Raw genomic sequence first — 57,671 nt, forward strand, 5'->3', positions numbered from 1 at the left:
GCAGCGGTCAGCGTGGTTTTACCGTGGTCGACGTGGCCGATGGTGCCGACGTTGACGTGCGGCTTGGTCCGTTCGAATTTACCTTTTGCCATTTTGAACTCCTAATGATTTGATTAGATTGCTCAGGCACACGCCCGACGGTCTGGTTTGAATTGCTTCTGTGTTGCCTGCTGCGAATTCTGGTGCCCTTGACGTGGATCGAACACGTGGCCTCTCCCTTACCAAGGGAGTGCTCTACCACTGAGCTACAAGGGCTGTAATTTTGCTGCATGGATGCATAAGCATCTGAACGGGAACTGGAGCGGGTGAAGGGAATCGAACCCTCGTCGTAAGCTTGGAAGGCTTCTGCTCTACCATTGAGCTACACCCGCGAGGTATCGTTCATTTATCTTCACTTGCTTTACCCAGTTTTCTTGCAAAAACTTGGTGGAGGGGGCTGGATTCGAACCAGCGTACTCGAAAGAACAGATTTACAGTCTGTCGCCTTTAACCACTCGGCCACCCCTCCGCGGGAACCGCAGAGTATGAAGCATCTACTCACAACTGTCAACCTTGTTTCGCATCGCTTGCTGCTGCATTTGCTTATAAAGAAGAAGTTGGCTGCTTCGGGGCGTGATTATAAGCCTCCAATTTAATAATGTGCAAGGGTTGGCCAAAAAAATGTGTATTTTTTTTGTCCCCCTTGCTTGCACCCCGCATTTCCGCGTGCCGGCACCCTGCTAAAGCGCGCCGGGCGGGTGCATCCAGGCGGCGCCGGCAGGCTTGTATTTGCGCAGCAATTGCTGGTGCAGGCCTGACAGCACCGGCAATTTGGGGTTGCGTGGATCGAGCCGGCGTACGCCAGCAATAAATGCCAGTACCTGCTGGCCCAGGCGCTCGTCCCAGCCTTCATGCTCCAGGCATTTCAGCACTGCCACGGCGGCGTTGAATACCACCTGCGGATTGTCGGGCAGGCGCGTGACGGCCTCGCTCATGATCTGGACGGCGCCGCGGAAGTCGCCCTGCCCCGCCCTTGCTGCGCCAGCGGCAACCATGTCGGCCACTTCCTGGCGGCTTTGCCGCGCCAGCGCACGGGCCAGTTCGTCGCGGCCGGCTTTTTCAAATACTGCCATGGCGCGCGTCATGGCGGCGCTGTCGGGCGCGTTGCGCATCACCTCGCGCATCACCTCGGCCGCGCCATCTTCGCGCCCGTTGGCCAGGCAGTAGCTCGCCAGTTCCGTCTTGACGGCGTTGGAAGCGCCGCCGCTGTGGCGGTTGGCGGCCAGCGCCGCGTCGAGCGATTCGTGCAACCGTACCTGGTTGCCGGTGTGGCCATGCAGCATGGCGCTGCACAGGGCGCTGCACAGTTCCGTATTCGGCTGGCCGCCCATGGTACGGTCCAGTTCGCGTATCACGGCGCCGGCCTGCAGCGGATCGTTCTTGCGCACCAGCGTCTGCACCAGGCGCACATGGTCTTCCGGATCGCGAAATTCCGAATACTTGGCCTTGCCGACCACCAGTTTCAGCACCTTTTCCGCCATCTCCATGTCGTCGGCTGCCAGCGCCGCCTCGCCCAGGCGGCGCAGACGGCGCACCGCATGCGGCGACAGCGCCACCGCCACCGCCAGCGTGTCTTGCGCTTGCTGCTGGTGGCCCTGGGCCTGGTGCGTGCGCGCCAGCCAGTCATAGGCGTCGAGAAAGCGCTTGTTGTTGTCCAACAGTTCTTCCAGCGTCGCCTGCGCCGCCGCATAGTCGCCCTGCAGGAACTGCGTCTTGGCCTGGCCCAGGCGCGCCCAGCCGATCGCCTTGGCGTCATACAGCGACGCATAGATGGGCTCTGCCTCGGCCGCCTCGCCCAGCAGCAGATGCAGTTCGGCGCGCAGGCGCAGGAAATCGGTAGCGTAGCGCGGATACAAGGCCGCCCCTTCGCCACAGGCGGCAATCGCACCGCGTTCATTGCCGACATCGATCAGTTCGTGGACCGGCATGAAGGCGGCGCGCTTGTCGACGGCGCGCGCGATGCGCTCCAACATATTGTCGGCCGTGAATGGCTTCAATATGTAGTCGGTGGGCAGCAGCTCGACCGCGCTGACCACCTTGGCAAAGCTGCCTTCGCCGGTGACCATGAAAAACATGGTCGAGGCGTGGATCAGCTTGTGGTGGCGCAGGTCTTCCAGCATCTGCTGGCCGTCCTGCCCGCCTTCGAGGTCGTATTCGCACAGGATCAGGTCATAGCTGCGGTTGCCCAGCATGCGGATGGCCTGGCTGGAACTGGCGGCGTCGTCGATCTTGGCCAGGCCACACAGATTGAGCATATTGTGCAGGCTCGAACGCATGCCGCCATGCGGCTCGATGATCAGGGCGGACAGCCCCTTGAAGTCTTTCATGTCGCGCACGCTTGCATCAGCCGGCTTGCTCCGGATGCCACAGCTGCGGCTCGTTATCGATCAGGTCGAGCAGCGTGGCCACCACTTCCGGATCGAACTGGCTGCCGCTCCTTTGTTCGATATATTCGCGCACCTGTGGATACGGCCACGCTTCCTTGTAGGGCCGCTCATGCAGCAGGGCGTCGAACACATCGACCACGGCGACGATGCGCGCGGCCAGCGGGATCGTGCGCCCAATCAAGCCGTTCGGATAGCCGGCGCCGTCGAAATGCTCATGGTGGCCGCCGGCGATCTGCGCGCCATAGGTCAGGTAGCTGACGCCGTCGACCATGTTGGCGGCGCGTTCGAGGATGGTGCGCCCGACGCTGGCGTGCAGCTGCATCTGCGCCCTTTCCTCGTCATTGTGCAGGCCCGGTTTGAGCAGCACCGCGTCCGGCGTGGCGACCTTGCCAACGTCGTGCAGGATGCTGGCCAGGCCGATCATGTCGAGCAGTTGCGGCGTCAGCTCGTCAAGGTAGACCGCGCGCAGCTTCATGCGCTGGGCGATGGCGTCGGTCAGTTGCTGCACCCGCCGCACATGGCCGCCGGTGTCGCTGTCGCGAAACTCGGCCAGGTCGGCCAGCGCCACCACGGTCGCTTCCTGGGCCTTGCGCAGCTGGCCGAACATGTACAGATTGTCAAACGCGGCGGCGATACGCTCGCAAAACACTTCCAGCAACTCACGCTGGATGGGGGCCAGCGGCCATGGCGGCGTAATTGAAATGGCCAGTTCGCGCTTGCTTTCGGTATGAATGAACAGCACATTGGCCGGATGCTCGAACTGGCTGCGCTTTTCCGCAAACGCCTTGTCGATCGCCGCCGTCAGGGCGTGCCCGGGCGGCATGGCGTTTGATTCGGCCAGCGCGGCATAGGTGCCGGTGGCAGCCACCACTTCGGGCTGGCCGGCGCCGCCCTGCATCAGGCACAGCACGCCGTCGGCGCCCACGTCGAGAATCGCGCTGACCTGGTTCAGCACGCCGGAGGCAAATTCGCGCAGGGAATGGATCTGGTACAGATTGGTGGCGCCGGCCAGGATCTTGCCCAGGCCTATGCGGCTGCGCTCGAGCATCATCAGGCTTTCATACGCGCGCAGGGCCGAAATGACGGTGGTAAACAGCTTTTGCGTGGTCAGCTCGGTCTTGGCCTTGTAGTCGTTGATGTCGTATTCGACGATCACGCGCTGCTCGGGCGCCTGGCCCGGCTGGCCGGTGCGCAGCACCACGCGCACGATATGGTTGTTCAGTTCGGCGCGGATGCGCTTGGCCAGGATCAGGCCCGCATCGTCGGTTTCCATCACCACGTCAAGCAGCACCAGCGCGATATCGGGCGTGTCGCGCAGGATATCGAACGCTTCGCGGCCGCTGTAGGCGGAAAAAAGTTCCAGCTCGCGGCCCTTGAAGTTGACATTGCGCAGCGCCAGCCGCGTGACCGCATGCACATCGACGTCATCGTCAACGATCAAAACGCGCCACAGGCGCTGATCGGGCGCCGCCGCTCCACTCAAGGCTGCCACGGGCTCATCCTCGTCGAGCAGCCAGTTATCGTCTGCATCGGCGGTGAGGTCGGTCATGGATACTCCTAAGGATGAGGAACAGGAAAAGCTTGATGCCTGTCAAGGATAATCAGATTAGATGCTGCTTACAACAGGATTTTGCGTCTCTTCCTGCGGTCCGGGCAGGCTGGCAGATGGCGTGGCCGTGCCGCTGGTATTTTTACTGCCGCAGCCTTCGCTGCCCGGCTCGACCGCCTGGTAGCGCAGCTCGTATTTGCCGGCCGCGAGTTGTTCGACGTTCAGCTTGTCGTGCGCCAGCACGAACAGATAGCGTATATTGGCGCGCCGTTCCAGGTCGAACAGCTTGACGAAGACGGGCGTGGCATTGGCGCTGTTGTCGAGCGTGATGGCCAGGTCCTCGCCCTTGTTGCTGATGGCAAAACCGGACACATAACCGGACTGCAGCGGCCACGGCTCGCCATTCGGCGCCACCAGCGCCTGCGCGCCGCCATCGCAGGCGGGTAAACCCGCTTTCAGGCTCAGCTGCGATACGGCCAGCACTTTGATTTCGGGAATTCTCGGCTGGGCCGGTTCCGGCGCATACGGTTTGCCGACGGCCCAGCTGTCGATGGCCACGGCCTCGGCCTTGGCATCGGGCTTGGTGTTCGGCTTATGATCGGCGCCATCAGCCTTGACGCCATCGCGCGCCAGGCCATTCCAGGCCGAGGCCAGCGCGGCCGGCACCTCGGGTGCGCTGCCCTGCACCAGCAAGGCGCCCAGCCAGCCCAGCAGCAGGCAGACGACCAGGCTCAGCCACCAGCGCCAGTTGCGCCATAACGGCATGGCGCCACGCCGGGCCTTGGCCCTGGCCGGCGGCACGTCCTGCGCCCAGCCGGGTTCCTGCTGGGGCGCATGCGAGCGGCCGTCCTTGTGCCGACCTTCTTCTTGATGGGTGCTTTCCAGCCATTCGATTTCCCATTCCTCGGCGGCGATCCACTCGTCGTGCTCCTTGCGCCGCAGCGGATCGGACAGGGTGCCATAGGCACTGTTGAGGATGGCCATGATGCGGGCCGCCTTCTCGTCGCCGGGATTCTTGTCGGGATGATATTTCTGGCTCAGGGCCTTGTACGCAGCACGTATGACTTCCTGCGGCGCCAGGCGCGCCACTTTCAGGTTGTCATAGTGTGTATGTATCTTTCCCATCGTTCTATCTTGAAATCCGTGCGCGGCGACGGGTGTTTACTGGCTGGAAGCAGGCGGTATCGGTCATCATATACGATATGACAAGACGAACCATGGCCGGCGGCGAAAAATACACGGCCGGCCGCGCTGCCCTTGATCACAGCCGGTGGCTGCGGTCCGCCGACAACAGGGCGTCCGGCAATGTCACGCCATGGCCCACCGCCAGCACCTTGAACAATTCGCCCATTTCGGCCGGCGACACCAGCTTTTGCAGCGCGATCGATTGCGGCAAAAAGGTTTTCGCCTGTTCCGGGTCACTGCGCATCAGCAAGTCGCCGATGCCGGCGCCGAGCAAAAAGCTGGCCTGGTTCATATAGGCCAGCACGTCCAGCCCCGCATCCTGCGCGGCCAGCGCCATGGCAGTGAAGTCGACATGGGCCGTGATGTCCTGCAGGCCGGGCAGATAAAACGGGTCGGCATGCGCATGGTGGCGGTAGTGGCACATCAGGGTGCCGCTGGCGCGCAGGCCCAGGTAATACTCGTGGGCCGGAAAGCCATAGTCGAACAGAACCGCCGCACCACCACGGCCCGCTGTCAACATGCGCGCCAGCGAACGCATGAAGCCACAGGCCACGCCGTGGATTTCGGTTACATAGCCAACCGGCAGCTGCTCGGCCTCGGGCACTTGCGCGGCGATCTGCGCCGCCACCGCGTCGCCGGCGGCGCGCTCGACATACACAAAGCGGCCATCGGCAATGCCGACGTCGAGCTCGCACCAGCCGGCCGGCGTTTTGCTGATCAGGCTGACGGGCATGGCGTCGAGCACTTCATTGCCGAACACGGCGCCTTCGAACGTGTCGGGAAAGCCGTCCAGCCATACCACCTGAGGAAAAGCGGCCAGGGCCGTTTCCTGGCGCGCCCGCAATTCGCCCGACAATTCGACGATTGCATATTGCTCGACATGGATGCCGGCGCTGGCCGCCTCGGTCAGGATATCAAACGCCAGCTTGCCGGTACCGGCCCCGAATTCCAGGATGCGGGGGGCCGTTTGCGCCATAATAGCGGCTGCCACATGGGCCAGGGTGGCACCAAACAGCGGCGATATCTCTGGTGCGGTTGTAAAATCGCCATGTTCGCCCAGCTTGGCGGCGCCGCCGCTGTAGTAGCCAAGATCGGGCGCATACAGCGCCAGCTCCATGAAACGGGCAAACGGAATGGCGCCGTCATGCTGCGCGATCTCGGCGGCAATCAGGTTCTGCAAGGCATGGGACGCGGCCAGCGCGTCGCTATCGGGTTCGGGTAGGGACATTCCCGCATTGTAGCGAATCGGCCGGCTCGCCGCCTCCATCATCACACGCATAAAGTACATGAATCACACTTCGACAGATACAACAGACAGCATGGCCAAGGTGGCCCTGGTCACGGGCGCCGCGCGCCGCATCGGCCGCGCCATCGCACTGGGCCTGGCGCGCGACGGCTGGGATATCGCCGTGCACTACCGCGATTCGCGCCAGGAAGCCCTGAGCCTGGTCGGCGAGCTGACCGCCCTGGGCCGGCGCGCCCACGCCTTCCAGTGCGACCTGGCGCAGGAAGCACAGGTACGCCGGCTGCTGCCGCAGGCGCAGGCGGCACTGGGCCGCATTACTTGCGTGGTGAATAACGCTTCGTTGTTTGAATACGACAATGCCGGCGATTTTTCCTTTACCGCCTTGGACGCCCACATGCATGCCAACCTGGCCGCGCCGATGCTGCTGGCGCAGGCGCTGTACCAGGCAACACCATCAGGCGAACAAGCGGTGGTGATCAACCTGCTGGACCAAAAACTGTACAATCTCAATCCTGATTTTTTGTCGTACACCTTGTCCAAGGCCGCGCTGCTGTCGGCAACCACCATGCTGGCCCAGGCGCTGGCGCCGAAAGTGCGCGTGGTCGGCATCGCCCCCGGCATTACCATGGTGTCGGGCGATCAAAGCGAAGCGAACTTCGTCAAGGCACATGAAAACACGCCGCTGGGGCGCTCGAGCACGCCGCAGGACGTGGCCGATTGCGTCTGCTACGTGGCCGGTGCGCGCGCGCTGACCGGCACTACCTTGCTGGTCGACGGTGGCCAGCACCTGATCGGCTTGCCGCGCGACGTCATGTTCCTGGCCAAATAATCAGCAGCGCAACCGAATATCCTCCTACAGCATCATTAAAAGGTAAAACCATGTCATCCGCCCTGTTTCACCCTCGCCTGCTTGACTGCCGGCGCCTGTTCTTGCGCAATTACGAAGTGCTGATCAATATCGGCGTCTACGACTTCGAGAAAAAGGGCGAGCAGCGCGTGCTGATCAATGTCGACCTGTATATTCCGCTGGCCCAGTCGACGCCGAAGGACGACCAGCTCGACGAAGTGGTCGACTACGACTTCATGCGCGACACCATTGCCAAACGCATGGCGCAAGGCCATGTGCAGCTGCAGGAAACCCTGGTCGACGATGTGCTGGCCGCCATGCTGGCGCACCCGCGCGTGCGCGCCGCGCGCGTGTCGTCGATGAAACCGGACGTCTACCCCGACTGCGAAGGCGTGGGCGTGGAAGTATTCCAGATCAAGGATGCGGCATGAGCGAGGCAACCATGGAGATGACAACGACGGCAGTGGAAATTCCGGCCAATATCGAAGCGCAGAAACTGGCGCGCAAGAAGGCGGAAAAAATCGCGCTGGAAAACAACAAGCTGCACAAGCGCTTGTGCCGTTTGGTGGGCCAGGCGATCGGCGACTTCAACATGATCGAAGAAGGCGACAAGGTGATGGTGTGCCTGTCCGGCGGCAAGGACAGCTACGCCCTGCTCGACATTTTGATGACCCTGCGCGAGCGCGCGCCGATCCACTTCGATATCGTGGTGGTCAACCTGGACCAGAAGCAGCCAAACTTCCCGCCCGAGATCCTGCCGGCCTACCTGACCGAACTGGGGGTGGCCTTCCATATTGAAAACCAGGATACCTACAGCATCGTCAAGCGGCTGATTCCGGAAGGCAAGACCACCTGCTCGCTGTGCTCGCGCCTGCGCCGCGGCATCTTGTACCGCGTGGCCGACGAACTGGGCGCGACCAAGATCGCGCTGGGGCACCATCGCGACGATATCCTGGAAACCTTTTTCCTGAATATGTTCTTCGGCGGAAAACTGAAAGGCATGCCGGCCAAGCTGGTGTCCGACGACGGCAAGCACATGGTGATACGCCCGATGGCGTATGTGAAGGAAGAAGACACCGAGCGCTATGCGGAAGTAAAGGGTTTCCCGATCATTCCATGCGACCTGTGCGGCTCGCAGGAAAATCTGCAGCGCAAGCAGATCAAGGCCATGATGCGCGACTGGGACAAGAAATTCCCGGGCCGCGTGGAAAGCATCTTCTCGGCCATGTCGAACGTGGCGCCGTCGCACCTGATGGATGGCAAGCTGTTCGGCTTTACCGACCTGAAAGCGGACGGCCTGGCCAATCCGATGGGCGATATCGCCTTCGATGAAGAACCATGCTCGACGCCAACCACGTTTGGCGCGACGATTCCGCTGCAGGCGGTGTAATGCCGGGCGGCGCCATCATCGCGATGGCGCCTGCCGATTGGTTTAGAACTCTTCCCAGTCATCATTTGCCAGCGTTTTAGCCGCTGGCAATTTTTTGGGCGATACCGCCGCGTTGCGGGCGGTCACACGAGCTACCGGCGCGGCCGCACGTACCGTTGCAGCCGCTGCCGGACGGCGCAGCAAGCCCGCCTGTTCGCGCAGCTTGAAGACGCTGACTACCTGCGCCAGGTCATGGGCCTGGTCCTGCAGCGAGCCGGCAGCGGCGGCCGCTTCTTCCACCAGCGCCGCATTTTGCTGGGTCACGTGATCCATTTGCGCAATCGCCTGGTTGACCTGCTCGATGCCATGCGTCTGCTCGGTGCTGGCGCTGGAGATCTCGCCAATAATGTCGGTCACGCGCTTGACGCTGGAGACTACCTCGTCCATCGTCGCGCCGGCCTGGTCGACCAGTTTCGCGCCGATATCGACCTTGCTGACCGAGTCGTCGATCAGGCCCTTGATTTCCTTGGCCGCCTGGCTTGATCTCTGTGCCAGGTTGCGCACCTCGGAAGCGACCACCGCAAAGCCGCGCCCCTGCTCGCCGGCGCGCGCCGCTTCCACCGCCGCATTCAGCGCCAGGATATTGGTCTGGAAGGCGATGCCATCGATGACGCTGATGATGTCGACAATCTTGCGCGACGAGGCATTGATCGAACCCATGGTGGCCACCACTTCGGCCACGACCGCGCCGCCACGGCTGGCGATGCCGGCCGCCGTGATCGCCAGCTGGTTGGCCTGGCGCGCATTGTCGGCATTCTGCTTGACGGTGCCGGTCAGCTCTTCCATCGACGACGCCGTCTCTTCCAGCGAGCCGGCCTGCTGCTCGGTGCGCGAGGACAGGTCCAGGTTGCCGGCCGCGATTTCACTCGATGCGGTAGCAATGCTGTCGGTACCGCTACGCACCTGGCTGACGATACCGACCAGGCTGTTGTTCATATTGCCCAAGGCCGTCAGCAGTGCGCCCGTTTCGTCCTTCGCCGAGGTGGTGACGGTATGCGTCAGGTCGCCGCCAGCAACGGTTTCAGCCAGCGCCAGCGCCTGGCGCAAGGGGCGCGTGATGCCGGTCGTCAGCAGCCATGAGCACAACACGCCAAAGGCAACCGCAAAGACGGTCAGCATGCTGATGACGCTGGTATCGCGCACGGCCGAGGCGTCGATCTGTTTGGCGGTGGCGTCGATGCTGGTGCGCTGCATCGTCACCAGCTCCTGCAGCAGGTCCTGGTAGACCTTGGCTGCCGGCGTAAACGAGCCGTCGAGGATTTTTGCTGCGCCCTCCACATCGCCGTCGGCCTTGGCCTTGACGGCGCCGTCGCGCGAGGCGCTGTACAGCTTGCGCTGTTCCAGAATTTTCGCAAACAGGGCTTTTTCCTGCTCGCCCGAGATCAAAGGTTCGATCTGCTTCAGCAGTTCGGCGGCGCGCTTGACCGAGGCGGCCAAATCTTCCTTGAAGTACGGACCCAGCGCCGGGTCGCTGCTTTTCACGATGGCGGCCGTGCGGCGGATCGAGGCGAAGTTCAGGCCGTACCAGTCGGTAATCAATCGTTCCTTGGTCAGCGGTTCGGCCATCATGGCGCGCGTGGCAGTGGCCACATCATTGAGGCGCCAGACGCCCACCGTGGCGATCACGACCGTCATGGCCAGGATCAGGACAAAGCCGATGCCCAGGCGTTTGCCGATCTTGATATTTGCGATAAAACTCATCATGTTTTTTCTCTAAATTAGTGCATTGGGGATATTTTTAATTCCATATGGAATTTTTTATATTGCAGATTATACATTATTGAAATATATTCGACCAGATTATTGATTTTGGGAAATGTTTCTGATAAGTTAAAAGACCACTCCGTCACAGTAGGCGCACAACGCCCGCAATTCAAAAGAAACTTATGAAATTTCCCGTAGCACAGATCAAAAAAATCGCTTTTGCCACCGCACTGGTCGCCACCGGCACCAGCCACGCCGCCGCCCTGCCACCGGCGATTGCCGCCCAGCTGAACGCCAACACTCCGGCAGTCGAAAGCTTGTACCTGGACCTGCACCGCCATCCGGAACTGGCGTTCCAGGAAGTCGAAACGGCCAAAAAACTGGCTGAAAAAGTCAAGGCGCTGGGCTTTGACGTGACCACCGGCGTTGGCGGCACCGGCGTGGTGGCGATACTGCGCAACGGCCCCGGTCCGGTCGTCATGCTGCGCACCGAAATCGACGCCTTGCCGGTGCTGGAAAAAACCGGCCTGCCGTTTGCCAGCAGCGTGGTCACCAAGAACGCCGCCGGCGACACCGTGCCGGTCATGCACGCCTGCGGCCACGATGTGCATATGTCGGCCTGGTATGGCAGCGCCAAGCTGATGGCGGACAACCGCAGCAACTGGAGCGGCACGCTGATGCTGGTCGGCCAGCCGGCCGAGGAACCGCTGCTGGGCGCGGCCGCCATGCTGAAAGACGGCTTGTTTACCCGCTTCCCGAAACCCGATTACGCGCTGTCCTTCCACGACGAAGCAACCCTGCCATCGGGCACCGTGGGTTATCACGCCGGCTACTTCCGCGCCGCCGCCGATACCATCAGCATCACCGTATATGGCCAGGGCGGCCACGGCGCCGCGCCGCACGACACGCGCGACCCGGTGGTGATGGCGGCGCGCATCGTGCTGGCGCTGCAGACCCTGGTCTCGCGCGAAAACAATCCGATGGACCCGGTGGTGATCACGGTGGGCAGCATCCATGGCGGCACGCAGGCCAATATCGTGCCCGACCAGGTCACCATGCAGCTGACCGTGCGCACCTTCAAGGACGCCGTGCGCAAGCGCGTGCTGGCCAGCATTGCACGTGAAGTCAAGGGCGAAGCGTTTGCCGCCGGCGCACCAAAAGAGCCGCTGGTGGAAGTGCGCCCCGGCACGGACGCTGTCTACAACGACCCCGAGCTGACGTTGCGCATGGTGGGCACCCTGCAAAAGTCGCTCGGTGCGGCGCAGGTAGTGGAAATGCCGGCCAAGATGACCTCGGAAGACTTTGCCAACTATGGCCAGGCCGGCGTAAAAGCGGTGCTGCTGCATATCGGCGCGGTGGAACCAGGCAAGCTGGCGGCGGCCAAGGCCAGCGGCAAGCCATTGGCCGGCCCGCACTCGCCGCAATGGGCGCCCGAGTACCAGCCGACCATCAAGGCGGCGATCACGGCGGAAACGTCGATCCTGCTCGACCTGCTGGGTAAAAAGTAAGCCATTCCCGCGCCGGGGCACCCTGCTGTTCCGGCGCGCCATCTTGCTGTAAAGTGGGCGCGCTGCACGCCGCCCTCTTGCAACCGGATATGGAATGGATAGTATGACGACTTTCAAACGCCCCGCCCTGACCCTGCTGGCCCTCGCTTTCTCCCTCGCCACCGCTTTTTCCACCGCCCCCGCCATCGCGCAGACCGACGCCGTCGCCGACCGCTGGGACCTGACAAAACTGTACCAGGACGACGCCGCCTTTGACGCCGATGCAAAGCAGCTCGATGCGCAGTTGAAGCAGCTGGCTTCTTGCCGCGGCCAGCTGGGCGCTTCGGCGGCCCGCCTGAAATCCTGCCTGGACCTGTATGCCGAGGCACGCAAGCGCGTCGGCCGCCTGACTTCGTATGCGTCGCAGTACTACGACCAGGACACGGGCGACGGCAAGGGCAACCAGCTGAACCAGCGCGCCGCCCTGCTGGGCAACACTTTTGCGCAGGCCACCACCTTTATCCAGCCCGAGATCCTGGCGCTGGGCAGCAAACGCATCGACGCGCTGCTGGCGAAAGACAAGGGCTTGCAGCTATACCGCTTTCAGTTGACCAGCATGCTGCGCAATGCGCCGCACACGCTCGATGGCGCCGGCGAGCAATTGCTGGCGCAGTTCGGCCTGGCCACCGGTTCGGCCGCCAGCGTCTACCGCACCCTGGCCAATTCGGAAGTGCCGTGGCCGACCGTCAAGCTCTCCAGCGGCAAGGAAGTACGGCTCGACCAGGCGGCATATACCAAGTACCGCGGCGACGACAACCGCGCCGACCGCAAGCTGGTGTTCGACGCCTTTTTCGGCAAGTGGAAAGACTACGAACGCACGTTTGGCGAAACCCTGTACGGCCAGCTGAAGACCGACGCCGCCTACGCCAAAGTGCGTCGCTATGCCGATTCGCAAAGCGCCGCGCTGGACTCGGACAACCTGCCGCCGGCCGTCTACCAGACCCTGATCGCGCAGACCAACGCCAACCTGCCGACCCTGCACCGCTACTTCAAGCTGCGCGCACGCATGCTGGGCGTGAGCGACCTGGCCTATTACGACATCTATGCGCCGCTGCTGAAAAGCGAGCGCACCTTCCCGCTGGCCGAAGGCAAGCGCATGATGCTCGATTCGGTGGCGCCGCTGGGGCGGGACTATGTCACAGCCCTGACGGCGGCGGCCAACGCGCGCTGGATGGACGTGTACCCGCGCCCGCGCAAGGCGGCCGGCGCCTACATGAATGGCGAAGCATATGACGTGCACCCGTTCGTGCTGCTCAATTACACCGATAACTACGAAGCCGTCAGCACCCTGACCCACGAATGGGGCCACGCCATGCACTCGGTGCTGGCCAACAAGGCGCAGCCATCGATCTACGCGCCGTACAGCATCTTTGTGGCGGAAATCGCCTCGACCACCAATGAGGCGCTGCTGCTCGAGCACCAGCTGAGCGTGGCGAAAGATGACGACGAGCGATTGCTGTACCTGGGTGCGGCGCTGGAAGGCTTGCGCGGCACTTTCTTCCGCCAGGCCATGTTTGCCGAGTTCGAGGCCGCCATCCACGCCAAGGTGGACCAGGGCGAGTCGCTGACGGGCGAGCAGATGACGGCCATCTATGCCGATATCCTCAAGCGCTACCACGGCGAGGCGCAAGGCGTGATGAAGATCGATCCGGCCTATGCGCTGGAATGGGCGTATGTGCCGCACTTCTACCACGGCTTCTATGTGTTCCAGTACGCCACCTCGATCGCTGCGGCGCAGGATTTTGCGCAGCGCATCCTGGCCAAAGAGCCGGGCGCGCTGCAGGCCTACCTGAAAATGCTCGGCTCGGGCGGCTCGGCCTATCCGTATGAGCTGGTGAAAGCGGCCGGGGTCGACCTGGCCACGCCGAAACCGTACCAGGCGCTGGTGGCGCGCATGAACGGCATCATGGACCGCATCGAGGCGATCGAAAGCCGTCGCGGGAAGTAAAAACCCAAGGTCTGAACGGCTGAGGTCAGACCCGAGGGTCTGACCCCTGTACTTCGGCAGCAAACGCCGCGGCATCGCTCTCGAACATATCCTCCAGTTCCTCGCGCGCCTTGCGCGTGAGGGACATCACTTTTTGCTGGTCCTGGAAGTGCGGCGCCACATCGAGCAGGGTTTTCAGGTTATGTGTGCGGAAAATGGCAGCCGCGCGTTCGGCGCGTTCGGCGCTGTAGCCGGCCTGGCGCAAGGTCTGCTCGCCCAGCAGCAGCGCGGCGGCAAAGGTTTCGCGCTCGATCAGCGTCACGCCGCGGTTCATCAATTCATAGTAATGCGTGACGTTGCGCGCGCGCGCCAGGATGGTCAGGTGCGGCAGGCGCAGGCGCACGGCGTCGACCAGCGCCAGGCTGTCGTCGACATCGTCGATGGCGATCACCAGTGCTTTCGCCTTTTCAATGCCGGCCGCCACCAGCAAGTCGACCCGCGTGGCGTCGCCATAAAACACCTTGAAGCCGAATTTGCGCAGCAGCTCGATCTGGTCCGGATCATGGTCGAGCACCGTTACGCCGATCTTGTTGGCGGCCAGCAGGCGGCCGATGATCTGGCCGAAGCGGCCGAAGCCGGCGATCATGATGGGGTTGTCCTGCGCTTCCATGGTGTCGTCGGGACGGCGTTTCTTGTCGCTGCGCAGGCGCGGCGCCACCAGCTTGTCGTGCAACAGCAGCAGCAAGGGCGTGGCCACCATCGACACCGTCACCACCACCACCAGCACGGCGCTGGTCTCGGGCGTCAACACATGGGCTGCCAGCGCGGTGGCAAACACCACGAAGGCGAACTCGCCGCCCTGCGACAGCAGCAGCGCAAAGAACAGCTGCTGGCCGCGCGGAATATCGAACAGTTTGGACAGGCCATACAGCAGCGCGATCTTGATGCCCAGCAGGCCCGCCACCAGCGCCAGGATCAGCAATGGCTGGGCGCGCAGCACGCCAAAGTCGACCGACATGCCGACGGCGATAAAGAACAGGCCCAGCAGCAGGCCCTTGAACGGCTCCAGGTCGCTGATCAGCTCATGGCGGTATTCGGAGTCGGCCAGCAGCACGCCGGCGACAAAGGTACCCAGCGCCATCGACAGGCCCACCGATTCCATCAGCACGCAGATGGCGATCACCAGCATCAGCGCAAAGGCGGTGAAAATTTCACGCAGTTCGGTCTTGGCGATAAAGCGCAGGATCGGATTGACCAGGAAGCGACCAGCCACCACCAGTGCGGCCAGCACGGCCACCAGTTTGGCCACGCGCAGCCAGCCCGGCGCGTCGCTGTGGGTGGCCAGGCCACCCAGCAGCGGCACCAGCGCGATCATCGGGATGGCGGCAATATCCTGGAACAGCAAAATGGAAAATCCGGCCGAACCGGCCGGCGTCGACATCAGCTTGCGTTCGCCCAAGGTAGCCAGCACGATGGCCGTCGACGACAGCGACAAGCCCAGCGCGGCCACCAGCGCCGTGCGCCAGTCCACGCCAAAGGCCATCGCGCCGGCGCACAGGCCGGCGCTGACAACAAACACTTGCGCCCCGCCCCAACCGAAGATGGGGCGGCGCAACAGCCACAGCCGCTTCGGTTCGAGTTCCAGACCGATCAGAAACATCAGCAGCACCACGCCGAACTCGGAAAAACTCAGGATCACTTCGACGTTGTTGATCAGGCCAAAGCCCCAGGGTCCGATAATGACGCCGGCCACCAGGTAGCCCAGCACGGCGCCCATGCCCAGGCGCTTGGCCAGCGGCACCATGACGATGGCGGCCACCAGGTAAAACAGGATATTGAGTAAAAAGCTGTGGTGTTCCATGCGAATTCCGGTAAAACGTGACTGGAATCGCAATCATGCCTGAACTTGCGTGTGCATGTGACCAAGCAATAGACCAGGTCCGCAGCTATTTTTTCACGGCCACCCGCGTGCGCAGCGCCTCGAACATTTTCGGGATGCTGTCGCGGCTCATGCTGTCGACGATCCAGCCCAGTCCCATCGGTACCGGTCCGGGGTCGGTGTACACTTGGTATTTGATGGCGGTGGCGCCGGCGTTCTGCGGATCGGGCGACAGCTGCCAGTAGCCGCTGGTGTCGGCAATCGTGTCATCCGGCTTCAGGCCTTCCATCGGCACCAGCTTCCAGGCCAGCTGGCAGGAGACGTCCGTCACTTTCGGCGTCATCTTCAGGCGGTACTGCTTGGTTTTCCCCATCGGCAGCTTGAGCGTGACGTCGATCAGCGAGGCGCCGCCGCCGGCGCTGGCCACCTTGATCTTGTCCACATTCGGCATGAACTGCGGATAGCCGGCAAAATCCTGGATGGTGGCGCACACGGTCGCCACGCTGGCCGGCACGCTGGTGCTGGCGGCAAAGGTCTTGCCGGGCACGCCAGGTTTGCTGACGTCCACCAGGGCGACATCGGGTGCGGCAAGCGCGATCAGTGGCGCACATGCGGCAAGGGCAATCAAAATGGTCTTCATGGCATTCCTTGGTCGATCTGCGCGCGGATCGCTTCCACGTCGACGCGCTTGAGATATTTTTCGATATTTTTCCACACCGCGTGGTAGCCATAGCCGCCGTTTTTCAGTTCATCGATCGCCTTTTCGCGCGGCCAGCCCTGGTACAGCATGCGATACATGGCGGTCATCATGCCGGTCCGGTCGGCGCCGTGCAGGCAATGCAGCAGCACCGGGCCGTGTGCTTCGGCGGCGCGGATGCTGCGCATCGCTTCGATCACATGGCGGTCGCGGATGGCCCAGGTATTGATCGGTATGCGCACGGTGCGAATGCCGCTGTCCTTCAGCACTTCGGTATCCGAATGAAACGAGCGCAGGCTGATCACGGTCTTCACGCCCAAGGCCTGCAACTGCTTCACGTCGGCGCGGTCCAGCATGGCGCTGCGGTACAGCACCGGCGTGACCTGGTGCAGGTTCGACACATGCGGCATGGGCGTGGCCCAGTCAGGATGGCGCTCGGGAGCCGCCTTCTGCGCGCTTGCCGGCGCCATCATCAGGCCGAACGACAGCGACAGCAACAGCGCGGGAATCGAGGTCATGATTTTCTCCTGTAAGAAAAGTACAGCAGCACGCCCGCCACCAGCAGCGAAACCCAGTAATCGGTGGGCGCAAACCACAGCCAGTGCTTGTGCCAGGCGATATGCGCCGGGCTGAAATGCGCCACGCCATACGCAGGATTCATGACAAACCACAGATAGTCCTCGACCACCCAGAACAGCATGATGCAGCCGATGGCACGCGCCTCCAGGCGCCATGACCACTGCGCCATGAACAGCAGCGGAAAATGAAAGAACAGCACAACAAACGGGAACACCCAGGCGTGGTAGCCGGTCATCGGCCGGCCGCCCCAGAAAATATCGAGCAGCCAATGGTGTTCGATGCGCCAGGTAGGCAGGTTCGCCGCCCAGCCGGCCGCGCCTTCGATCTGGATCTCGACCTGCGCAAAGAACAGGCCCAGCAAGCATACCCAGGCAACAGTAGCCGCGATCTGCCACGGTTTGACCAGCGTGCCCGTCATGCTTGCGTGCCCAGTACTTGCGCCAGCACCTCCAGCGCGGCCGCCGGGCGGCCCAGCGCCAGCGCTTTTGCACGCATCGATTGCAGCTGCTCCGGGTGATCGAGCAGATGGCGCACGCGGTATTCCAGGGTCACGCCATCGAAAGCCTTCAGCGCCACGCCCTGCTCCAGCAGATAGTCGGCATTGCGCTCTTCCTGACCCGGAATCGGCGAATTGACGATCATCGGCAAGCCCAGTGCCAGGCATTCGGAAGTGGTCAGCCCGCCCGGCTTGGTGATCACCAGGTCGGCGCAGGCCATCAGCCGCTCCACTTCGCTGGTAAAGCCCTGCGCCAGCAGCCGGCCCGGATACTGCGCGACCAGCTTTTGCAGCGCGGCCAGCGCGGCGGCGTTTTTCCCCGCCAGCACGATCAGCTGGAAGTCACTGTCCAGCGCCAGCAGGCGTGCGGCGATCGTATCCAGGCTGCCCAGGCCGGCGCCGCCGCCCATCAATAAAATGGTCTTGCGCTGCGGGTCGAGCCCGAATGCCTGCGCGCACTGCGCGCGGTCCAGGGGCCTCGCAAAGGCCGGCATGACGGGTATGCCGGTCACATGAATGCGTTCGGCGGGAATGCCCTCGTGGCGCATGCGAAACGCCACTTCATCGGTGGCGGCAAAATAGCCTTGCATATGGTCGTGCACCCACATGCGGTGCAGGTCGAAGTCGGTCACCTGTACCCACACCGGGCAGGCCAGCTGGTGCTCGCGCAGCGCGCGCGACAGCAGTTCGGCCGGCAGGAAATGGGTGCAGATAATGGCGTCGGGTGCAAAGGCGGCGATCTGCGCCATCAGCGCGCGCGTATTGAGGCGCTCGACACCGCGGCGCAGGCGCTGCATCGTGCTGTCTTTCGGCGCGTCATGCGTGGCGTGGTACAGATAACCCCACAGCGCGGGCGCCTTGTTGACCAGCTTGATGTAAAAATCCGTATACATCTTGCGGAACGCGGGCGTGACAAACGCCATCACATCGAGATGGCTGGCCATGGCGCGCGGCCCCTGGCCATCATCCTGTGCCGCGTAGGCCTCGATCGCTTGCGCCGCGCGCATATGGCCGGCGCCGGCCGACACGCTGAGGATCAGGATTTTTTTCGGTAGTTGCTGCGGCATATGCTGGCGCTCCAGGTAGCCCTTATCGGGAAAGCAAGCACAATAGCATCAACCGCCGCGCGCACATTACATCTTCGCAAGCGACCCGCAATTTGCCCTTATTTCATTACCGGCGCGACATCGGTGCGCATGACCGGGTACAGATTCAGGCGTTCATCCCACGAAGCATGGCGGCGCGCGAAAAACGCCAGCCGCGCTTTCGGGTTGTGCGCAAAGGCCGGATCGTCGGCCAGCTTCTGGCGAAATTGCGCCGCCAGCGCCGGGTCCGCTGCCAGCTGCGCGCGCGCGACGTCTTCGGCCACATAGTCTTCCATATATTCCTTGGCCTCGTAGGCCGTGTTGAAACTGCCCCAGGCCTGCAGCGAATCGGGCGCACGCGGCTCGAGCAGGGCCAGCACCAGACGCGCCTTGGGCTGGTTCACGGGTACATACAGCGCGCCGGCGCCGATGGTGCGCTCTTCAAGCTGCCACTCGCCCGTCACTTGCGCCGTCTGCCGGCCTTCGAACGATTGCGCGCCGAATTTCACGCTGCTGGCGCGGAAGGCCCCGACCATTTGCTTGTTCAACTCTGTGCGCAGCACCTGGTACTGCACGCCATGCTGGCGCAGCTTTTCCGCCACCATCGCCGCATGGGCCGCTGGCACCAGGTAGCCGGCCTTTGGCGCCGTGACCTGCAGGTTGGGCACGATTTCGTCGCGCAGCGGCACCGTCCATAGCTGCGGGCGGGTCTCGTCGTAGCGTGTCATCAGGGCGCCCGAGACGTCAGACGGCGTGCGCGTATAGGCGTAGCCGCGGAAATCGATCATGCGGCTCTTGTCGGTGGTCTTGTAGCTCAGGGGCAGTTCGCTGCCGGCCAGCTGCTGCGCGCGCGCGTCGGCCGCCAGGGCCGTACTGCGCCAGGCGGCGCCGTGCTGCGCCACCTGTTCCAGCAGCGAGACTATGGTATTGCGCGTGATGCGCACGCGGGTCGGGTAATCCTTCCACGAATGGGTTTCCACCAGCACGCCAAAGCGGTTGCGCAGCTGGAAGTAGCCGTGCGAAAAGCGCGGCGTCGGCGCGCCATCGACAAAGCCCGATTGCGGATTGTCTTCTTCGGCAAACGAGATATAGAATGGCTTCGGATCCGAGCCCTGTTTTGCCAAGTCGGCCAGCACGCTGTCGCGCAGAACCGTGCCGGCCGCACGCAACGCAGCGTCGCCCGCATGCACGGGTTCGACCTGGATCGAGATGTCGGGTTCGAACTGGGCGCCGTCCGTCACGTGCAGGTCGACATAGGCCAGCGGGTCCCAGGCGTTCACCAGCGCCAGCATCTGCTGCATTTCGGGCGCATCGGCCTTCATGTAGTCGCGGTTCAGGTTGAAGTTTTGCGCCGTGCTGCGCCAGCCCATTTCCACCGGGCCGCGCTGGTTGGGGCGGTTCCACTGGCCGAAGCGCTCATGGCCATCGATATTAAATACCGGCACGAACAGCAGCACCTGCTTGTCGAGCGCGCCGGGCGCCGCCTTGCCATCCAATACTTCGCGCAGCGCCAGAAAGCCCGCATCCTTGCCGTCGATCTCGCCGGAATGGATGCCGCCCTGTACCAGCAGCACCGGCAGCTTGCGCCGCACCGCCTCCTGCGCGCTCAAGGCGCCCGTATTCGAGACCGCCAGCGCCAGCATCGGCCGGCCTTCCGGCGTACGGCCAAACTCCAGGCAGCGCACCTGCTTCGGATAGCGGGCCTGGAATTGTTTGCACAAGGTTTCCACTTCGGCATAGCGGCCGGTGTTCAAAAAGCCCGAGCGTTCGGCGATGGTGGTCAATGGCGCCGCCGCGTGCGCAGGGAAAGCAAAGGTGGACAGCAAGGCGGCGGACAGCAGGGCGTGGCGTAGCATGGGAAAGACTCCAGCGGCAGATGGGAAGCGGGCAATTATAGGGGCGGCGGCGGGTATAAAACTGCGCCGGAAAATAAAAAAACCGGGACGGCGAAAGCGGTCCCGGCTTGGTGATCACGACGGCGGATTACGAACCGAAGTGGTAATTGAATTCGATCCATCCCTGGCGCCCAACCGGGCTGTAATTACCGATCGGATAGTACGGCCAGCCGCCGCTGCTGTCGCGCTTGATCTTGTCAAACACATTGTTGACGATTACCGAGACGGTAGCGCGGTCGTTGATGCGGTAGACGCTGCTGATATTGGCCAGCGCCGTCGGCGTCAGGTAGGCGGTACCGGCGGAATTGGGCACCTTGCCGTAGCGGCTGACCAGCAAGGTATTCGACCAGTCGCCGGCGCCCCAGTTGACGCTCAGGTTCAGCTTGTCGGGCCAGTCCATATTCGTCATCGACTTCGTTTCGTCGATCTCTTCGTCGCCTGCGAACTGCTGCGACTTCTTGCTCAGCACCTTGGCATAGTTGGCCTTGAAAGCAAAGCGGCCGTAGTTCGCGGTGCGCAGCAGATACTTGAGGCTGACGTCGATGCCGCTGCTGCTTTGCTTGGCCGCGTTGATCGGATTGACCGTGATGGTCTTGATCTCGCCTGCCTTGTTGAGGGCGGTGGCCGAATAGCGCTCGATGCGTTTCAGGGTATCGACGCAGGTCGGCGACGTGATGTCGGTCTTGCCCAGGCGGCAATCGGCTTCGTCGCGCAGCAGCTTGTCGTCGCTGAGGTTGGTCACCAGATCATCGATCTTGATGTTCCAGTAGTCGACCGACACATCGAAATTCGCGCTTGGCGACCAGACGGCGCCGACGCCGAAAGACTTGCCTTTTTCCGACTGCAGGTCGCGGCTGCCGTTCTGCACATAGTCGGCGCCGGGCGACTTGTTGGCGAACTCGCAGGTCTCGATCGGCTGGCCGGTGGCGCCGCAGCGGTAGTAGTCGGTGGTGCTCGAATAGTAGCCGGTGCCGCGCGCCTGGTAGATATAGTTCATGTCCGGCGCGCGGAAGCTGGTGGCGTAGTTGGCGCGGAACAGCAGCTCGGGCGCCGGGCGCAGTTCCAGCCCGCCGTTGTAGGTGAACTTGCCTTCCTTGCGGCCGGCAAAGCTGTAACGGTCATAGCGGCCGGCCAGGGTGCCGGTCAGCTTTTCATGCAGCGGGATATTGAGTTCGGCACCCAGCGCGGTGCGCGAACGGGTGCCGGCCGTCACATCGGCGCCGCTGGCCAGGTTGAAATAGCCGTCATTGATGCGCGAGTCCGGCGCGTTGCGGAAACCCTGCTTGCCCACTTCGGCAATCGTGGCGATTTTTACCGTGCCGGCCGGCAGAGCGAACAGGTCGCCATTGGTGGCCAGGCTGAGGGTATTGGTCCAGGCCTTGTCATCGCTATTGGCGTAGTCGGTAATGCCGTTGAATTCTTCCGGCGTCAGGCGGCGCGACAGGCGCGCCGGATCGGGCGCATAGATCGCCACGCCATTGGCGTCGGTGCCCAGTTTTGGGCCCAGGAAGAAACTGTCGATATTGGCACGCATGCGCGGCGTGTGGCCTTCGCTCTTGTAGATCGAGGCATTGTAGTTTGCTTCATACTGCCAGGCGGTGCCGGGAATGCGGCCCTTGGCGCCCAGCGAGATGGCAGTGGCCAGGTCGTCCCAGCTGCGGTTGTAGCGCTGCACGCCGCCGATTTCCTCGGGCGAGATATAGCGTGACCACTCTTCGTAGCCGCCCGTGTTCTGGTTCAAAAACGAGCCGCCGTTCAGCGAAGCCGAGGTCCACGACGGGCCGCGCGTATTGTTGACGGTCTTGTTCTTGCCAAGCAGGAAGTCGGCAAACAGCGTGGTGTCGGCGTCAAGCTCGTAATTGGCGCTGCCGAACACGTTCTGGCTGCTGTTTTTCGTCTGCGTGGTCCAGTAAGTGGGACGGGTTTTGGGGCTGGCGCAATAGCTGCCGTTTTTTGCCGTGTACTTGATGACGCTGCCGCCATACATGTCGCCAAAGTCGTTGCAGGTATTGCCCAGGTCGACATAAGTGCCGGCCGTGCCGGATTGCAAGGTACGACGTGAGGCAACGATGGTGGGGGTGCCCGAGCGGCTGGACATGAAATCGCGGTCCATGCTCGACAATGGGTCGCGCTCGCTCAGCTCGACGCTGAACAGGGTATGGAGCTTGTCGAAGTTGCCGCCGCCCGTCAGTTGCACGCGCTGGCTGGCCGCGCCGCCGCGCGAGGTGCCGCCGGCCTTGACGTTGATATCGAAACCTTCGGCCTGTTTTTTCAGGATCACGTTGACCACGCCGGCGATCGCGTCCGAGCCGTAGATGGCCGAGGCGCCGCCGTTCAGTATCTCGATGCGGTCGACAATGCTGGACGGAATATTGGCCAGGTTGGTGAAGTTGACCGCACCGTCATAGGCGATCGGGAAGTCGGCCAGGCGGCGGCCGTTCAGCAGAATCAAGGTGTGGTTCGGGCCCAGGCCGCGCAGGCTGATGGTATTGGCCGACGGCGTGAAGGTATTGCCGTAGTCTTCGCCTTGCGTAAAGCCGCTGTTCTGCACCTGGTTGTTGAGCGCGTCAAAGACGTTCTTGTAACCCTGCTTGGTGATTTCATCGCCGGTCAGGATGGTGACCGACGAGGGACCCTCCAGGCTGGCGCGCGGGATGCGCGAACCGGTGACGACGACCGCCGGCGGGGTTGCCGCCGCCTGGTTTTCCGCAGCGGAAGGCTGCGTTTGCGCGTACGCCGGCGCTGCGGCGCCGCCCAGCACGGCCAGTACGGCCAGTGCCAGCGGATGTAACTTGTGAGCTTTGTGCATTGCTAAATATCTTAGAGGTAAGAAACCTCGCACGATAACAAAATGCCAGCGCTCACAGAACGAATGCTTTCTTCTTTCCTTATATCAATATTGTTATAAGCAAAGATTTGACCCTCACCTCAAGGCTGGCGGCGGATGGCGATTTCCTTGTATTGCGGGCGCAGCAGGCGGCTAGCTGCCGTCTCCGAGCTTTCCACCGTACTGAGCAAGCGACTCATGCCGGTGGCCGGCGTGCAGCGCCCCGTGCTGCGGTATTGCAAGGCGGCCGCCAGCATGCCTTCATTGGCGTCGCCCAGCGCATGCTGGTAGTCGTCGGCCACGGCGCAGGTCGGCGCCATGCCATCGGCATAGTCCCCAAAGCCCTTGGCGTTCACGCCCTGGAACTGCACCGCAAAATAGGTGGTGCCGCAGTTCGGCTGCGGATAGAAGCCGTAGGGCTTGCCGCAGGTGGTGCCGCCGATCAGGTTGACTTCGACATCGACGCCACGCAGGCCGTTGATGATCGATTCGCTGGCCGAGCAGGTATTGCCGGTGGTCAGCAAGGTCACGCGCTTGAGGCCCAGGGCAGGCAACGCCGTGCCCTTGGCGAGCGGATTAGCGGCGGCAAAGCCCTGGCTTTGCGCGAGGAAACCCAATGGCGCTTCGCGCCGGGTCTTGTCGTTGGCGATCACCTGTTCGAACGTCTTGCCGGTTGTTGTCTGCGGGCCGGCGATCATGTAGGCCAGTTCGCTGGCGATATCGAGCAGGCCGCCGCCGTTGTAGCGCACGTCGAGCACCAGGTCGCTGATGCCGGCCGCCTGGAAGCGGCGCATGGTGTCGACCAGCTGGCGTTCGGCCACATTGTTATGCGTATTGAAGGTCAGGTAGCCAACCTTGCCGGTGGCCGTATCGATGATGCGCTCGTTCTGCACGGCGCTGGTATTGACTTCGATCGCCTGCAAGGTGGCGTTGACGCTGGCGCCGTTGCGCAGGAAACCCACCGTGTGCGTACCTTGCGCGGCCGGGAACAGGGCGGCATTGATGGTATTGACGCTGTCCTGGCCGGCAGCGTTGACGAAATCGACGCCATCGACGGTTTGCAGCAGGTCGCCACGCTGCAGGCCGGCCAGCGCCGCCGGAGAACCCGGCTCGACGATTGTGATCACCGCCCTGCGTGGCGGCGTGGTCTGCGTCAGGGCCAGCAGCATGCCGTAGCCCAGCTCGACACCCTTGAGCGAGGCCTCCCATTCGGCGGTGGTGTAGGTGAAATGGAACTGGTCCTTGGGCTTGCCCGAGGCTGTCACGGCCGAGGTCTTCAGCACGTTGAAATAGGCGATCGGCGTACTGAAATTTTGCGGCAGATAGGTCGTCGGCACTTCCTTGTACCAGAGATAGCTTTCATCGATCCAGCTGCGCACCCACGTCAATTCATTGAGCAAGGTGCCCTGGCGGTCGGTGGCATTGCCGCTGCGCGGCTTTTCGCACAGGTTCTGCACGGTGTTCGAAGCAACAATGGTGGGTGTGACGCCACTGACAGGTGGTGTCGTGGTGGGCGTTTCGCTGACCGCCGAACTGCCGCCACCGCCTCCGCCACAGGCACTGAGCAACACGAACAAAGGAGCCGCCAGCAGGGACACATCGCGCAAGGTTTTCACAATTATTTTCCGTAGAGAAACTATCTGAAGATTATAAGCCGTTTCAACAATAGTTGATGATTACAATACTGAAATAAACATGTAAAAATGGCGCCCGCAGGCGCCATTCAGCAAGGTCAGCAACGCATCAGGCCACCGTGGCTGGCACCGGGGATGCCACTGGCATAGCCACCGGTACCGGCAGAGGACTATTGAACGCGGTCAGCAGGCTCGCTTCCTTCTCTTTCGCCGCTACCAGATGACGCTCCTTCACATGGCCATAACCACGGATATCTTCCGGGATACTGGCAATGGCCACCGCCTGCGCCAGCCTGGCCGTGGTCAGCTTCGGCAACAGGCCACCGACGGTATGGCGGTACTCCTCGATCAGCGCGCGCTCCATCTTGCGCTCGGCCGTATAGCCAAAGATATCGAAGACGCCGCCGCGCAAGCCCTTCATTTTCGCCAGCACGCCAAACGCTTTCATCATCCACGGGCCGAATTCCTTTTTCACCAAGTGGCCCTGGGCATCGGTTTTCGCCATGATCGGTGGCGCCAGGTGGAACTTGAGCTTGATATCGCCTTCGAACATGGCGGCGATCTTGGCCTGGAACGCGCCGTCGGTGTACAGCCGCGCCACTTCGTACTCGTCCTTGTAAGCCATCAGCTTGTAGAAATAACGGGCCACCGCTTCGGTCAGGCGCAAAGCCGGGCCATTCAGGGCGCTTTCGGCGGCGCGCACCTGGTTCACGAAGTCCAGGTACTGCTGCGCATAGGCGCGGTCCTGGTAAGCCGTCAGCAGGGCCACGCGCTTGTCGATAATGTCGTCGAGCGTGTCGATGCGCTTGAATTCCACCACCTTGGCTGGCGCCGTCATGCGCTGCAGGCTGGCCGTGTCATGGGCGCCGGCGCGGCCCCAGTTGAAGGCCGCCTTGTTGAACGCCACCGACACGTTGTTCAGGTCGATCGCCTTCATGATTGCCGCTTCGCTCAGCGGTACCCGGCCTTTTTGCCAGGCATAGCCCAGCATGAACATATTGGTGGCGATCGAGTCGCCCATCAGCGCGGTGGCGATCTGGCCCGCGTCGATAAAGTCCACATGGTCCTTGCCGCAAGCTTTTTCGATTTCCATGCGCGCGGAAGCACCCGGGAACTGCCAGTCAGGGTTTTTCACAAAGGCCGCCGTCGACGAACTGGTCGAGTTGATCATGGCCCAGCTGCGCCCTTCTCCCATGCGCGACAGCGCGTCGCGGCTGGCCGTGACGATCAGGTCGCAGCCGATCACGAGATCCGCCGCGCCGGTGCCGACGCGGGTCGAGTGGATATCTTCCTGGCGGTCAGCCAGGCGCACGTGCGACATCACCGGGCCGCCTTTTTGCGCCAGGCCGCTCATGTCGAGCACGGAACAGCCCTTGCCTTCGACGTGGGCCGCCATCGCCAAAATCTGGCCGACAGTAACCACGCCGGTGCCGCCGATGCCGGTGACCAGGATGCCGAACGGTTCGGCCGTCGACGGTATCGTCGGTGTCGGCAAGGCCGGCGCTTCAGGGCCGCCCTGGTCGGCACTGGCCGCTTTTTTCGGCTTTTTCAGCCCGCCGCCTTCGACCGTGACAAAGCTCGGGCAAAAGCCCGTGGTGCACGAAAAATCCTTGTTGCAGGACGACTGGTTGATCTGGCGCTTGCGCCCCAGTTCGGTTTCCAGCGGTTCCACCGACAGGCAGTTCGACTGCACGGAACAGTCGCCGCAGCCTTCGCAGACGGCTTCGTTGATCACGGCGCGCTTGGCCGGGTCCGGGTATTCATTGCGTTTGCGGCGGCGGCGTTTTTCCGAGGCGCAGGTCTGGTCGTAGATCATGGCCGACACACCGGGCATGTCGCGCAGTTCGCGCTGCACGTCCATCAGCTCGGAACGGTGGCGCACGGTGACGCCATCGGCCCAGGCATAATCGGATGGGTATTTTTCAGGCTCGTCGGTGACAACGATGATGGGGCCGACGCCTTCGGCGGCGATCTGGCGCGAAATAATCGCCGGCGACAACGGACCGTCGAATTCCTGGCCGCCTGTCATCGCTACCGCATCGTTGAACAGGATTTTATAGGTGATGTTGACCTTGGCCGACACCGCCGCGCGGATCGCCAGGATGCCCGAGTGAAAGTACGTGCCGTCACCGAGATTGGTGAACACATGCTTTTCATTGGTGAACGGCGCCTGGCCGACCCAGGTCACGCCTTCGGCGCCCATATGAGTAAACGTCGACGTTTCGCGGTCCATCCACAGCACCATATAGTGGCAGCCGATACCGGCCAGCGCGCGCGAGCCTTCCGGTACTTTGGTCGAACTGTTGTGTGGGCAGCCCGAGCAGAAGAACGGCGTGCGGTCCTTTTGCGGATCGGGTTTCACGCTGATCGCTTTCAGGACGTTTTCTTTCGCTTCCAGGTAGGCGATGCGTTCCTTCACGCGCTGCTCGACCGGATGGCCGGCGTAGTAGCGCGAAATGCGGCTGGCGATCGCGCGCGCGATCATGGCGGGATTGAGTTCATAGGTGGCCGGCAGCAGCCAGTCGCCGTGGCCGGTGCCCTTCTGGTTGCTCCATTCGCCCGTGTCGTCGAACTTGCCGACCACGCGCGGGCGCTCGCCGTCCTTCAGGTTGTACAGTTCTTCCTTCAGGGCGTATTCGAGAATCTGGCGTTTTTCTTCCACCACCAGGATTTCATCGAGGCCCTTGGCGAACTCGTGCACGCCATCGGCTTCCAGCGGCCAGGTCATGCCGATCTTGTACAGGCGGATGCCGATATCGGAGGCGGTCTGCTCGTCGATGCCGAGGTCGGCCAGCGCCTGGCGCGTGTCCAGATATGACTTGCCGGCGGTAATGATGCCGATACGCGCTTTCGGGCTGTCCCAGATGATTTTATTGAGCTTGTTGGCGCGCGCATAGGCCAGCGCGGCATACCATTTGTAGCTGTTCATCCGCACTTCCTGCTCCAGCACGGTGTCTGGCCAGCGGATGTTCAGGCCACCGGCCGGCATCTCGAAGTCGGTCGGCAGGGTGATCTGCACGCGGTCCGGATCAAAGTCGACGGCCGCGCCCGATTCGATGATGTCGGTCACGCATTTCATCGACACCCATAGCCCCGTGTAGCGGCTCATGGCCCAGGCGTGCAGGCCGTAGTCGATATATTCCTGCACCGACGAGGGGTACAGCACGGGGATGCCGCAAGCGTTCAGGATATGGTCGGACTGGTGCGCGGTGGACGAAGATTTGGCCGCATGGTCGTCGCCGGCCAGCACCAGCACGCCGCCGTGTTTTGCCGAACCGGCATTGTTGGCGTGCTTGAACACATCGCCGCAGCGGTCAACGCCGGGACCCTTGCCGTACCACATGCCGAACACGCCGTCGTATTTGGCGTCTTCGAACAGATTGGTCTGCTGCGTGCCCCACACGGCCGTGGCCGCCAGGTCTTCGTTCAGGCCAGGGTGGAACTTGACGTGATGTTCATCGAGGTATTTCTTGGCTTTCACAGCCGTCATGTCGACCGACGTGACGGGTGAGCCGCGGTAGCCGGTGATATAGCCGGCCGTATTGAGGCCCGCTTTCAGGTCGCGTTCGCGCTGCATCATCGGCAGGCGGATCAACGCCTGGGTGCCGGTCATGAAGGCGCGGCCGCGCTCCAAAGTATATTTGTCGTTGAGGGAAATTTCGGACGCGTGCGCGCCCGGCTCAAGATTCGAGCCCTTGACTGGTGCATTCATTACTTGTCTCCATTATTCTCTGTGCTACGCGTGCAAAGTCGGTTGAACTCACACGTACCGCCATGCCTTGTAAGCGCGACGGTGCGGAAAAATGACTTGTTTTTCGTAGACTACCACAGGAATGCGCACAGTTCTTTTGCTGCACTGCACTCCGGGGCGGGTGTTTTATTTATTACTTTTTGTTATTTCTCAAGCGACGCTGGTGTCTTTCAAGACGCCGCGCTTGATCTGGTCCAGCTCGATCGATTCAAACAGCGCGCGGAAGTTGCCTTCCCCAAAACCCTGGTCGCCCTTGCGCTGGATGATCTCGAAAAAGATCGGGCCGATCACCGTCTGCGTGAAGATCTGCAGCAGCAGTTCGCGCTCGGTTTCGGTGCTGTGGCCGTCGATCAAAATACGCAGGCGGCGCAATTCTTCCAGTTGCTCGCCGTGGTTCGGCAGGCGGCGGTTGACCAGTTCATAGTAGGTTTCGATGGTGTCCTGGAAATCAATGCCGGTGTCGCGCATGCCCTGCACCGAGCCGTAGATATCGTCGGTACCGAGCGCGATATGCTGGATGCCTTCGCCGTGATAAGCGTCCAGGTATTCGGCGATCTGCGACTTGTCGTCCGACGATTCATTGATCGGAATGCGGATCTTGCCGCAGGGCGAAGTCATGGCTTTCGACTTGAGACCCGTGTGCTTGCCTTCGATATCGAAGTAGCGCACTTCGCGGAAGTTGAACAGGTTTTCATAAAAACCGGCCCATTCCTTCATGCGGCCACGGTGCACATTGTGCGTCAGGTGGTCGATATAGGTCAGGCCATGGCCGACCGGATTGGCGACCGCGCCCGGAATGGCAACGAAGTCGACGTCATAGATGCTGATGTCGCCAATGCCGCCCGGCGCTGCAGCACCGGCCTTTTCCGCACCCTTGCCGCGCCAGCGGTCGACGAAATACAGCAGGGAGTCGCCCACGCCTTTAATCGCCGGAATATTCAGTTCCATCGGCCCGGTTTTATTGTCAAAACCCCAGGCGCCCAGCTCCAGCGCGCGGCGGTACACGAACGCGGCGTCGTCGACGCGAATCGCGATCGCGCACACGGACGGGCCATGGTGGCGGGCAAAACGCTGGGCAAACGAATCCTGCTCGGCGTTGATAATGAAATTGATATCGCCCTGGCGGTACAGGGTAACGTCCTTGTGGCGATGACGCGCGATGGCGGTAAAGCCCATGTTCTCGAACAGCTCGCCCAATGCTTTTGGGTCTGGTGCTGCATACTCGACGAACTCGAAACCATCGGTACCCATCGGGTTATCCCAAGGTTGAAATTGCATGATGTCTCCTCCTAGAAGTAGGGCACAGTATAGGCGGGGCCGGCCGGCATTAAATGCCAAAGATCTCCCGAACAACCATGATTTGCGCAATAATATTGCGTGAAACTAGTCCCACGGAGGTATGCATGAGCAAAATTACGCTGGATAAAACCGACCGCAAGATCCTCTCGGTGCTGCAGGCCGACGGTCGGCTGTCGAACCAGGACGTGGCCGAACAGGTCAGCCTGTCGCCATCACCATGCTTGCGCAGAGTGAAAAGGCTGGAGGAAGCGGGCGTGATCCGCCAGTACGTGGCACTGCTGGACCCGGAAAAGATCGGCCTGGGCCTGCTGGCCTATGTGAATGTGCGGCTGGAAAAGCACAGCGATGCCTCGGCCCACGCCCACAGCACCGCGCGCGTGCTGGCGCCCAACCTGGTGACCAATACCTCGCCGCGCGCCGACTTTGCGGTGGCCGTGGCGCAATGGCCGGAAGTGGTGGCCTGCTATGCGATGACCGGCGAAATGGATTATCTGCTGCGCGTGCACGTGGAAGACATGGAGCATTTTTCGCGCTTCATGATGGCGACGCTGCTGCGCCATCCGGCCGTGCTGGACGTGAAATCGAGCTTTGCCCTGCAGCGTATCAAGGATACCACCGCCCTGCCCTTATTGTGATGGCGGGCCGGGCTTCTTCTTGCGGCCTGGCAAGCGATCCCACAGCTTGGAGGCGGCGCGCGCATTGGCCTTGAAGGTGTAGTCGAACATGGCGAACTGTTCCTGCACGGCTTCCTGCAGCATGCTGGAAGGGTTCGGTGGCAGCAGTTTCAAATAAGCATCGGCTTCGCCGTATTCACGCTGGATTTCCATGCCTGCCTTCTTGGCGATATGCATCATCGTCTTGTTGGACGATAAACAATGCATATACAAGGTGTCGACATCGTTGTTGCGGCAATGTATCGCCGCGCGCTCGAACAGTTTCGAACCCACGCCCATGCCGCGCATCGATTTCGATACCGACACGCCAAACTCGGCCACCTGCTCCTTGGTCGTCACCACGCTCCTGGCCGGCGACTTGTCTTTCGGCGCGAACGCCAGATGGCCCACGCCGACCAATTTAAAAGTGCTGTTGTAGACGCCGTAGACCATATCGCGCGAGAAATCCATCTTCTGCACATATTGCGCCACCAGTTCGTCGGGCAAGGAACTGCCGAAGCGCAGCAGGCGGTCGCTTTTTTCCAGCGACAAAAAATGCTTCATCATGCGGCGCCGGTCGCGCTCGTGCAATTGCTTGACCAGCACCGCCGGACGCGTGTCGCCGCTGCGGCTGAGCCAACGACGAAACGGATTCTGGAACAATTTGGGCAGGGTCATGGTACTTCCTGGCTGCTGATCACATTGGTAACGGCCTCGACCCTTGCTGCATGGATCACGGCCGGAATGCGTTTCGGTTCCTGCGCGCAAGCTTGCGCCAGCGCGCCCGCATCGACCCCGCGCACCGCCGCCAGCACGGCTTGCAGCCAGGCCGCTTGCGGAAAAGCCTGATCCTGCCGCGCGCGGACTTCGCATGCGACCGCGTCGAGCATCTGCACAAAGCGCTGCGGCTTGCGCAGGCCGTCGCAGCGTTCGCACAGCCGCACCAGGTCTTCGGCCGTCAAGGCCAGCGCATTGTCGATCACACTTTGCTCACGCGCCGCCATCAGCGCCAGCTCGCGGCAGTCATTGGGCACGCGCAGGCGCTCGCTCAGCGTATTGATCTGCGCCACCGGCACGGCCAGCATCAGCACGGCAAAGCGCACGCATAGCGCATGGCCTTCGGCGGCGGCGCGGTCGATTACCTGCAACAGCTGCGGGTTGACATCCAGCTCCGGCAGTATGCGGGGCAAGGCGCCGCAGTCCTGCAATACCGTCAGCATGCGCGACGGTTGTGCTTCCATCAGGCCTTTTGCCACTTCCTGCCACACGCGTTCGGCCACCAGGGCGTCGACTTCGCCGTTGGCAACCATGCTGCGCATCAACGCCATGGTGGCGGGCGCCACCGTAAAATCGCCAAAGCGGGCGGCAAAACGGGCCAGGCGCAGCACGCGCACGGGATCTTCGCCAAACGCGTCGGAGACATGGCGAAACACCTTGTTCCTGATATCGTCGACGCCGCCAAACGGATCGGTAAGCTTGCCGTCTTCATCTTGCGCAATCGCATTGATGGTCAGATCGCGCCGCACCAGGTCGTCTTCCAGCGACACATCGGGTGCCGCATGGAACACAAAACCCCGGTAGCCGGGCGCGGTCTTGCGCTCGGTGCGGGCCAGCGCATATTCTTCCTGCGTCTGCGGGTGCAGGAACACAGGAAAATCCTTGCCGACCGGCCGAAAGCCTTTGCGCAGCATGTCGTCCGGCGTGGCGCCCACCACCACATGGTCATGGTCCTTGACCGGCAAGCCCAGCAGTGCATCGCGCACGGCGCCGCCGACCGTATAAATCTTCATCTCGGCCACCGTCCGCCTAATCCGGCAGATCGGCATCGTGCCTGGCCGCCACTTCCGTTTCGGCCAGCGCTTCGGTGATCCAGCGCGCCACGGCCGGGTGCGCCTGCACCCGCTCGCAATAGGCGTTCAGGGCCGGCGCCAGCGACACGCCATAGGTGCGGAAACGCATGACGACGGGCGCAAAATACGCGTCGGCAATCGAAAACTCGCCAAACAGGAACTGGTGGTGGCCAAAACGCGACAAGCATTCTTCCCAGATTTCACTGATGCGGCCGATGTCGGCCTGGGCGCCCGGCGTGCGGCCGCGGCCCGGCAGATGCGCCTTGATATGCATCGACATATCGTTGCGCAAGTCGGTAAAGCCCGAGTGCATTTCCGCGCAGATGCAACGCGCCATGGCGCGCGCGGCCACGTCCTGCGGCCAAAGATGCTTGTCCGGGAACTGTTCTGCCAGGTATTCGCAAATGGCCAGGCTGTCCCAGATGGTGATCTCGCCGGCCAGCAATACCGGCACGCGGCCGCAGGCCGAATATTCGGCAATCTTGCTCGATGTATCTTTCTGGTCAAGCAGCACGCGCACTTCCTGGAACGGAATGCCGAAGGCGGTCAGCGCCACCCATGGGCGCATCGACCAGGACGAATAATTCTTGTTGCCGATAATAAGGGTCAGGCCTGGCTCGCGTGCAGCGGCCAGGGCTTGCGTCAGGCTGGGGTCGAGGACGGTGGTTTGCATGATCGGCTGTCAGGTTGATTAAAAATTCAAGGCAAATCGGCGGCAATCGCGCTGTTTTTCGGCCCCACCGTGCCGAGCCGCGCTTTGAGCGACTGCGGGCTTTTCTCGAACAGGGCCGCGTAATAGGTGGCGTTGGACATCACGTTTTTCACGTAGGTGCGCGTTTCCGTAAAGGGAATAATTTCCGCAAACACGGCTCCTTCCAGCGGACGCGTCATGGTGGCGCGCCAGGTGCGCAAGCGGCCGGGGCCGGCATTATAGGCGGCGCTGGCCAGCACTTGCGAGCCGTCCAGGCCGCCCAGCACCATGTTCAGGTAGTTGGTGCCCAGCATGACGTTGGTGCGCACATCGCTGAGCGTTTCCGTGACGAAGTCGGTCAAGCCGATCTTCTTGGCTACATAGCGCGCGGTCGACGGCATTACCTGCATCAGGCCGGAAGCGCCCACATGCGACTGGGCATCCATGATGAAACGCGATTCCTGGCGGATCAGGCCATAGACCCAGGCCTTGTCCAGTCCCAGGCTCTTGGTGGCCGGATGCATCACGTCATCGTGCGGCGTGGGGTAGCGTTGCGTGTAGTCCACTTCCAGGCGCGTGCGGTCCGAGGTATTGACCATGCGGTCGAGCACATTGTTCTGGCGCGCAAATTCGGCGGCCGCCAGATGCTGGCGGTCCGTCATCGAGCGCAACTCCCAGTTCCATTCACGCGTGCCTTCAAAGCGCAAGCGCAGATTGAAAAACTTCAAGGCTCGCTGCAAGCCGGGATTGGCGGCCATGGCGGCAATTTCCGCCGGGCTGATCGCCTGGCCTGGCGGCGGCAACACCAGATGGTTGCCCAGCTCTTCATTGGCCAGCAAGCCATAGAAATTCGACTGGTCATTGATGCTGCGGTACAACTTGTCGGCCTGGGCGTTGGCACGGCCCGGCGTTTCGGCCTGCAGCGCGCGCGCCAGCCAGTAGACCCAGGTCGGGTCCTGGCGCAGGGACGCCGGCATGGTTTCGATGGTCGATTTCACCAGCGGCCAGTTGCCTTCACGCAGGGCGATCCTGGTTTTCCACTGCAGTTGTTCCAGGGTCAACGGCGCGCCATTCGACTTTTGCCAATAATCAAACGCGTCCGGCGACAGCGAATACGAGGCCTGCAAGGCCACGTTGGCCCAGCCGATCGCCTGTTCCTGCGCCGTCAGCTGCGGCAGGTTTTTTTGCAGCGCCACCAGGCCCAGTTTCAGGGTACTGCGGGCCATGCGGCCCACTGCCACCAGGTACATTTCATGGTCGGCACGGCTGGCGCCCGGCCCCTTGGCCAGCACCAGCGCCGGCAAGTCGATCGCCTGCGCCATTTTTGCGTCCGAGGCGCCCAGCAGCAGCGCGACTCTGCGCGCCGGGCCGGTGGCATTGCTCTGGCCGGCCAGGCGGATCTGCGCCCACAGGTCGTTGCTGTCGAACTGGCCGCTTTGCGCCAGCGCCGTGATCAGGCTGCCGCAGGCTTCGCCGTAACCGGGCGGCGACTGCAGCAGATTGCGCGCCTCGTCGGCCACTTTCTGGCCCTTGGCCAGGCGCGACATCAGGGCGTAGCATTTCAGTTGCGTGTCGTCATCGAGCGCAAACTGCGGATATTGTTCATCGAAAATCACCCAGTTGCGCTGGCGGCCCAGTTCCAGCAGCCAGTCGTTGCGGAAGCGGTCGGCAATCGCGCTGCCCTTGTAGCGTGCCAGGTAATCGCGAAATTGCGCTTCGGACAGCTGCCGGATGCGCGGTTTGAGCCGATAATAGTCGACATACGACGGCACCTGGTAATTGCCGAGGCGGCTGGCATAAAAGTCGACTTTTTCGAGATCGTCCTTGCGCGCGGCGTCGCGCAGCAGCAGGAAAGCGTCATCTTCGCTGCGCGTATCGGGCGCGGCAGGGTTGACCGGGGTGGCGGCCTGGGCAAATGCGGCCAGGGGGGAAAAGGCGGATGCAACACACAGCATCGTACCGGCAATCCATTTCAGTGGGGAAATCAATGTACGACTCTCAATGTAGGCTTGATGGTGATATGAATAGCGACCCTAGAATAACATGCGATCCGGCCAGCTCGCCAGCCATTGCTCTACAGGAAAAAAGCAGCTTGCGCAAAGCCCTGCTGGCGGCCCGCCGCACCCTGCCCGAGGCATCCCGCAGCCAGTGGGACGCGGCCATTGCGCAGCGCCTGCTGGCTTGGTGTGCAAATGAAAACATTGCTGAACTTGCCGTCTATTGGCCCCTGCATGGCGAACCGGACCTGCATGCCGCTTACCTGGAACTGGCCGCGCGCGGCGTGGCGCTGGCCTTGCCGGTGGTGCTGGAAAAACATGCGCCGCTGGCGTTTGCCGCCTGGACACCGGGCGAGTCCATGGTCAAGGACGGCATGGGCGTGGCCGTGCCGGCCCAGCTGCGTCTGGTGCCGGCGCCGCCGGTGCTGCTGGTGCCCTGCCTCGGTTTCAATGCCGGACGCTACCGGCTCGGCTATGGTGGTGGTTACTACGACCGCACCCTGGCACATGCGCCGCGCCCGCGCACCCTGGGTATCGCCTACGCTTGCTTGCAAGCACACTTTGCCAGCGACCCATACGACATCGCCCTCGATCACATCGTAACCGAGGGCGACCTGTACTGATACATCAGCAGATAGTTACTTGACCAGCCGCTGCCACAAGGCGGTGGTGGGCGCCGCCTGGTTCATGCTGTAGAAGTGCAGGCCCGGTGCGCCGCCTTCGAGCAGGCGTTCGCACAGGCTGGTCACCACATCGAGGCCAAAGGCCTTGATCGAGGCGCTGTCGTCGCCAAAGCTGGCCAGCTTCAGGCGAACCCAGCGTGGAATTTCCGCGCCGCACATGTCCGAAAAACGCATCAGCTGGGTGTAGTTCGTGATCGGCATGATGCCAGCCACGATCGGCACGTTGATACCGATCTTCTGGGCCTGCTCGACAAACTGGAAATACGCGTCGGCATTGTAGAAGTACTGGGTAATGGCCGCGTCGGCGCCGGCCTGCACCTTGCGCGCAAACGCCTGCAGGTCGTCTTGCGGCGAACGCGCCTGCGGATGCACTTCCGGGTAGGCTGCCACTTCGATATGGAAATGGTCGCCCGTTTCGGCGCGGATGAATTCCACCAGTTCGTTGGCGTAGCGGAATTCGCCCGAAGCGCCATAGCCACTCGGCAAGTCGCCGCGCAAGGCCACGATACGGCTTACGCCGGCCGCCTTGAAGTCGGCCAGCACGGCGCGGATCGATTCGCGCGAGCCACCGACACAAGACAGATGCGGTGCGGCTTGTTCGCCGGCCGCCAGGATCTCGCGCACGGTGTCCAGGGTGCCCTGCTGCGTGGTGCCGCCGGCGCCGAACGTCACCGAAAAATACTTCGGTTGCAGTTCGGACAGCCTGGCGCGCGTGGCACGCAGCTTTTCCGCCCCTTCCAGGGTTTTCGGCGGGAAAAACTCGATACTGAAGTTATGGGTTGCCATCGGTTTTACTCAAAAGTAAGGTCGACAAGGCCCAGGAAATGATGCTGTACAGAATGGCGCCACCCACGGCCGACCAGAAACTGGCGACATGGAAGCCATCGACCACCTGCGCCACCAGCCAGAACAGAAAGCCGTTGATGATCAGAATAAACAAGCCCAGCGACAAAAACGTTACCGGCAAGGTCAGCAGGACCAGCAAGGGACGGATCAGTGCATTGACCAACCCCAGCAAGGCAGCAGCGAACAGCGCGGTCCAGCCGCTGCTCATGGTGATCGAATGCATCAGGTAAGGAACGGCAAACAGGGCTGCCGCATTGATAAACCAGATCAGGAGCAAGCGCATTTCTCTAGCCTGTCAAAAGAAGAGTCAGGCCGGCGCCAGGCGCCGGCCATCGGAGGGTGATGTACAGCCCCGCCTATCGATCAGTAACGATAGTGTTCCGGCTTGTAAGGACCTTCTTGACGCACGCCGATGTAAGCGGCTTGCTCTTCAGTCAGTTCGGTCAGCTGGGCATTCAACTTTTTGAGTTGCAGGCGAGCGACTTTTTCATCGAGGTGTTTCGGCAAGGTGTAGACGCCGACCGGGTAGTTGGCCGTGTTGGCGTACAGTTCGATCTGGGCGATCGTCTGGTTGGCGAACGACGAGCTCATCACGTACGACGGGTGACCGGTACCGCAACCGAGGTTGACCAGGCGGCCCTCGGCCAGCAGGATAATGCGGCGGCCCGACGGGAAGATGATATGGTCGACCTGCGGCTTGATGTTTTCCCACTCGTATTGCTTGAGCGAGGCAACGTCGATTTCATTGTCGAAGTGACCAATGTTGCAGACGATGGCCTGGTCTTTCATGCGCGTCAGGTGATCGTGCGTCAGGATATGGTAGTTGCCGGTGCAGGTCACAAAGATGTCGCCGTGTTCACAAGCGTAATCCATGGTCACCACGCGGTAGCCTTCCATCGCCGCCTGCAGGGCGCAGATCGGATCGACTTCGGTCACCCATACTTGCGCCGACAGCGCGCGCATGGCCTGGGCCGAACCCTTGCCGACGTCACCATAACCGGCGATCACGGCAACTTTGCCGGCGATCATCACGTCGGTAGCGCGCTTGATGCCGTCAACCAGCGACTCGCGGCAGCCATACAGGTTGTCGAATTTCGATTTGGTCACTGAATCGTTGACGTTAATTGCAGGGAAAGCCAGCTTGCCTTCCTTGTGCATCTGGTACAGGCGGTGCACGCCGGTGGTGGTTTCTTCGGTCACGCCGAGGATTTCCGGCAAGCGCTTCGAGTACCAGGCCGGGTCGACCAGCAAACGCTGCTTGATCGAGTTGTACAGGCAGACTTCTTCGTCCGAGGACGGGTTGGCCAGCACCGACAGGTCGGTTTCCGCGCGCACGCCCAGGTGCAGCAGCAGGGTCGCGTCGCCGCCATCGTCGAGGATCATGTTCGAATAGACCGCCTTGCCATCGACCGATGGCCATTCGAAGATGCGGTGCGTGTATTCCCAGTAGTCGTCGAGCGACTCGCCCTTGACGGCAAACACCGGCGTTCCGGCAGCGGCAATGGCGGCGGCGGCATGGTCTTGCGTGGAATAGATATTGCACGAGGCCCAGCGCACTTGCGCGCCCAGTGCTTCCAGGGTCTGGATCAGCACGGCGGTCTGGATGGTCATGTGGATCGAACCGGTAATGCGCGCGCCTTTCAATGGCTGCGCTGCCGCGAATTCTTCGCGGATGGCCATCAGGCCAGGCATTTCCGTTTCAGCAATCTTGATTTCTTTGTTGCCCCATGCGGCCAAGGTGATATCGGCGATGGTGTAGTCGTGTTGCGATTTGAGTACGGCGTTCATCACGCCCTCCTTTCAGTTGTGAAAAAGGTACGTGAGCGCAGTTGCAGGATATTCCGAGCCTGGCGAATTTCTTCGTCGCAACGCTCCTCGGACGCCGGATTTTAGCATTGTCAAGGCCGGCACGCCAATCAAATTCGCCAGGTTTGCCAAGTTACAAGTTCCTGTCAACCATGAAAAAAGCGCCCTCAGCCTTGCGGCGAGGGCGCTTTTCAGGCAGCCGATGCGATTATTTCAGGCCAGCCGCATCGCGCAGCAGGGCCACCTTGTCGGTACGCTCCCAGGTGAATTCCGGCTCTTCGCGGCCGAAGTGGCCGTAGGCGGCGCTCTTCTGGTAGATCGGGCGCAGCAGGTCCAGCATCTGCACGATGCCTTTCGGGCGCAGGTCAAAGTGGGCCAGCACCAGTTTGGCGATTTCGGCGTCAGGAATCACGCCCGTGCCTTCGGTATAGACAGTGATATTGATCGGCTTGGCCACGCCGATGGCGTAGCTGACCTGTACCTGGCACTGGCGCGCCAGGCCGGCGGCGACGATGTTTTTCGCCACGTAGCGGGCGGCGTAGGCGGCCGAACGGTCGACTTTCGATGGATCCTTGCCCGAGAACGCGCCACCGCCATGCGGGGCTGCGCCACCGTAGGTGTCGACGATGATCTTGCGGCCGGTCAGGCCACAATCGCCTTGCGGGCCGCCGATGACAAAGCGGCCGGTCGGGTTGACCAGGAATTTGGTTTCCGTCAGCCACTCGCGCGGCAAAATCGGCTTGATGATTTCTTCGATCACTGCTTCTTCGATCTGCGAGTGCGTCATTTCCGGCGCATGCTGGGTCGACAGCACGACGGTGTGCACGCCGACCGGGCGGCCATCGACATAGCGCAAGGTCACTTGCGATTTCGCATCCGGGCGCAGCCATGGCAAACGGCCGTCCTTGCGCAGCTGCGACTGGCGCTCGACCAGGCGGTGCGCATAGTGAATGGCAGCAGGCATCAGCTCGGCCGTTTCATCGCAGGCATAGCCGAACATCAGGCCCTGGTCGCCGGCGCCTTGATCCAAGTCAATACCCGCGCCTTCATCAACGCCTTGCGCGATGTCGGGCGACTGCTTGTCGTAAGCCACCAGCACGGCGCAACCCTTGTAGTCGATGCCGTATTCGGTGTTGTCGTAACCGATGCGTTTGATGGTCTCGCGCGCAACTTGAATATAATCGACATTGGCGTGGGTGGTAATTTCGCCCGCCAGCACCACCAGGCCGGTGTTGCACAGGGTTTCGGCGGCCACGCGGGCGTTCGGGTCCTGGGTCAGGATGGCGTCGAGAATGGCGTCGGAAATTTGATCGGCAACCTTGTCGGGATGGCCTTCCGAGACGGATTCGGACGTGAAGAGATAATCGTTGGACATGCAAGCTCCTGTTTACTATGTGAATGTTCTGTCGCAGTAAAGAGGATTTGCCTGCGACGCTTTAGCGATATTTATATTCCGCTTCGCAAGTTGTCTATTAACTCAGCGGATACTACAACGTGGTATTTTACGCTTCTTAAAAAATTTTGGCAGTGCAACACGCCATACTTTAGAAACAGATCATTCATGCTCGTCCCCATCTTCCGCTTTTTATCCCTGTTTCCCCTGCCCTTTCTGCATGCGCTCGGCGCTGCCATGGGCTGGGTGATTTACGCCATTTCACCTTCGTATCGCCGCCGCATGCGCGAGAACATGGCCGGTGCGGGGTTTTCGCAACACTTGCATGCGGCCGTCGCCGAAGCAGGCAAGAGCGTGCTGGAATTACCCTTTATCTGGTGCGCGCCAGCCGAGCGCGTGGCGCGCCATGCGACGGTGGAAAACTGGCAACTGGTCGAGCAGGCGCTCGCGCATGGCCGCGGCATCGTGTTTTTGACGCCGCACCTGGGCTGCTTTGAAATTGTCGCCCAGCAGATCGCGCTGCGCACGGCGCTGACCGTGATGTACCGCCCACCGAAGCGCGCCGCCCTGAAACCGCTGATCGAAGGCGCGCGCGCGCGTGAAAACCTGATGCTGGCGCCGGCCAACATGTCGGGCGTGCGTATCTTTGCCAAATGTTTGAAGAAGGGCCAGCCGATCGGCCTGCTGCCCGACCAGGTGCCGCAGGAAGGCGAAGGCGTGTGGGCCGAGTTCTTTGGCCGCCCGGCCTACACCATGACGTTGCCGGCCAAGCTGGCGCAGATGGGTGGCGCAGAAGTCATCATTACTTATGCCGAGCGCCTGCCGGGCGGGCGCGGCTACCGCGTGCATTTCGTGCCGTTTACGGAGTCGCTCGATGGCACGTCGGCCGAACAGGCGCGCACCATCAATGCGGCGATGGAACAACTGATCGCGCGCAGCCCGGCGCAATACCTGTGGAGCTACAACCGCTTCAAGGTGCCGCGCGGCGCGGCGCCACCGACCACCACGCCGGCCGGAGCGCAGTCATGAGGCTGCTGATCGGCTTCATGTGGCTGCTGCACTGGCTGCCGCTGCCCATCCTGGGCCGCTTCGGCGCCGGCATCGGCAATCTGCTGTTCATCGTCATGGGTCCGCGGCGCAACATCGCCCTGACCAACTTGCGCCTGTGCATGCCGGAACTGACGGAATCGCAGCGCCGCACCTTGGTGCGCCAGCATTTCCAGGCCTATTCGCGCAGTGTCTGGGAACGCAGCATTTTATGGTGGGCTTCGGAAGCGCGCCTGAACCGCCTGATCAAGAAGGTGCCGGCATTTCCCGGCATGCAGATTGCATCGAAACCGACTATCCTGCTGTGCCCGCATTTTGTCTGCCTGGATGTGGCCGGCGCCGCCACCGCGATGGAAATCGAAGCGTCGTCGATGTATGTGCAGCAAAAGAACGCCGTGTTCGACAAGGCCTTGCGCGACGGCCGCTCGCGCTTCAAGCCATCGCGGCTGTTTACGCGCCAGGACGGCATCAAGACCATCTTGCGCGCGCTGCGCGACGGCCTGCCCTACTTCATGCTGCCGGACATGGATTTCGGCGAAAAGGACGCCGAGTTCGTGCCCTTCTTCGGCGTGCCGGCCGCCACCCTGACAGCCACCGCGCGCCTGGCGATGGCGGCCCGCGCGCAGGTCATTCCCGTGATTGCCACCTTCCTGCCCAACTACCAGGGCTGGCAGGTGACCTACTATCCGGCCTGGGACGATTACCCGGGCGACGACATCACGGCCGCCACGCGCCGCATGAACGAATTCATCGAAGAGCGCGTGCGCGAAGCGCCGGCCGAATATTTCTGGACTCACAAGCGCTTCAAGACGCGTCCGGCAGGCGAAGCCTCGTTCTATCACCAGCAAAACCAAGACTGAACAGCATGAAACTGAACTTTACCAAGATGCACGGCGCCGGCAATGACTTCATCGTCATCGACGCCATCAGCCAGCAGATCGATTTCACGCCAGCACAGTGGCAGCGGCTGGCCGACCGCCGTTTCGGCATCGGCGCCGACCAGATCCTGGTGGTCGAAGCGGCACGCCTGCCCGGCTGCGATTTCCGCTACCGCATCTATAACAACGACGGCGGCGAAGTGGAACAGTGCGGCAACGGCGCGCGCGCGTTTGTCAAATTCGTCAGTGAAAAAGGCTTGTCGGAAAAACGCAGCATCAGCGTCGAAACCATGGCCGGCGTGATCGCGCCACGCCTGGAGCTCGATGGCTCAATCACGGTCGACATGGGTGCGCCGGTACTGGCGCCGGCGCTGGTGCCGTTCGATGCAAGCGGCCTGGACGGCGTGCCGCAAGGCAACGATACCAGCTGGCCGCTGGACCTGGCGCTGCCGGGCAACGCTGCCACGGTGCTGGTGTCGGTAGTGTCGATGGGCAACCCGCACGCGGTGCAGGTGGTCGACGATGTCGACGCAGAAAACCTCGAAGCATCAGGCCCGCTGATCGAGCATCACCGGCGCTTTCCGCGCAGGGTCAACGCCGGCTACATGCAGGTGATCGACCGCCACCATGTAAAGTTGCGCGTGTATGAACGGGGCGCCGGCGAAACCCTCGCTTGCGGCACCGGCGCCTGCGCTGCCGCCGTGGCCGGCATCTTGCGCGGCCTGCTCGATTCCCCGGTGCGCATCAGCGCGCGCGGCGGCGAACTGTCGATCGCCTGGCAAGGACCGGGCCAGCCGGTCCTGATGACAGGGCCGGCCGTGACGGTCTTCGAAGGCCAGATCGAGGTTTAAGCGGCCAGGAACTCCTGTTCCTGCGGCGCGTCCAGTTCTGCCAGATAGCATTTCAGGCGGTACAGGCGCTGCCGGTAATTGCCTTCCGGGCCGTCGATGCCGCAATCGACGCGCTCGAACGTGCGCAGCACCTGGTCCAGTACCTGGCGTTCCTGCGCCGAGCGGATCAGCGCCAGGCGCCGCTTGCCGCGGCCATGCGTGGCGCTGATATCGATCAGCAAACAATGTCCCTGGTCGGCCGCATGCACATCGAGCAGCAGCGCTTCGGCGCGCGTCAGGTGAAAGCAGCGCGCCAGCGCCAGACGCCCCGCCAGCAAGGGCTGGCTCAGATCAAGTTCACGCTTGAGTGCGGCACTGTGCGCGCTGGCAAACTGGCCCCAGTCACCGGGTTCGGTGCGCGGCGCGATTTTCGCCAGCACCGCCTCGGCCTCGCCGCTGCCTTGCGACTGCGCCTGCAACAGCCAATAGGCGGCGCGCACGTCGCTGTTGACGCCGTCGCGGCGGTTACGCCAGGCGTGCATGCCGCATTCGAGCTGGGCCGGTCCATGGCCCAGGTCGGCCGCACGCTCCAGGCAGCAATGCGCTTCGACCACATTACGCTGGGAAAATTCGGGTTTGGTGTAAATGCGCGACAGCACGAACCAGGCTTCGGCCAGACCTTGCTCGCCGGCCTGCGTCAGCCAGCGTACGGCACGCTTGAAATTGGCCGCGCCGTTGCGCGCGGCCAGCTTGCGGCCATGGGCGTCCATGCGCGCATAGCCGAGCCCCAGTTCCAGCTGCGCGGCGCGGTCGCCGCCGTGCGCGGCCAGTTCGCAGCACTGCCAGCTTTCGGTGCCGCCAGTAGGCGCCAGCGCCTGCGCGCAGCGCGACAACAGCAGCACCTGCGCTGGCGTCAGGGCGATGCTGCGCGCGCCGTTGACGGCCTGGCGCTGCAGCAATTCACGCGCCAGCGGCATCGCATGGGTCAGGAAACCGGCCTGGTCACCCGACAGCCAGGCCTGCTCCAGCCAGGCGTCACCGCCGCGCTGTTGCACCGGGTCCTGCACGCCATCCTGGCGCGACAGCAGCCACAGCGCATCGGGCAAACCGGCCCGGGCCGCCGCTTCCAGCCCCAGCCTGGCCTTGACGCGCACCGCCTCGCAGTGCTTGGCGCAATCGGCCAGCACCAGTTGCGCCAGCACCAGGCCGGCCTGCGGCAAGCCGGCGTCAAACGCCTGTTCATAATAGGGGATGAGTGCCTTGGCCGCCGCTTGCGCCAGTTCGAACGGCACATGCGTGCCGATCAACAAGCATGCTTCTTCGCTGCCTTCCTGCGCCGCGCGCGCCAGCCAATGCAAGGCCGTCGGCACGCTTTTCGGCACGCCGTGGCCAAACAGATACACTCTTCCCAGCGCCAGTTGGCAAACGACATCGCCCGCGCGCGCTCCCTTGATCAATCCTAAAATTTCGCGATTTGCCATCGATTCTCTATATTGAGTCAATGATTCTAATAATCTGCTGTCTCCTGGCTTGCAACGGCTCGACACGTCAAAAACGCTGTGACGCCATGCAAACTGTTACATAGTGTAACTTCCTTGTGGTCGAAATTCGATATTGCAAAAAGGAAAATTGATTAAACGCAATATGCCCTTTGGTTGCAAGCATGCTGGCGGCATCAAAATAGTGGCACCGCAGGAGGCAGCAGCAGAGGCAGTTGGCGCACGCGAGAAAAACCCGGCGTTACGAAAATACAACAGCACAGGCTGCTTGTCGGGTTTTCCACCAATTTTTTCATCCATATTTGACCAATCCCGCGCGTGCGCCGTGTCGAAGACTTAAGGTTGACTCATCGAAACGCGGCTATCGGCGCTTTCACTCTGCTCGGATCTCTGACGGAAACCACCTTAACTAGGGAAAAAGACATGAAAAAATCACTCGTTGCCCTCGCACTGTTCGGCGCCTTTGCCGCCACCGCACAAGCACAATCGTCGGTACAAATCTACGGCACCGTCGATGCCGGCCTGGCCAAAGCCACCAACGGCACCACTTCCGTCAGCAAGCGCGACAACAACAAACTGGGTTTCAAAGGCACGGAAGATCTGGGCAATGGCCTGAAAGCTATTTTCCAACTGGAAATCCGCTATGAGACCGATACCGGCACGCTGGAAAACACTTCGGGCACCAATTCGCGTCCATTCTTCCAAGGTCAAAGCCGCGTCGGCCTGCAAGGCGACTTCGGTACCGTCCGCCTGGGCCGTGGCCTGACCGCTTTCCAGGAAACCAGCACCGCGTTTGAGCCATGGTCCGGCATGCCGACCCAGGCTGGCTTCCAGACCGACCTGACCGTTGCCGCCTACACCAGCGATCCGCTGAGCGCAAACGGCAACTCGCGCAACCGTTTCTCGAACGCCGTGTTCTACAACTCGCCAGTATTTGCCGGCTTCCAGTTCAATGCCACCGTGGCCGCCAAGGAAGCGAACAACAACTCCGCTATTGCCGCCAGCTTGCCGAACGCCTTCACGAATGCTACCGGCAACTTCGCGCTGCCAGCAAACGTTGCACCAGCATCGAATCCTTATTCGGTATCGGTCACCTACAACAACGCGCAGTTCGCCGCCATGGGCGCCTACGAGCGCAATGGCGTGCAAGCCAAGCTGTGGTCGGTCGGTGCATCGTTCAATGTTGCGCCGGAACTGAAACTGATGGCGTCGTACCAGCACCAGGACGACAGCAACTTCAAGCTCATCAACACCGACACCAAGGCTTGGGTGCTGGGCATGAACTATGACGTCGGCCCGGGCAAGATCCGCGCTGGCTACGGCCAGAAAACGCCGGATGGCGTGGTCAAGACCAAGCAGGCTTCGCTGGGCTACGATTACAACCTGTCGAAACGCACCTACGTCTACGCCGACATCTCGAACAAAAAACAGGCTAGCGCCACCAACTACAATAACTCGACGACCATCAACTACGTGGGCCTCGGCTTGCACCACAATTTCTAATGGCCTGACATGGCGCCTGTAACGGGCGGCATGCACCATGGAATATCAGGCGGCATGGGCAACCATGCCGCTTTTTTCATGGCCGCACGCTTTTGCACCATCGCACGGCGTGCCGTCGGTTAGAATCAGGCAATTTCCCATGACTACTGATTGCATCCATCAATGACCGCCCCACTCGACGCAAGCACCGTCGCCCAGTATCTGAGCGAGCACCCGAACTTTTTCGAAGAACACACCACCCTGCTCGGTGAAGTCAAGCTCTGCAGCCCGCTGACGGGGCGCACCATCTCGCTGCAGGAGCGCCAGATGGAAGTGATGCGCGACAAGTACAAGGCGCTCGAACTGCGCATGTCCAACCTCAGCCGCGTGGCCCAGGAAAACGGCGCCATCGCCAACAAATTTCATGGCTGGAACCAGGCCATGCTGCAAGTGCGCGAGGACGGCGCCATGCCGCGCGTGCTGGTCGACGCCCTGCAAAGCCATTTCGACGTGCCCCATGCCAGCCTGCGGCTGTGGCAGCTTGCGCCCGAATTCGCCGATGCCTGGTATGCCCAGGACGTGACGGCCGATGTACGCATGTTCGCCAATGGCCTGCAAACCCCGTATTGCGGCAGCAACCGCGATTTCGAGGCCGTGCACTGGCTGCAATCGGACAAGATCGCATCGACCGTGATGATTGCCTTGCGCGCGCCGCGCGCCACTGGCACTTTTGGCTTGCTGGTGCTGGGCTCGCCCGACAGCGAACGCTTCACGTCCAGCATGGGTACCGATTTCCTGGTGCATATCGGCGCCACCGCCAGCGCGGCGCTGGCCGCGTTGCGCGCACCGGCGTAAAGCAGCAATGAGTCAGGCGCGCGACAAGGCCGGGTGGATCAGCGCCTGGCTGGCGCAGCTGGAAACCCAGCGCAAGCTGTCGCCGCACACCGTGGCGGCCTATCGGCGCGACCTGCATGAATTGCTGGTGCTGAGCGGCGATATCGCCTGGCAGACGCTGGCGCATCAGGAAGTGCGCCGCTACACCTCGAAACTGCACGCCAGCGGCCTGGAGCCGCGCTCGATCGCCCGCAAGCTGTCGGCCTGGCGCGGCTTTTTCGACTGGCTGGCCGGCGAGACGACGATAGATGCCAATCCAGTCGACGGCATCCGTGCGCCCAAGCGTTCAAAGACCTTGCCCAAGGCCTTGTCGGTCGATGACGCCGTGCGCCTGGTAGCGCCCGCGCCGTACCAAGAGGGCAAAGCGGAATCCGATGAATTGTGCAGCCGCGCCATGTTCGAACTGCTGTATTCGAGCGGCCTGCGCGTGTCCGAGCTGACCAGCCTGGACACCCATTACCACAAGGCCGACGGCGTCCAGCCCGCATCAAAAGGCTGGATCGACATGGCCAGTTTCGAAGTGGTGGTGACCGGCAAGGGCGACAAGATGCGCAAGGTTCCGGTTGGCAAGGCGGCCCTGGTCGCCCTGTCGGCCTGGCTGGCGGTGCGCCCGCCCCCGCAAGACGGCAGCGCGGCGCTGTTCCTGAGTACGCGCGGCACGCGCATCTCGCCACGCGTACTGCAGCTGCGCCTGAAGGCGCATGCGCTGGCGACCGGCATTCCCGCCAATGTGCACCCGCATGTGCTGCGCCACTCGTTCGCCTCGCATCTGCTGCAATCGTCGGGCGACCTGCGCGCAGTGCAGGAAATGCTGGGCCACTCGAGCATCACCTCGACCCAGGTATATACGGCGCTCGATTTCCAGCATCTGTCGGAGGTGTACGACAAGACGCATCCGCGCGCGAAGATCGGGCAAGGCTGACGGCGCCTGGCCGCCTGATCCATATCAAGCCGATTCCGCCGCATTTGCAAGCATTTGTAAAATTCCGGCATAATCGTCCGATACGCCCGCTGGCAGGCGCAACATCGACTCACCGCACAGGTACTCTACATGGCAATGATCCCCGCTACCATCCTCACCGGCTTTCTGGGCGCCGGCAAAACCACTTTGCTGAACCGCATCTTGCAGGAAGACCACGGCATGCGCATTGCCGTGATCGAAAATGAATTTGGCCAGGAAAACATCGACAATGAAATCCTGGTGCAAGACAGCAGCGAACAGATCATTGAAATGAACAACGGCTGCATCTGCTGCACCGTGCGCGGCGACCTGATCGTGGCGCTGACGGCGCTGGCGCAAAAGCGCGACGCGGGCACCCTGGCATTCGACCGCGTCGTCATCGAAACGACAGGCCTGGCCAATCCGGGCCCGGTGGCACAAACCTTTTTTGTCGATGAAGAGGTGGGCAGCCATTACATGCTCGACGCCATCATCACCGTGGTCGATGCACGCCACGCGATGCAGCAACTCGACGACTACGAAGAGGCACAGCGTCAAGTCGGCTTTGCCGACAAGCTGCTGTTGTCAAAAACCGACCTGGTCAGCGAAGACGAACTGGACATCCTGAGCCGCCGCCTGAAACGCATCAATCCGCGCGCGCCGATAGGCAAGGTCGATTTCGGCCGCGCGCCGCTGGCGGAAGTGCTCGATATCCGCGGCTTCAACCTGAACGAAAAGCTGGAGCTGGACCCGGATTTCCTGGCTACCGAAAGCGACCACGTCCACGATCACGACCATCAGCACGACCATGCACACGAGCACAAGCATGGTGGCGAACACGAGCACAGCGACGCCTGCGCCACCGATTGCGGCCATGCAGACCATCACCACGCCCACCACAGCGACGATATTGCCGCCTTTGTATTCAAAAGCACGCAACCGTTCGACAGCGCCAAGCTCGACGAGTTCCTGGGCGGCCTGGTGCAGGTATATGGTCCGCGCATGCTGCGCTACAAGGGCGTGCTGCTGATGCAGGGCGCCGAACGCAAGGTGGTGTTCCAGGGCGTGCATCAGCTGATGGGCAGCGACCTGGGCGCCAAATGGGGCGAAGGCGAAGTACGCGGCAGCAAAATGGTGTTTATTGGCAAAAATCTACCAAAAGATATTTTTATTCGCGGACTCGAACAATGTTTGGTATAAACTAGCCGGGTTTTGCAATTTACCCATTGCAAACAGGAAAGGGAAAGTCAAGCATGCTTTCCCGCCGTCCGCAGGCAAACTTGCCGGAATAAACCGAGAGGAGCGACAGATGATCGCTCAGGCAACAAATCGGGATGGCAATATACGGCAAAGCATGCCAAAATCAGCGACGAAAACGGCCCTTGTCGTGAGCCTGTCATGAAAGACTGGCAAACTGCCGATGGCGGCACGCCAGGCATGAAACCGATCCACCCAACACGCCTGTCAACGCACCTGGTGCGAGACTGGATAAAGCGGTAAAAAGTTATCAACATGGCATTATGGCCGGACGGCAGTCCTGGCCTGTGCCGGCAAGCCAAGGTCGCAAGCAGTACATCCGGACAGTAATGCCAAGCGGAACCTGTACAGTTGCTCGGCATCGCCGCATCAACTGATCAATTTGAAAACTCTGTCGTATCGAAGGTAAGCGAAGTCATGACCAAAACTAATAAATCGACCCCGGCCGCCAATCAGGACATCCCCGTCATCAGCGAAGAAGCGATTCGCGCCATGAGCGAGGATGACTACATGAATCCGGCACAACTGGCATTCTTCAAGGCGCGCCTGCAACAGCTGGAAAAAGAGCTGCTGAAAAACGCCGGCGAAACCACCGAACACCTGCGCGAAACCGTGCTGGTACCCGATCCGGCCGACCGCGCCACCATCGAGGAAGAGCATGCGCTGGAACTGCGCACGCGCGACCGCGAGCGCAAATTGCTGAAAAAAGTACAGCAATCGATCGCCAGCATCGACGGCGGCGACTATGGCTGGTGCGAAGAAACGGGCGAGCCGATCGGCATTCCGCGACTGATCGCGCGCCCCACCGCCACCCTGTCGCTGGAAGCCCAGCAACGGCGCGAACTGAAACAGAAACTGTACGGCGACTGATTTTTCCGTCGTCCTGACGCAGGTAAAAGCATGCGGCCCCGGGCCGCATGCTTTTTTTTCGCCCCTGCTTCGCCGCTTTCCGTATCGCTTGCAATTGCCTGAACCATCCCCACCTCAAGCCCATCACGGCGCAATCGCCGACTCGGCACGACACTTTGAGGGCACTATGGAACAATTTCACGGCACCACCATTCTCTGCGTACGGCGCGGCAAACAAGTCGCCCTCGGCGGGGACGGCCAGGTCACCCTGGGCAATATCGTCATGAAGGGCACGGCCCGCAAGGTACGCAAGCTGTACCAGGGCAAGGTCCTGGTCGGCTTCGCCGGCGGCACTGCCGACGCCTTTACCCTGCTCGACCGCTTCGAAGGCAAGCTGGAAAAACACCAGGGCAATTTGCTGCGCGCCTCGGTGGAACTGGCCAAGGACTGGCGCACCGACCGCGTGCTGCGCCGCCTGGAGGCGATGCTGCTGGTGGCCGACAGCGAGTCGACCCTGGTCATTACCGGCAATGGCGACGTGCTGGAACCGGAAGACGGCATCGGCGCCATCGGTTCGGGCGGCATTTACGCCCAGTCGGCCGCCAAGGCACTGCAGGAAAACACCGACCTGTCGCCAGCCGAAGTGGTCAAGAAATCGCTGACGATTGCCGCCGAGCTGTGCATCTACACCAATATGTCGCACATCATCGAGACCCTGGACTAAGCGTCCCCGAGTAAAGAATACAGAAAGCCAACTATGATCATGAACATGACCCCGTCGGAAATCGTTACCGAACTCGACAAACACGTGGTGGGCCAGGCCAAGGCCAAGCGCGCTGTCGCCATCGCCTTGCGCAACCGCTGGCGCCGCCAGCAGGTGGCCGAGCCGCTGCGCCATGAAATCACGCCGAAGAACATCCTGATGATCGGCCCCACCGGCGTCGGCAAGACCGAGATCGCGCGCCGCCTGGCCAAGCTGGCCGAAGCACCGTTCATCAAGATCGAGGCCACCAAATTTACCGAAGTGGGCTATGTGGGCCGCGACGTTGACACCATCATCCGCGACCTGATCGATATCGGCATCAAGCAGACCCGTTCGCTGGAAATGAAGAAGGTGCGCGCGCGCGCCGAAGATGCGGCCGAAGACCGCGTGATCGATATCCTGGTGCCGCCGGCGCGCGATTTCGGCTTTACGCCAAACACGGCCGCAGCGGTCGACTCGGGCAGCGGCGACAGCACGCGCCAGACCTTCCGCAAGCGCCTGCGCCAGGGTGAGCTGGACGACAAGGAAATCGAGATCGACCTGGCCGAAGCAGGCCCGCAGATCGAATTCATGGCGCCGCCCGGCATGGAAGAGATGACCGAACAGATCAAGTCGATGTTTTCCGGCGCCGGCGGCGGTGCGCGCAAAAAAGCGCGCAAGGTCAAGATCAAGGAAGCACTGAAACTGCTGGTCGAGGAAGAAGCGGCCAAGCTGGTCAACGAAGATGAACTGAAACAGAAGGCGATCCAGAACGTCGAGCAGAACGGCATCGTGTTCCTCGACGAGATCGACAAGATCGCCTCGCGCTCGGAATCGGGCGGCGCCGATATCTCGCGCGCCGGCGTGCAGCGCGACCTGCTGCCGCTGGTCGAAGGCACCACCGTCAATACCAAGTACGGCATGATACGCACCGACCATATCCTGTTCATCGCTTCGGGCGCGTTCCACCTGTCAAAACCGTCGGACCTGATCCCGGAACTGCAGGGGCGCTTCCCGATCCGGGTCGAACTCGAATCGCTGTCGATCTCGGACTTCGAGCGCATCCTGACCAGCACCGACGCCTGCCTGACGATGCAGTACGAAGCGCTGCTGGCAACCGAAAACCTGAAGTTGCAGTTCGCGCCCGAAGGCATCACGCGCCTGGCAGAAATCGCCTATTCGGTTAACGAGCGCACCGAAAACATCGGCGCGCGCCGATTGCATACGGTGATGGAAAAGCTGCTCGAAGAAGTATCGTTTACGGCCAGCGAAGGCAGCAGCACCAGCGAGAACCTGCTGGTGATCGATGCGGCTTATGTGAATGAACGGCTGGAAGCGCTGTCGGTCAACGAGGACCTGTCGCGCTACGTGCTGTAAGCTGACTGGCCGCCTGCGGACGCCCCAGCGGGCGTCCGCGATCAGGCCACCTTTCACGCCTGGCCAGCGCTGTCCATGGAGACGATTCAATGTCATGCACAGTCTCTCCCGCCGCCAGAAAAAGTACCATCTGCTTGTGCAAAGTGGCATAAACAGCTACATTCGGTATCGTCAAACGCGACCAATCTTGCACAAAAGGATATCTCATGAGTTCGCCCGAACTGGTATTGCGCGTGCTGCGCGCCGAGCTGCGCGCCGTCGGCATGACCTACAAGGTACTGGCCGCGCGCATCGGCATGAGCGAATCGAGCGTCAAGCGCATGTTCGGCCAGCACGACATGTCGCTGTCGCGCCTGGCATTGATCTGCAAGGCGGCCGGCATCGCCATGGAAGACGTGCTGCGCGGCGCGGCCGACATCACGCCGCATGCCGACACGCTGACCCTGGTGCAGGAAAAATCACTGGTGGCCCAGCCGCGCCTGCTGCTGGTGGCAATCTGCTGCCTGGGCTACTGGACCCTGGAGCAGGTGGTGGAAACCTATGCGCTGACGCAGGCCGAATGCATAGGCTACCTGGCCGAACTGGACCGCCTGGGACTGATCGAATTGAAGCCGCTGAACCGCTACAGCCTGCGCGTGTCGAACGCCTTTCACTGGCTGGCCGACGGCCCGGTGCAGCAGTACTTCCGCCAATACGTGGTGGCCGATTATTTCAGCGGCCATTTCGATGGCGCCGGCGAGACGCTGATGTGCATCCCGGCCCGCCTGAGCCTGCCCAGCGCGCAGGAGATGGTGCAAAAGATCCGCCAGCTGGCCGAGGAGCTGGCGCGGCTGCACCAGAGCGACCGGCGCCTGGCCGCTGACGAGCGCGATGGCTTTACCCTGCTGCTCGGCTTTCGCTCCTGGGAGTTTGCCGCGTTTACGGCCCTGCGCCGCACGGCGCCGGCACCGTCTTACCAGGCCGGCCCGAGGAACAGGTAAAGCGTACCCTCGCCGCCCTTGGATGCGCCACCAGCCACGTACACGGGACCGAAGCGGGTGTCGACCGAAATGAAGGCGCTGGCGGCCTGCGTGAATTTGCTGGCCTTCCAGCGTTCGCTCTGGTCAAAACCGCCACCCATCTCCAGCGAAAAACCGGCCCGCACGGCGCCGCCGAAGGTGGCCGGCAGCGAGCCGATACGGCGCGCCATCACCACGCGCGCCAGCGCCACGCTGCGCCCCGTCACCGATTCGAACTGCGTGCCCGACAGGCGCAAAAAGCCGCCCAGGCTCAAAGGCGCCTCGCCATGCTGGGCACGCGCCCATTCGCCATACACATGGCCGGCCCAGTTGCCGCGACCGAATGCCTTCAGGGCCGTGACGGCCGAACGGCCCAGGCCCGCTTCACCGACGCCGGGCGACGGCGAATGCATCCAGGTGGCATCAAACAGCACGCCACGCGTGGGAAAGCCCGTGCCGTCGAGTGTGTCGACGCGGAACTGCACGAACTGGTTGGTGCCCAGCGCACGCTCTTCCGGCACGCCAGGGGCCGCAGGAATCACCACGCTGCCCTTGACCTCGCTGCGCGTGACGCCGACCTGCAGGTCGCCCCAGTAGCCGAACTGGCGGCCCAGCACCAGCGAGGCGCCATGGCCGCGATAAGCCATGCGGGCGCTGCGCCGGCCCTTGTCGAACAGGTCGACCGCCGACGAGGTGTATTGCAAGGTGGGCGCGATATACCACGGGTTGCCGGCGCCCAGCGGCTGCCAGAACTGCACCCCGAAGTCGCGCGTGGTGCCGATCTGCGCAATGCTGCGCAGTTCGCCGCCCCAGCTGTTCAGGTTCGAGGCCACGTGCAGCAGTTTCAGGGCAAAGGTATTGCTGTCCTTGAAGTCGCTGCCCAGTTCCAGCCCCACGCGCAGCCGGTTGCTGGCCCACGGCGCTTCGACCGCGTTGATGGTCACCGTGCGCTGCTCGCCGGCGTCGACCACCGAGGTCTCCACGCGGGCGATATCGCCGCGGCCATACAGGCGCGCGGCGGCCTTCTGCACGTCGGCCTGGCTCACCAGCTGGCCCTCGACCAGGCCGGCCTGCGCCTGCAAGGTGCGCGGATTGATGTCGCCTTCGCTTTCGACGGCCAGGCGCGTCAGCGGCAGGGCCACGTCCAGCAGGGCCGGCGCGGCCAGGCGCAATTGCTCGCGCGCCGCATATTGTTCCGGCGGCAGCGCCAGCGGCGCCAGGCGCGCGGCCAGCGCCTGCGCCGCCTGTTCGCCGGCACGCATGGCGCGCGCGTAGTTCGCAAAATCGAGAAAACTCACGCCGTTCAGATCGGGCGCCACCAGGATATCGCCGGGCCGCAGCTCCTTCAGCGAGCGCTGCACGTTCTGCTCGGTCAGGATCTGCAGCATCTGCTGCGCCACCCCGATGGCGCTGCCCAGCTCTTTTTCCGGCGCCAGCGGCGTACCGACGTTGACAGCAATGATGATGTCGGCGCCCATGGCGCGCGCCATGTCCACCGGCAGGTTGCGTACCAGGCCGCCATCGACCACCAGCCGGTTGTTCACGCGCACCGGCGAAAATACGCCCGGCACGGCCAGCGAGGCGCGCATCGACAGGAACAAAGGCGTGTCGACCAGTTCTACCAGTTCGCCATTGACCAGGTCCGAGGCCACCGAACGGAACGGCAGCGGCAAGGCGCTGGCGGGGCGGTCGCGCATGCCGGGCGGCAGCAAGCGGGTCAGGGCCATCTCCAGCGCCGCGTTGCTGGCGGCGGCCGGCGGCGTCGAAATGCCGTCGCGGCTGATGCCGAACTCGATGCGCGACGCCAGCAGCAAGTCTTCCTCGCGACGCCGGAACGCCAGTTCCTCGCGCGGCGGACGATCGGCCACCACGCGCTGCCAATCGGTTTCGCGCGCCATCTTTTCCAGGTCCGCCACCGAGGCGCCGGCCGCATAGGCGCCGCCGACCACGCCGCCCATGCTGGTGCCGACCACCATGTCGACCGGCACATGCAGTTCCTGCAGCACTTTGAGCACACCGATATGGGCAAAGCCACGCGCGCCGCCGCCCGACAGCACCAGCGCCACGCGCGGGCGCGCGGGCTTCGCTGCTGCCTTGGCGGCGGCATCGGCATCGGCTTCAGGCGCGGCATGGGCCACTGCCAGCGGCAGGCAGCACAACGCGGCCACGCAGCCGGCAAGGACGGCACGCAATGACAACATGGGTACTCCCGGGAAAATGGCGCGCGGACTCAATTCGCCGGCGAATTGGGCGGCTGGTTGGTGGTGACCTGCCCGGCGGGCGCCACCGTGACCGGTGGACGCTGCGCTTCCATCGGCAGCGGCGGCGGCACCAGCGAATTGTTTGGCGCCGGCTGCACCGGCGCCGGCGTGGCCACTGGCAGCGGCGTCATCGACGGCAGTGCCAGCGCCTTGTCGTCGGCCACCAGGTCGATGCGACGGCTCACGCCGCCGTCCTGCAGCAGCACGTAGCGCGCCTGCACTTCGCGCACCGTCACGCCGGGCGCCACCTCAAAGCCGGTCGGATAGGCCTTGGCTGGCTGGCCGTCGGTGGCGATGATGGCCACGGCGCCGCGGCCATTGGCGGGCGCCACCACGCCGCGCAACTGGTAGTTGCTGGCGGTGGCCACGCTGACCTGGCCGCCGAACAGCGCGGCGCCGGCCTCCACGCTGGCATCCTGCACCACGGGCACCGGCGGCGGATTGATCGGCCGTTGCGGCGCCTTGAACAGCTGCATGGCCCAATAGGCCAGCGAGACGGACAGCGCCACCAGGGCGAGCAACGTTACAAATTGAGGCAGACGCTTCATGATTTCCCAGGTTTTCTTTTTTAACGCACTAACTGATTGATTTCAATAATCGGCATCAGCACGGCCAGCACGATCAGCAGCACCACCACGCCCATTGCCAGGATCAGGGCCGGCTCCAGCAGGCCGGCAATGGTCAGGGTGCGGCGTTCGAGATCCTGCTCCTGGGCGCTGGCGGCGCGTTCGAGCATGGCCGGCAACTCGCCGGTGATTTCGCCGGCCCGTATCATGTGGATCAGCATCGGCGGAAAATGCTTCTGCGCCGACAGCGCACGGGCCAGGCTGACGCCTTCGCGCACCGCGCCGCTGGCCTCGGCCACCAGCTCCTGCATCGCCACATTGGTCAGGGTGTCGCGGCTGGTGTCGAGCGCGCGCAAGATCGGCACGCCCGAACCGGTGGTGATGGCCAGGGTGCTGGCAAAGCGCGCCGTGTTCAGGCTGCGTTCGAACTTGCCGTACAGCGGCGCCGTCAGCAGCCAGGTATGCCAGCGCCGCTTCAGGGCCGGCTGCTGCAGTGCGCGGCGCCAGGCAACCCAGGCGCCAATCAGCGCGATGGCCACCACCAGGCCATAGTTGCGCACGAAGTCGGACAGCGCCAGCATGATCACGGTCAGCACCGGCAGCTTCTGCTTGGTATTGGCGAACACCGAGACGATCTGCGGTACCACATAGGTGAGCAAAAAGATCACGATCGAAAACGCCACTACCGTGACGATGGCCGGATAGGTAAACGCCAGTTTCACCTTCTGCACCAGGGCATTCCTGCGCTCGATATAGTCGGCCAGGCGCGACAGCACCCGCGACAAATGGCCGATCTGCTCGCCCGAGGCCACCAGCGCGCGGTAAATTTCGGCAAAGTCGCGCGGATGGCGCGCCAGCACGTCGGAAAACGCCGCGCCGCCGATCACTTCGGAACGGATCGAGGCGATCAGGTCGCGCAAATACGGCCGCTCGGCCTGTTCCAGCAGGGCCGAGAAGGCTTGTTCGAGCGGCAGCCCCGCTTCGAGCAGGCTGGCCAGCTGGCGCGTGAACAGCGCCAGTTCGGTGGTCGACAGGCGCTCGCCGAAGCCGCGCCGTTTGGTGACGCCGGCGGCATCGACTTGCGCCGCGATCAGGTCGACGGCCAGCGGCACCAGGCCTTGCAGGCGCAGCTCGGCGCGCGCGGCACGCGGGCTGTCGGCATTGAGCACGCCCTTGCGGGTGGCGCCGACGGCGTCGACGGCTTCATAGCGGAATGCGGGCATGGTGGCGGGCCTAGTCTTTGGTCACGCGCAGCAGCTCGGCTTGCGTGGTGGTGCCGTCGCGCAGCCAGCGTTCGCCGTCCTCGCGCATGCCGCTCATGCCGTCCTGCAGGGCGACGGCGCGCACCTCCGCTTCGGAGGCGCGGTTGTGAATCTGCGCGCGGATCTGCTCGGTGGTGCGCAGCAGCTCGTACACGCCGACGCGGCCCTGGTAGCCGGTCTGGCCGCACTGCTCGCAGCCGACCGCCTGCCAATATCCGCTTTGGCCATCAAAGGTTTTACACGAGCCGCACAACTTGCGCACCAGCCGCTGCGCCAGCACGCCCAGCAGCGACGACGACAGCAGGAACGGTTCGATCCCCATGTCGAGCAAACGCGTCACGGCCGCCGAGGCGTCGTTGGTATGCAGGGTGGCCAGCACCAGGTGGCCCGTCAGGGATGCCTGCACCGCGATCTGCGCCGTCTCCAGGTCGCGGATCTCGCCGATCATGATCACGTCCGGGTCCTGCCGCAAAATCGCGCGCAGGGCCTTGGCAAACGTCATGTCGATACGCGCATTGACCTGGGTCTGGCCGACGCCTGCCAGGTCGTACTCGATCGGGTCTTCCACCGTCAGGATATTGGTGGTGGTGGCGTTCAGCATCGACAGCGCCGCATACAGGGTGGTGGTCTTGCCCGAACCGGTCGGGCCGGTGACCAGCACGATGCCATGCGGCTGCGCGAGCAGGCCGTCGAACTGTTTCAGCATCGGTGCGCTCATGCCCAGGTGCTGCAGGTCGAGCCGGCCAGCCTCCTTGTCCAGCAAACGCAATACGGCCCGTTCGCCATGGCCGGTGGGCAGGGTCGAGACGCGCACGTCGACCGGCTTGCCGCCCACGCGCAGAGTGATGCGGCCGTCCTGCGGCAAACG

At 62.5% G+C, this 57,671-nt stretch carries 48 protein-coding genes, 3 tRNA genes and 1 riboswitch (1 of these 52 running past the window's edge); of the genes, 18 read left to right on the top strand and 33 right to left on the bottom strand.

Annotated features, from left to right (window positions below):
- From AC0Z42_RS17565 to AC0Z42_RS17600, 8 genes are all read right to left on the bottom strand, one after another.
- On the bottom strand, positions 1-92 hold a 92-nt coding region (locus tag AC0Z42_RS17565), incomplete at its 3' end, for a GTP-binding protein (RefSeq protein ID WP_005434227.1).
- A gap of 88 nt (positions 93-180) precedes the next feature.
- A tRNA-Thr gene (locus AC0Z42_RS17570) sits at positions 181-255 on the bottom strand.
- 42 nt (positions 256-297) lie between these two features.
- Positions 298-371, bottom strand: a tRNA-Gly gene (locus tag AC0Z42_RS17575).
- Positions 372-424: 53 nt separating this feature from the next.
- Positions 425-508 (bottom strand) — tRNA-Tyr (locus AC0Z42_RS17580).
- 211 nt (positions 509-719) lie between these two features.
- Positions 720-2,366 carry a response regulator gene (locus tag AC0Z42_RS17585; RefSeq protein ID WP_485469676.1) on the bottom strand — a complete coding sequence of 549 codons (1,647 nt, stop codon included), beginning with the start codon at positions 2,364-2,366 and terminating at the stop codon, positions 720-722.
- 16 nt (positions 2,367-2,382) lie between these two features.
- Positions 2,383-3,975 carry a DUF3369 domain-containing protein gene (locus AC0Z42_RS17590; RefSeq protein ID WP_485469488.1) on the bottom strand — a complete coding sequence of 531 codons (1,593 nt, stop codon included), beginning with the start codon at positions 3,973-3,975 and terminating at the stop codon, positions 2,383-2,385.
- 57 nt (positions 3,976-4,032) lie between these two features.
- Positions 4,033-5,100, bottom strand: a complete 1,068-nt coding sequence (locus tag AC0Z42_RS17595) for a J domain-containing protein (RefSeq protein WP_485469489.1) — start codon at positions 5,098-5,100, stop codon at positions 4,033-4,035.
- 136 nt (positions 5,101-5,236) lie between these two features.
- On the bottom strand, positions 5,237-6,388 hold the full coding sequence (locus AC0Z42_RS17600; protein ID WP_485469490.1) for a class I SAM-dependent methyltransferase: 1,152 nt from the start codon (positions 6,386-6,388) through the stop codon (positions 5,237-5,239).
- 91 nt (positions 6,389-6,479) lie between these two features.
- On the opposite strand from AC0Z42_RS17600, the gene AC0Z42_RS17605 reads away from it, so the two are divergent.
- Genes AC0Z42_RS17605 through ttcA form a run of 3 tightly spaced genes read left to right on the top strand, consistent with a single transcriptional unit; the run spans position 6,480 to position 8,643 of the window.
- On the top strand, positions 6,480-7,235 hold the full coding sequence (locus AC0Z42_RS17605) for an SDR family oxidoreductase (RefSeq protein ID WP_485469491.1): 756 nt from the start codon (positions 6,480-6,482) through the stop codon (positions 7,233-7,235).
- A gap of 50 nt (positions 7,236-7,285) precedes the next feature.
- On the top strand, positions 7,286-7,684 hold the full coding sequence (locus AC0Z42_RS17610) for a dihydroneopterin aldolase (protein WP_485469492.1): 399 nt from the start codon (positions 7,286-7,288) through the stop codon (positions 7,682-7,684).
- A complete protein-coding gene (ttcA, locus tag AC0Z42_RS17615; protein WP_485469493.1) occupies positions 7,681-8,643 on the top strand; it encodes a tRNA 2-thiocytidine(32) synthetase TtcA in 963 nt (320 codons plus the stop codon). Before AC0Z42_RS17610 ends, ttcA begins: the two co-directional genes overlap by 4 nt.
- Before the next feature lie 42 nt (positions 8,644-8,685).
- Here the strand turns inward: ttcA and AC0Z42_RS17620 are convergent, their stop codons facing one another.
- The gene (locus AC0Z42_RS17620) at positions 8,686-10,383 is read right to left on the bottom strand and encodes a methyl-accepting chemotaxis protein (protein ID WP_485469677.1); all 1,698 of its coding nucleotides are present in this window, start codon (positions 10,381-10,383) and stop codon (positions 8,686-8,688) included.
- Between the two features lie 185 nt (positions 10,384-10,568).
- Between AC0Z42_RS17620 and AC0Z42_RS17625 the strand changes: the two genes are divergently transcribed.
- Positions 10,569-11,894: an amidohydrolase gene (locus AC0Z42_RS17625; protein WP_485469494.1), complete on the top strand. Its 1,326-nt coding sequence runs from the start codon at positions 10,569-10,571 to the stop codon at positions 11,892-11,894.
- 103 nt (positions 11,895-11,997) lie between these two features.
- Positions 11,998-13,881: an oligoendopeptidase F gene (pepF, locus tag AC0Z42_RS17630; protein WP_485469495.1), complete on the top strand. Its 1,884-nt coding sequence runs from the start codon at positions 11,998-12,000 to the stop codon at positions 13,879-13,881.
- A 25-nt stretch (positions 13,882-13,906) separates the two neighbouring features.
- Here the strand turns inward: pepF and kefC are convergent, their stop codons facing one another.
- The 10 genes from kefC to hppD all read right to left on the bottom strand — a co-directional run bounded on the left by kefC (position 13,907) and on the right by hppD (position 29,981).
- The gene (gene kefC / locus AC0Z42_RS17635; RefSeq protein ID WP_485469496.1) at positions 13,907-15,721 is read right to left on the bottom strand and encodes a glutathione-regulated potassium-efflux system protein KefC; all 1,815 of its coding nucleotides are present in this window, start codon (positions 15,719-15,721) and stop codon (positions 13,907-13,909) included.
- An 85-nt stretch (positions 15,722-15,806) separates the two neighbouring features.
- Positions 15,807-16,379 carry an SRPBCC family protein gene (locus AC0Z42_RS17640; RefSeq protein WP_485469497.1) on the bottom strand — a complete coding sequence of 191 codons (573 nt, stop codon included), beginning with the start codon at positions 16,377-16,379 and terminating at the stop codon, positions 15,807-15,809.
- A complete protein-coding gene (locus AC0Z42_RS17645; RefSeq protein ID WP_485469498.1) occupies positions 16,376-16,954 on the bottom strand; it encodes a dual specificity protein phosphatase family protein in 579 nt (192 codons plus the stop codon). Before AC0Z42_RS17645 ends, AC0Z42_RS17640 begins: the two co-directional genes overlap by 4 nt.
- Positions 16,951-17,433 (bottom strand): hypothetical protein, encoded by a 483-nt coding sequence (locus tag AC0Z42_RS17650; protein ID WP_485469499.1) that lies wholly within the window; start codon positions 17,431-17,433, stop codon positions 16,951-16,953. The genes AC0Z42_RS17645 and AC0Z42_RS17650 overlap by 4 nt, the downstream gene beginning before the upstream one ends.
- Positions 17,430-18,578, bottom strand: coding sequence for an MGDG synthase family glycosyltransferase (locus AC0Z42_RS17655; RefSeq protein WP_485469500.1), 1,149 nt, complete (start codon positions 18,576-18,578; stop codon positions 17,430-17,432). The genes AC0Z42_RS17650 and AC0Z42_RS17655 overlap by 4 nt, the downstream gene beginning before the upstream one ends.
- A 98-nt stretch (positions 18,579-18,676) precedes the next feature.
- Positions 18,677-20,452, bottom strand: coding sequence for a M14 family metallopeptidase (locus tag AC0Z42_RS17660; protein ID WP_485469501.1), 1,776 nt, complete (start codon positions 20,450-20,452; stop codon positions 18,677-18,679).
- A 127-nt stretch (positions 20,453-20,579) separates the two neighbouring features.
- Positions 20,580-23,300 (bottom strand): TonB-dependent receptor plug domain-containing protein, encoded by a 2,721-nt coding sequence (locus tag AC0Z42_RS17665; protein ID WP_485469502.1) that lies wholly within the window; start codon positions 23,298-23,300, stop codon positions 20,580-20,582.
- A 119-nt stretch (positions 23,301-23,419) separates the two neighbouring features.
- The gene (locus AC0Z42_RS17670) at positions 23,420-24,934 is read right to left on the bottom strand and encodes a S41 family peptidase (RefSeq protein ID WP_485469503.1); all 1,515 of its coding nucleotides are present in this window, start codon (positions 24,932-24,934) and stop codon (positions 23,420-23,422) included.
- Positions 24,935-25,061: 127 nt separating this feature from the next.
- A complete protein-coding gene (locus AC0Z42_RS17675) occupies positions 25,062-28,664 on the bottom strand; it encodes an indolepyruvate ferredoxin oxidoreductase family protein (protein WP_485469504.1) in 3,603 nt (1,200 codons plus the stop codon).
- Positions 28,665-28,853: 189 nt separating this feature from the next.
- On the bottom strand, positions 28,854-29,981 hold the full coding sequence (gene hppD, locus AC0Z42_RS17680; RefSeq protein ID WP_485469505.1) for a 4-hydroxyphenylpyruvate dioxygenase: 1,128 nt from the start codon (positions 29,979-29,981) through the stop codon (positions 28,854-28,856).
- Positions 29,982-30,106: 125 nt separating this feature from the next.
- On the opposite strand from hppD, the gene AC0Z42_RS17685 reads away from it, so the two are divergent.
- Positions 30,107-30,637, top strand: a complete 531-nt coding sequence (locus AC0Z42_RS17685; protein ID WP_065310200.1) for an Lrp/AsnC family transcriptional regulator — start codon at positions 30,107-30,109, stop codon at positions 30,635-30,637.
- Here the strand turns inward: AC0Z42_RS17685 and AC0Z42_RS17690 are convergent.
- From AC0Z42_RS17690 to AC0Z42_RS17705, 4 genes are read right to left on the bottom strand one after another with little or no spacing between them, the layout of a single operon-like run.
- The gene (locus AC0Z42_RS17690) at positions 30,629-31,333 is read right to left on the bottom strand and encodes a GNAT family N-acetyltransferase (protein WP_485469506.1); all 705 of its coding nucleotides are present in this window, start codon (positions 31,331-31,333) and stop codon (positions 30,629-30,631) included. The genes AC0Z42_RS17685 and AC0Z42_RS17690 overlap by 9 nt on opposite strands.
- Positions 31,330-32,445 carry a tRNA nucleotidyltransferase/poly(A) polymerase-related protein gene (locus AC0Z42_RS17695; RefSeq protein ID WP_485469507.1) on the bottom strand — a complete coding sequence of 372 codons (1,116 nt, stop codon included), beginning with the start codon at positions 32,443-32,445 and terminating at the stop codon, positions 31,330-31,332. The genes AC0Z42_RS17690 and AC0Z42_RS17695 overlap by 4 nt, the downstream gene beginning before the upstream one ends.
- 16 nt (positions 32,446-32,461) lie before the next feature.
- A complete protein-coding gene (locus AC0Z42_RS17700; protein WP_485469508.1) occupies positions 32,462-33,178 on the bottom strand; it encodes a glutathione S-transferase family protein in 717 nt (238 codons plus the stop codon).
- 26 nt (positions 33,179-33,204) lie between these two features.
- Positions 33,205-35,151 carry a lytic transglycosylase domain-containing protein gene (locus AC0Z42_RS17705; protein ID WP_485469509.1) on the bottom strand — a complete coding sequence of 649 codons (1,947 nt, stop codon included), beginning with the start codon at positions 35,149-35,151 and terminating at the stop codon, positions 33,205-33,207.
- A 137-nt stretch (positions 35,152-35,288) separates the two neighbouring features.
- Here AC0Z42_RS17705 and AC0Z42_RS17710 point away from each other — a divergent pair, with 137 nt between their 5' ends.
- Entirely contained in the window at positions 35,289-35,816 is a 528-nt protein-coding gene (locus AC0Z42_RS17710; RefSeq protein WP_485469510.1) for a 5-formyltetrahydrofolate cyclo-ligase, read from the top strand.
- 15 nt (positions 35,817-35,831) lie between these two features.
- Here the strand turns inward: AC0Z42_RS17710 and metF are convergent, their stop codons facing one another.
- From metF to metK, 4 genes are all read right to left on the bottom strand, one after another.
- Complete coding sequence (metF, locus tag AC0Z42_RS17715; protein WP_485469511.1) at positions 35,832-36,662, bottom strand: methylenetetrahydrofolate reductase [NAD(P)H]; 831 nt, start codon at positions 36,660-36,662, stop codon at positions 35,832-35,834.
- On the bottom strand, positions 36,649-37,005 hold the full coding sequence (locus tag AC0Z42_RS17720; protein ID WP_485469512.1) for a phage holin family protein: 357 nt from the start codon (positions 37,003-37,005) through the stop codon (positions 36,649-36,651). Before AC0Z42_RS17720 ends, metF begins: the two co-directional genes overlap by 14 nt.
- Before the next feature lie 80 nt (positions 37,006-37,085).
- Positions 37,086-38,510 (bottom strand): adenosylhomocysteinase, encoded by a 1,425-nt coding sequence (gene ahcY, locus AC0Z42_RS17725; protein ID WP_485469513.1) that lies wholly within the window; start codon positions 38,508-38,510, stop codon positions 37,086-37,088.
- A gap of 26 nt (positions 38,511-38,536) precedes the next feature.
- A riboswitch (S-adenosyl-L-homocysteine riboswitch) is annotated at positions 38,537-38,604 on the bottom strand.
- Between the two features lie 132 nt (positions 38,605-38,736).
- Entirely contained in the window at positions 38,737-39,903 is a 1,167-nt protein-coding gene (gene metK, locus AC0Z42_RS17730; protein ID WP_485469514.1) for a methionine adenosyltransferase, read from the bottom strand.
- 186 nt (positions 39,904-40,089) lie between these two features.
- Between metK and AC0Z42_RS17735 the strand changes: the two genes are divergently transcribed.
- From AC0Z42_RS17735 to dapF, 3 genes are read left to right on the top strand one after another with little or no spacing between them, the layout of a single operon-like run.
- On the top strand, positions 40,090-40,950 hold the full coding sequence (locus tag AC0Z42_RS17735) for a lysophospholipid acyltransferase family protein (protein WP_485469515.1): 861 nt from the start codon (positions 40,090-40,092) through the stop codon (positions 40,948-40,950).
- Positions 40,947-41,828, top strand: a complete 882-nt coding sequence (locus AC0Z42_RS17740) for an LpxL/LpxP family acyltransferase (RefSeq protein ID WP_485469516.1) — start codon at positions 40,947-40,949, stop codon at positions 41,826-41,828. Before AC0Z42_RS17735 ends, AC0Z42_RS17740 begins: the two co-directional genes overlap by 4 nt.
- A gap of 5 nt (positions 41,829-41,833) precedes the next feature.
- Positions 41,834-42,697, top strand: a complete 864-nt coding sequence (dapF, locus tag AC0Z42_RS17745; RefSeq protein WP_485469517.1) for a diaminopimelate epimerase — start codon at positions 41,834-41,836, stop codon at positions 42,695-42,697.
- On the opposite strand, the gene AC0Z42_RS17750 is transcribed toward dapF, so the two are convergent.
- Together AC0Z42_RS17750 and AC0Z42_RS17755 are read right to left on the bottom strand one after the other, a co-directional pair.
- The gene (locus tag AC0Z42_RS17750) at positions 42,694-44,157 is read right to left on the bottom strand and encodes a tetratricopeptide repeat protein (RefSeq protein ID WP_485469518.1); all 1,464 of its coding nucleotides are present in this window, start codon (positions 44,155-44,157) and stop codon (positions 42,694-42,696) included. The two genes, dapF and AC0Z42_RS17750, sit on opposite strands and share 4 nt — an antisense overlap.
- 96 nt (positions 44,158-44,253) lie before the next feature.
- Positions 44,254-44,475 carry a hypothetical protein gene (locus AC0Z42_RS17755; RefSeq protein WP_485469519.1) on the bottom strand — a complete coding sequence of 74 codons (222 nt, stop codon included), beginning with the start codon at positions 44,473-44,475 and terminating at the stop codon, positions 44,254-44,256.
- A 123-nt stretch (positions 44,476-44,598) separates the two neighbouring features.
- Between AC0Z42_RS17755 and AC0Z42_RS17760 the strand changes: the two genes are divergently transcribed.
- The 8 genes from AC0Z42_RS17760 (at position 44,599) to AC0Z42_RS17795 (ending at position 52,696) form a co-directional block, all read left to right on the top strand.
- Entirely contained in the window at positions 44,599-45,678 is a 1,080-nt protein-coding gene (locus AC0Z42_RS17760) for a porin (protein WP_485469520.1), read from the top strand.
- Positions 45,679-45,840: 162 nt separating this feature from the next.
- On the top strand, positions 45,841-46,512 hold the full coding sequence (locus AC0Z42_RS17765; protein WP_485469521.1) for a DUF484 family protein: 672 nt from the start codon (positions 45,841-45,843) through the stop codon (positions 46,510-46,512).
- Positions 46,513-46,519: 7 nt separating this feature from the next.
- Positions 46,520-47,473: a tyrosine recombinase XerC gene (locus AC0Z42_RS17770; RefSeq protein ID WP_485469522.1), complete on the top strand. Its 954-nt coding sequence runs from the start codon at positions 46,520-46,522 to the stop codon at positions 47,471-47,473.
- Positions 47,474-47,602: 129 nt separating this feature from the next.
- Positions 47,603-48,691: a CobW family GTP-binding protein gene (locus AC0Z42_RS17775; RefSeq protein WP_485469523.1), complete on the top strand. Its 1,089-nt coding sequence runs from the start codon at positions 47,603-47,605 to the stop codon at positions 48,689-48,691.
- 474 nt (positions 48,692-49,165) lie between these two features.
- Positions 49,166-49,618 (top strand): RNA polymerase-binding protein DksA, encoded by a 453-nt coding sequence (gene dksA, locus AC0Z42_RS17780; RefSeq protein ID WP_308923460.1) that lies wholly within the window; start codon positions 49,166-49,168, stop codon positions 49,616-49,618.
- A 166-nt stretch (positions 49,619-49,784) separates the two neighbouring features.
- On the top strand, positions 49,785-50,321 hold the full coding sequence (hslV, locus tag AC0Z42_RS17785; protein WP_436565199.1) for an ATP-dependent protease subunit HslV: 537 nt from the start codon (positions 49,785-49,787) through the stop codon (positions 50,319-50,321).
- Positions 50,322-50,360: 39 nt separating this feature from the next.
- Positions 50,361-51,716: an ATP-dependent protease ATPase subunit HslU gene (hslU, locus tag AC0Z42_RS17790; protein WP_485469524.1), complete on the top strand. Its 1,356-nt coding sequence runs from the start codon at positions 50,361-50,363 to the stop codon at positions 51,714-51,716.
- 206 nt (positions 51,717-51,922) lie between these two features.
- Entirely contained in the window at positions 51,923-52,696 is a 774-nt protein-coding gene (locus AC0Z42_RS17795; protein WP_485469525.1) for a helix-turn-helix domain-containing protein, read from the top strand.
- Here AC0Z42_RS17795 and AC0Z42_RS17800 read toward each other — a convergent pair.
- The 4 genes in view from AC0Z42_RS17800 to gspE are tightly spaced (at most 29 nt apart) and all read right to left on the bottom strand, a layout consistent with a single transcriptional unit that may run on beyond the window.
- Complete coding sequence (locus AC0Z42_RS17800) at positions 52,669-54,915, bottom strand: patatin-like phospholipase family protein (RefSeq protein WP_485469526.1); 2,247 nt, start codon at positions 54,913-54,915, stop codon at positions 52,669-52,671. The two genes, AC0Z42_RS17795 and AC0Z42_RS17800, sit on opposite strands and share 28 nt — an antisense overlap.
- A 29-nt stretch (positions 54,916-54,944) precedes the next feature.
- Positions 54,945-55,523 carry a type II secretion system protein N gene (locus tag AC0Z42_RS17805; RefSeq protein ID WP_485469527.1) on the bottom strand — a complete coding sequence of 193 codons (579 nt, stop codon included), beginning with the start codon at positions 55,521-55,523 and terminating at the stop codon, positions 54,945-54,947.
- A 20-nt stretch (positions 55,524-55,543) separates the two neighbouring features.
- The gene (gene gspF, locus AC0Z42_RS17810; RefSeq protein WP_485469528.1) at positions 55,544-56,764 is read right to left on the bottom strand and encodes a type II secretion system inner membrane protein GspF; all 1,221 of its coding nucleotides are present in this window, start codon (positions 56,762-56,764) and stop codon (positions 55,544-55,546) included.
- A gap of 10 nt (positions 56,765-56,774) precedes the next feature.
- Positions 56,775-57,671, bottom strand: the 3' portion of a protein-coding gene (gene gspE, locus AC0Z42_RS17815; RefSeq protein ID WP_485469529.1) for a type II secretion system ATPase GspE. The gene runs 531 nt beyond the window's last position; the window shows 897 of its 1,428 coding nt (coding positions 532-1,428); its start codon lies off the right edge, out of view — the gene reads right to left on this strand; it ends in the stop codon at positions 56,775-56,777.

The organism is Janthinobacterium sp. 1L-D-8-B-C4 (assembly GCF_057291295.1).

Coding starts and splice junctions, on each gene's coding strand:
- hslV (WP_436565199.1), top strand. CDS start 49,785: ATGGAACAATTTCACGGCACCACCATTCTCTGCGTACGGCGCGGCAAA.
- AC0Z42_RS17605 (WP_485469491.1), top strand. CDS start 6,480: ATGGCCAAGGTGGCCCTGGTCACGGGCGCCGCGCGCCGCATCGGCCGC.
- AC0Z42_RS17640 (WP_485469497.1), bottom strand. CDS start 16,379: ATGAAGACCATTTTGATTGCCCTTGCCGCATGTGCGCCACTGATCGCG.
- AC0Z42_RS17795 (WP_485469525.1), top strand. CDS start 51,923: ATGAGTTCGCCCGAACTGGTATTGCGCGTGCTGCGCGCCGAGCTGCGC.
- hppD (WP_485469505.1), bottom strand. CDS start 29,981: ATGCAATTTCAACCTTGGGATAACCCGATGGGTACCGATGGTTTCGAG.
- AC0Z42_RS17755 (WP_485469519.1), bottom strand. CDS start 44,475: ATGGATGAAAAAATTGGTGGAAAACCCGACAAGCAGCCTGTGCTGTTG.
- AC0Z42_RS17775 (WP_485469523.1), top strand. CDS start 47,603: ATGGCAATGATCCCCGCTACCATCCTCACCGGCTTTCTGGGCGCCGGC.
- AC0Z42_RS17650 (WP_485469499.1), bottom strand. CDS start 17,433: ATGACGGGCACGCTGGTCAAACCGTGGCAGATCGCGGCTACTGTTGCC.
- AC0Z42_RS17620 (WP_485469677.1), bottom strand. CDS start 10,383: ATGAGTTTTATCGCAAATATCAAGATCGGCAAACGCCTGGGCATCGGC.
- metK (WP_485469514.1), bottom strand. CDS start 39,903: ATGTCCAACGATTATCTCTTCACGTCCGAATCCGTCTCGGAAGGCCAT.
- AC0Z42_RS17700 (WP_485469508.1), bottom strand. CDS start 33,178: ATGCAAACCACCGTCCTCGACCCCAGCCTGACGCAAGCCCTGGCCGCT.
- AC0Z42_RS17740 (WP_485469516.1), top strand. CDS start 40,947: ATGAGGCTGCTGATCGGCTTCATGTGGCTGCTGCACTGGCTGCCGCTG.
- AC0Z42_RS17660 (WP_485469501.1), bottom strand. CDS start 20,452: ATGCTACGCCACGCCCTGCTGTCCGCCGCCTTGCTGTCCACCTTTGCT.
- AC0Z42_RS17665 (WP_485469502.1), bottom strand. CDS start 23,300: ATGCACAAAGCTCACAAGTTACATCCGCTGGCACTGGCCGTACTGGCC.
- AC0Z42_RS17720 (WP_485469512.1), bottom strand. CDS start 37,005: ATGCGCTTGCTCCTGATCTGGTTTATCAATGCGGCAGCCCTGTTTGCC.
- dapF (WP_485469517.1), top strand. CDS start 41,834: ATGAAACTGAACTTTACCAAGATGCACGGCGCCGGCAATGACTTCATC.
- pepF (WP_485469495.1), top strand. CDS start 11,998: ATGACGACTTTCAAACGCCCCGCCCTGACCCTGCTGGCCCTCGCTTTC.
- AC0Z42_RS17765 (WP_485469521.1), top strand. CDS start 45,841: ATGACCGCCCCACTCGACGCAAGCACCGTCGCCCAGTATCTGAGCGAG.
- AC0Z42_RS17685 (WP_065310200.1), top strand. CDS start 30,107: ATGAGCAAAATTACGCTGGATAAAACCGACCGCAAGATCCTCTCGGTG.
- dksA (WP_308923460.1), top strand. CDS start 49,166: ATGACCAAAACTAATAAATCGACCCCGGCCGCCAATCAGGACATCCCC.
- AC0Z42_RS17645 (WP_485469498.1), bottom strand. CDS start 16,954: ATGACCTCGATTCCCGCGCTGTTGCTGTCGCTGTCGTTCGGCCTGATG.
- AC0Z42_RS17655 (WP_485469500.1), bottom strand. CDS start 18,578: ATGCCGCAGCAACTACCGAAAAAAATCCTGATCCTCAGCGTGTCGGCC.
- hslU (WP_485469524.1), top strand. CDS start 50,361: ATGAACATGACCCCGTCGGAAATCGTTACCGAACTCGACAAACACGTG.
- AC0Z42_RS17800 (WP_485469526.1), bottom strand. CDS start 54,915: ATGTTGTCATTGCGTGCCGTCCTTGCCGGCTGCGTGGCCGCGTTGTGC.
- AC0Z42_RS17760 (WP_485469520.1), top strand. CDS start 44,599: ATGAAAAAATCACTCGTTGCCCTCGCACTGTTCGGCGCCTTTGCCGCC.
- AC0Z42_RS17690 (WP_485469506.1), bottom strand. CDS start 31,333: ATGACCCTGCCCAAATTGTTCCAGAATCCGTTTCGTCGTTGGCTCAGC.
- AC0Z42_RS17695 (WP_485469507.1), bottom strand. CDS start 32,445: ATGAAGATTTATACGGTCGGCGGCGCCGTGCGCGATGCACTGCTGGGC.
- AC0Z42_RS17675 (WP_485469504.1), bottom strand. CDS start 28,664: ATGAATGCACCAGTCAAGGGCTCGAATCTTGAGCCGGGCGCGCACGCG.
- AC0Z42_RS17735 (WP_485469515.1), top strand. CDS start 40,090: ATGCTCGTCCCCATCTTCCGCTTTTTATCCCTGTTTCCCCTGCCCTTT.
- AC0Z42_RS17610 (WP_485469492.1), top strand. CDS start 7,286: ATGTCATCCGCCCTGTTTCACCCTCGCCTGCTTGACTGCCGGCGCCTG.
- kefC (WP_485469496.1), bottom strand. CDS start 15,721: ATGGAACACCACAGCTTTTTACTCAATATCCTGTTTTACCTGGTGGCC.
- AC0Z42_RS17600 (WP_485469490.1), bottom strand. CDS start 6,388: ATGTCCCTACCCGAACCCGATAGCGACGCGCTGGCCGCGTCCCATGCC.
- metF (WP_485469511.1), bottom strand. CDS start 36,662: ATGGCAACCCATAACTTCAGTATCGAGTTTTTCCCGCCGAAAACCCTG.
- AC0Z42_RS17750 (WP_485469518.1), bottom strand. CDS start 44,157: ATGGCAAATCGCGAAATTTTAGGATTGATCAAGGGAGCGCGCGCGGGC.
- AC0Z42_RS17705 (WP_485469509.1), bottom strand. CDS start 35,151: ATGCTGTGTGTTGCATCCGCCTTTTCCCCCCTGGCCGCATTTGCCCAG.
- ahcY (WP_485469513.1), bottom strand. CDS start 38,510: ATGAACGCCGTACTCAAATCGCAACACGACTACACCATCGCCGATATC.
- AC0Z42_RS17595 (WP_485469489.1), bottom strand. CDS start 5,100: ATGGGAAAGATACATACACACTATGACAACCTGAAAGTGGCGCGCCTG.
- AC0Z42_RS17770 (WP_485469522.1), top strand. CDS start 46,520: ATGAGTCAGGCGCGCGACAAGGCCGGGTGGATCAGCGCCTGGCTGGCG.
- AC0Z42_RS17585 (WP_485469676.1), bottom strand. CDS start 2,366: ATGAAAGACTTCAAGGGGCTGTCCGCCCTGATCATCGAGCCGCATGGC.
- AC0Z42_RS17590 (WP_485469488.1), bottom strand. CDS start 3,975: ATGACCGACCTCACCGCCGATGCAGACGATAACTGGCTGCTCGACGAG.
- AC0Z42_RS17625 (WP_485469494.1), top strand. CDS start 10,569: ATGAAATTTCCCGTAGCACAGATCAAAAAAATCGCTTTTGCCACCGCA.
- gspF (WP_485469528.1), bottom strand. CDS start 56,764: ATGCCCGCATTCCGCTATGAAGCCGTCGACGCCGTCGGCGCCACCCGC.
- AC0Z42_RS17805 (WP_485469527.1), bottom strand. CDS start 55,523: ATGAAGCGTCTGCCTCAATTTGTAACGTTGCTCGCCCTGGTGGCGCTG.
- ttcA (WP_485469493.1), top strand. CDS start 7,681: ATGAGCGAGGCAACCATGGAGATGACAACGACGGCAGTGGAAATTCCG.